General features: G+C 63.5%; 51 protein-coding genes and 1 pseudogene (1 of these 52 only partly in view). 20 read left to right on the forward strand and 32 right to left on the reverse strand.

Features of this window, described 5'->3' with window-relative positions; all coding sequences use genetic code 11:
- Nucleotides 1-2,617: the 3' portion of a bifunctional [glutamate--ammonia ligase]-adenylyl-L-tyrosine phosphorylase/[glutamate--ammonia-ligase] adenylyltransferase gene (gene glnE, locus N440_RS19855; protein ID WP_133936404.1), read on the forward strand. 179 nt of this gene lie to the left of the window's left edge; only the last 2,617 of its 2,796 coding nucleotides appear in the window; its start codon lies off the left edge, out of view; it ends in the stop codon at nt 2,615-2,617.
- A gap of 225 nt (nt 2,618-2,842) precedes the next feature.
- On the opposite strand, the gene N440_RS19860 is transcribed toward glnE, so the two are convergent.
- From N440_RS19860 to N440_RS19885, 6 genes are all read right to left on the reverse strand, one after another.
- Entirely contained in the window at nt 2,843-3,403 is a 561-nt protein-coding gene (locus tag N440_RS19860; protein WP_040009082.1) for a queuosine precursor transporter, read from the reverse strand.
- Between the two features lie 76 nt (nt 3,404-3,479).
- Entirely contained in the window at nt 3,480-3,995 is a 516-nt protein-coding gene (locus N440_RS19865) for a hypothetical protein (RefSeq protein ID WP_133936405.1), read from the reverse strand.
- 32 nt (nt 3,996-4,027) lie between these two features.
- Entirely contained in the window at nt 4,028-4,531 is a 504-nt protein-coding gene (locus tag N440_RS19870) for a hypothetical protein (protein ID WP_049457911.1), read from the reverse strand.
- Between the two features lie 19 nt (nt 4,532-4,550).
- On the reverse strand, nt 4,551-5,402 hold the full coding sequence (locus N440_RS19875; protein ID WP_133936407.1) for a DUF2145 domain-containing protein: 852 nt from the start codon (nt 5,400-5,402) through the stop codon (nt 4,551-4,553).
- A gap of 48 nt (nt 5,403-5,450) precedes the next feature.
- Complete coding sequence (locus N440_RS19880) at nt 5,451-5,678, reverse strand: hypothetical protein (RefSeq protein WP_049457909.1); 228 nt, start codon at nt 5,676-5,678, stop codon at nt 5,451-5,453.
- A gap of 126 nt (nt 5,679-5,804) precedes the next feature.
- Nucleotides 5,805-6,764 (reverse strand): mitochondrial fission ELM1 family protein, encoded by a 960-nt coding sequence (locus N440_RS19885; RefSeq protein WP_133936408.1) that lies wholly within the window; start codon nt 6,762-6,764, stop codon nt 5,805-5,807.
- Nucleotides 6,765-6,890: 126 nt separating this feature from the next.
- Here N440_RS19885 and N440_RS19890 point away from each other — a divergent pair, with 126 nt between their 5' ends.
- On the forward strand, nt 6,891-7,481 hold the full coding sequence (locus tag N440_RS19890; protein ID WP_049457907.1) for a malonic semialdehyde reductase: 591 nt from the start codon (nt 6,891-6,893) through the stop codon (nt 7,479-7,481).
- Between the two features lie 75 nt (nt 7,482-7,556).
- Nucleotides 7,557-8,273 (forward strand): YceI family protein, encoded by a 717-nt coding sequence (locus N440_RS19895; RefSeq protein WP_008267283.1) that lies wholly within the window; start codon nt 7,557-7,559, stop codon nt 8,271-8,273.
- 219 nt (nt 8,274-8,492) lie between these two features.
- On the opposite strand, the gene N440_RS19900 is transcribed toward N440_RS19895, so the two are convergent.
- On the reverse strand, nt 8,493-8,894 hold the full coding sequence (locus tag N440_RS19900; RefSeq protein ID WP_133936409.1) for a hypothetical protein: 402 nt from the start codon (nt 8,892-8,894) through the stop codon (nt 8,493-8,495).
- A gap of 183 nt (nt 8,895-9,077) precedes the next feature.
- On the opposite strand from N440_RS19900, the gene N440_RS19905 reads away from it, so the two are divergent.
- The gene (locus N440_RS19905) at nt 9,078-9,911 is read left to right on the forward strand and encodes a hypothetical protein (protein WP_133936410.1); all 834 of its coding nucleotides are present in this window, start codon (nt 9,078-9,080) and stop codon (nt 9,909-9,911) included.
- Between the two features lie 283 nt (nt 9,912-10,194).
- On the opposite strand, the gene N440_RS19910 is transcribed toward N440_RS19905, so the two are convergent.
- Entirely contained in the window at nt 10,195-10,992 is a 798-nt protein-coding gene (locus tag N440_RS19910; protein ID WP_133936411.1) for a siderophore-interacting protein, read from the reverse strand.
- A 59-nt stretch (nt 10,993-11,051) separates the two neighbouring features.
- A complete protein-coding gene (locus N440_RS19915) occupies nt 11,052-11,612 on the reverse strand; it encodes a PadR family transcriptional regulator (protein ID WP_133936412.1) in 561 nt (186 codons plus the stop codon).
- Between the two features lie 544 nt (nt 11,613-12,156).
- On the opposite strand from N440_RS19915, the gene aceE reads away from it, so the two are divergent.
- Entirely contained in the window at nt 12,157-14,844 is a 2,688-nt protein-coding gene (aceE, locus tag N440_RS19920; protein WP_046984452.1) for a pyruvate dehydrogenase (acetyl-transferring), homodimeric type, read from the forward strand.
- Between the two features lie 236 nt (nt 14,845-15,080).
- On the opposite strand, the gene N440_RS19925 is transcribed toward aceE, so the two are convergent.
- Genes N440_RS19925 through dcm form a run of 8 tightly spaced genes read right to left on the reverse strand, consistent with a single transcriptional unit; the run spans nt 15,081 to nt 28,320 of the window.
- Nucleotides 15,081-16,079, reverse strand: coding sequence for a hypothetical protein (locus N440_RS19925; RefSeq protein ID WP_133936413.1), 999 nt, complete (start codon nt 16,077-16,079; stop codon nt 15,081-15,083).
- 3 nt (nt 16,080-16,082) lie between these two features.
- Nucleotides 16,083-17,255, reverse strand: coding sequence for a hypothetical protein (locus tag N440_RS19930; protein ID WP_133936414.1), 1,173 nt, complete (start codon nt 17,253-17,255; stop codon nt 16,083-16,085).
- Between the two features lie 52 nt (nt 17,256-17,307).
- Nucleotides 17,308-19,101 (reverse strand): AIPR family protein, encoded by a 1,794-nt coding sequence (locus N440_RS19935; RefSeq protein ID WP_133936415.1) that lies wholly within the window; start codon nt 19,099-19,101, stop codon nt 17,308-17,310.
- Entirely contained in the window at nt 19,092-20,120 is a 1,029-nt protein-coding gene (locus tag N440_RS19940; protein WP_133936416.1) for a PD-(D/E)XK motif protein, read from the reverse strand. The genes N440_RS19935 and N440_RS19940 overlap by 10 nt, the downstream gene beginning before the upstream one ends.
- Entirely contained in the window at nt 20,101-23,070 is a 2,970-nt protein-coding gene (locus N440_RS19945) for a Z1 domain-containing protein (protein ID WP_133936417.1), read from the reverse strand. Before N440_RS19945 ends, N440_RS19940 begins: the two co-directional genes overlap by 20 nt.
- Before the next feature lie 10 nt (nt 23,071-23,080).
- Nucleotides 23,081-24,538, reverse strand: a complete 1,458-nt coding sequence (locus N440_RS19950) for an ATP-binding protein (RefSeq protein ID WP_243831388.1) — start codon at nt 24,536-24,538, stop codon at nt 23,081-23,083.
- A 43-nt stretch (nt 24,539-24,581) separates the two neighbouring features.
- Complete coding sequence (locus N440_RS19955; protein ID WP_133936419.1) at nt 24,582-26,717, reverse strand: sigma-70 family RNA polymerase sigma factor; 2,136 nt, start codon at nt 26,715-26,717, stop codon at nt 24,582-24,584.
- A 25-nt stretch (nt 26,718-26,742) separates the two neighbouring features.
- Complete coding sequence (gene dcm, locus N440_RS19960) at nt 26,743-28,320, reverse strand: DNA (cytosine-5-)-methyltransferase (protein WP_133936420.1); 1,578 nt, start codon at nt 28,318-28,320, stop codon at nt 26,743-26,745.
- A gap of 29 nt (nt 28,321-28,349) precedes the next feature.
- On the opposite strand from dcm, the gene N440_RS19965 reads away from it, so the two are divergent.
- Nucleotides 28,350-28,823 (forward strand): very short patch repair endonuclease, encoded by a 474-nt coding sequence (locus N440_RS19965; protein ID WP_279587431.1) that lies wholly within the window; start codon nt 28,350-28,352, stop codon nt 28,821-28,823.
- A gap of 919 nt (nt 28,824-29,742) precedes the next feature.
- Here the strand turns inward: N440_RS19965 and N440_RS19975 are convergent.
- The 5 genes from N440_RS19975 to N440_RS19995 form a co-directional block, all read right to left on the reverse strand.
- Nucleotides 29,743-30,111: a hypothetical protein gene (locus tag N440_RS19975; protein WP_133936423.1), complete on the reverse strand. Its 369-nt coding sequence runs from the start codon at nt 30,109-30,111 to the stop codon at nt 29,743-29,745.
- Between the two features lie 452 nt (nt 30,112-30,563).
- Nucleotides 30,564-30,989 (reverse strand): energy transducer TonB, encoded by a 426-nt coding sequence (locus N440_RS19980; protein WP_133936424.1) that lies wholly within the window; start codon nt 30,987-30,989, stop codon nt 30,564-30,566.
- Between the two features lie 91 nt (nt 30,990-31,080).
- The gene (locus tag N440_RS19985) at nt 31,081-31,290 is read right to left on the reverse strand and encodes a hypothetical protein (RefSeq protein WP_133936425.1); all 210 of its coding nucleotides are present in this window, start codon (nt 31,288-31,290) and stop codon (nt 31,081-31,083) included.
- A 129-nt stretch (nt 31,291-31,419) separates the two neighbouring features.
- Nucleotides 31,420-35,232, reverse strand: a complete 3,813-nt coding sequence (locus N440_RS19990) for an XVIPCD domain-containing protein (protein WP_133936426.1) — start codon at nt 35,230-35,232, stop codon at nt 31,420-31,422.
- 11 nt (nt 35,233-35,243) lie between these two features.
- Entirely contained in the window at nt 35,244-35,744 is a 501-nt protein-coding gene (locus N440_RS19995; RefSeq protein WP_133936427.1) for a hypothetical protein, read from the reverse strand.
- Between the two features lie 398 nt (nt 35,745-36,142).
- Between N440_RS19995 and N440_RS20000 the strand changes: the two genes are divergently transcribed.
- The 5 genes from N440_RS20000 (at nt 36,143) to N440_RS20020 (ending at nt 40,861) form a co-directional block, all read left to right on the forward strand.
- Nucleotides 36,143-37,069: an XVIPCD domain-containing protein gene (locus N440_RS20000; protein WP_133936428.1), complete on the forward strand. Its 927-nt coding sequence runs from the start codon at nt 36,143-36,145 to the stop codon at nt 37,067-37,069.
- Nucleotides 37,070-37,235: 166 nt separating this feature from the next.
- Nucleotides 37,236-38,381 carry a YncE family protein gene (locus N440_RS20005; protein ID WP_133936429.1) on the forward strand — a complete coding sequence of 382 codons (1,146 nt, stop codon included), beginning with the start codon at nt 37,236-37,238 and terminating at the stop codon, nt 38,379-38,381.
- Nucleotides 38,382-38,524: 143 nt separating this feature from the next.
- The gene (locus N440_RS20010; protein ID WP_133936430.1) at nt 38,525-39,100 is read left to right on the forward strand and encodes a hypothetical protein; all 576 of its coding nucleotides are present in this window, start codon (nt 38,525-38,527) and stop codon (nt 39,098-39,100) included.
- Between the two features lie 77 nt (nt 39,101-39,177).
- Nucleotides 39,178-39,753: a hypothetical protein gene (locus tag N440_RS20015; RefSeq protein WP_133936431.1), complete on the forward strand. Its 576-nt coding sequence runs from the start codon at nt 39,178-39,180 to the stop codon at nt 39,751-39,753.
- Nucleotides 39,754-39,793: 40 nt separating this feature from the next.
- Nucleotides 39,794-40,861: an XVIPCD domain-containing protein gene (locus tag N440_RS20020; RefSeq protein ID WP_133936432.1), complete on the forward strand. Its 1,068-nt coding sequence runs from the start codon at nt 39,794-39,796 to the stop codon at nt 40,859-40,861.
- A gap of 108 nt (nt 40,862-40,969) precedes the next feature.
- On the opposite strand, the gene N440_RS20025 is transcribed toward N440_RS20020, so the two are convergent.
- Nucleotides 40,970-41,386, reverse strand: coding sequence for an XVIPCD domain-containing protein (locus tag N440_RS20025; protein WP_133936433.1), 417 nt, complete (start codon nt 41,384-41,386; stop codon nt 40,970-40,972).
- Nucleotides 41,387-41,461: 75 nt separating this feature from the next.
- Nucleotides 41,462-41,941 carry a nuclear transport factor 2 family protein gene (locus N440_RS20030; protein ID WP_133936434.1) on the reverse strand — a complete coding sequence of 160 codons (480 nt, stop codon included), beginning with the start codon at nt 41,939-41,941 and terminating at the stop codon, nt 41,462-41,464.
- Nucleotides 41,942-42,162: 221 nt separating this feature from the next.
- On the opposite strand from N440_RS20030, the pseudogene N440_RS20035 reads away from it, so the two are divergent.
- From N440_RS20035 to N440_RS20040, 3 genes and pseudogenes are all read left to right on the forward strand, one after another.
- Nucleotides 42,163-42,988, forward strand: a pseudogene (locus tag N440_RS20035) (alpha/beta hydrolase).
- A 9-nt stretch (nt 42,989-42,997) separates the two neighbouring features.
- Entirely contained in the window at nt 42,998-43,171 is a 174-nt protein-coding gene (locus N440_RS20395) for a hypothetical protein (RefSeq protein ID WP_166671591.1), read from the forward strand.
- A 152-nt stretch (nt 43,172-43,323) separates the two neighbouring features.
- On the forward strand, nt 43,324-43,986 hold the full coding sequence (locus N440_RS20040) for a hypothetical protein (RefSeq protein ID WP_208322812.1): 663 nt from the start codon (nt 43,324-43,326) through the stop codon (nt 43,984-43,986).
- Here N440_RS20040 and N440_RS20045 read toward each other — a convergent pair.
- Complete coding sequence (locus N440_RS20045; RefSeq protein WP_133936436.1) at nt 43,983-45,125, reverse strand: hypothetical protein; 1,143 nt, start codon at nt 45,123-45,125, stop codon at nt 43,983-43,985. The two genes, N440_RS20040 and N440_RS20045, sit on opposite strands and share 4 nt — an antisense overlap.
- A gap of 100 nt (nt 45,126-45,225) precedes the next feature.
- Here N440_RS20045 and N440_RS20050 point away from each other — a divergent pair, with 100 nt between their 5' ends.
- A complete protein-coding gene (locus N440_RS20050; RefSeq protein ID WP_133936437.1) occupies nt 45,226-46,194 on the forward strand; it encodes a polysaccharide deacetylase family protein in 969 nt (322 codons plus the stop codon).
- A 3-nt stretch (nt 46,195-46,197) separates the two neighbouring features.
- On the opposite strand, the gene N440_RS20055 is transcribed toward N440_RS20050, so the two are convergent.
- The 3 genes from N440_RS20055 to N440_RS20065 all read right to left on the reverse strand — a co-directional run bounded on the left by N440_RS20055 (nt 46,198) and on the right by N440_RS20065 (nt 47,972).
- A complete protein-coding gene (locus N440_RS20055; RefSeq protein WP_133936438.1) occupies nt 46,198-47,040 on the reverse strand; it encodes an MnmC family methyltransferase in 843 nt (280 codons plus the stop codon).
- A gap of 124 nt (nt 47,041-47,164) precedes the next feature.
- Complete coding sequence (locus N440_RS20060) at nt 47,165-47,488, reverse strand: hypothetical protein (RefSeq protein WP_133936439.1); 324 nt, start codon at nt 47,486-47,488, stop codon at nt 47,165-47,167.
- Between the two features lie 67 nt (nt 47,489-47,555).
- Nucleotides 47,556-47,972, reverse strand: coding sequence for a hypothetical protein (locus tag N440_RS20065; RefSeq protein ID WP_133936440.1), 417 nt, complete (start codon nt 47,970-47,972; stop codon nt 47,556-47,558).
- Nucleotides 47,973-48,062: 90 nt separating this feature from the next.
- Between N440_RS20065 and N440_RS20070 the strand changes: the two genes are divergently transcribed.
- Nucleotides 48,063-48,347 (forward strand): hypothetical protein, encoded by a 285-nt coding sequence (locus N440_RS20070; RefSeq protein ID WP_006437851.1) that lies wholly within the window; start codon nt 48,063-48,065, stop codon nt 48,345-48,347.
- A gap of 88 nt (nt 48,348-48,435) precedes the next feature.
- Here the strand turns inward: N440_RS20070 and dmeF are convergent, their stop codons facing one another.
- Nucleotides 48,436-49,401, reverse strand: coding sequence for a CDF family Co(II)/Ni(II) efflux transporter DmeF (gene dmeF / locus N440_RS20075; RefSeq protein WP_133936441.1), 966 nt, complete (start codon nt 49,399-49,401; stop codon nt 48,436-48,438).
- A gap of 50 nt (nt 49,402-49,451) precedes the next feature.
- Here dmeF and N440_RS20080 point away from each other — a divergent pair, with 50 nt between their 5' ends.
- Nucleotides 49,452-49,736 (forward strand): metal-sensing transcriptional repressor, encoded by a 285-nt coding sequence (locus N440_RS20080; protein ID WP_049443556.1) that lies wholly within the window; start codon nt 49,452-49,454, stop codon nt 49,734-49,736.
- Between the two features lie 76 nt (nt 49,737-49,812).
- On the opposite strand, the gene N440_RS20085 is transcribed toward N440_RS20080, so the two are convergent.
- On the reverse strand, nt 49,813-50,184 hold the full coding sequence (locus tag N440_RS20085) for a MerC domain-containing protein (RefSeq protein ID WP_133936442.1): 372 nt from the start codon (nt 50,182-50,184) through the stop codon (nt 49,813-49,815).
- Nucleotides 50,185-50,252: 68 nt separating this feature from the next.
- Here N440_RS20085 and N440_RS20090 point away from each other — a divergent pair, with 68 nt between their 5' ends.
- On the forward strand, nt 50,253-51,578 hold the full coding sequence (locus N440_RS20090) for a GTP-binding protein (RefSeq protein WP_133936443.1): 1,326 nt from the start codon (nt 50,253-50,255) through the stop codon (nt 51,576-51,578).
- 72 nt (nt 51,579-51,650) lie between these two features.
- Here the strand turns inward: N440_RS20090 and N440_RS20095 are convergent, their stop codons facing one another.
- Nucleotides 51,651-53,258: an ATP-binding cassette domain-containing protein gene (locus tag N440_RS20095; RefSeq protein WP_133936444.1), complete on the reverse strand. Its 1,608-nt coding sequence runs from the start codon at nt 53,256-53,258 to the stop codon at nt 51,651-51,653.
- A gap of 232 nt (nt 53,259-53,490) precedes the next feature.
- Nucleotides 53,491-54,390 carry a LysR family transcriptional regulator gene (locus N440_RS20100; RefSeq protein WP_133936445.1) on the reverse strand — a complete coding sequence of 300 codons (900 nt, stop codon included), beginning with the start codon at nt 54,388-54,390 and terminating at the stop codon, nt 53,491-53,493.
- A 229-nt stretch (nt 54,391-54,619) separates the two neighbouring features.
- Between N440_RS20100 and N440_RS20105 the strand changes: the two genes are divergently transcribed.
- Nucleotides 54,620-55,798 carry a serine hydrolase domain-containing protein gene (locus tag N440_RS20105; RefSeq protein WP_133936446.1) on the forward strand — a complete coding sequence of 393 codons (1,179 nt, stop codon included), beginning with the start codon at nt 54,620-54,622 and terminating at the stop codon, nt 55,796-55,798.
- Nucleotides 55,795-56,979, forward strand: coding sequence for an MFS transporter (locus N440_RS20110; RefSeq protein ID WP_133936447.1), 1,185 nt, complete (start codon nt 55,795-55,797; stop codon nt 56,977-56,979). Before N440_RS20105 ends, N440_RS20110 begins: the two co-directional genes overlap by 4 nt.
- The last annotated feature ends 13 nt before the right edge of the window (nt 56,980-56,992 follow it).

Raw genomic sequence — 56,992 nt, forward strand, 5'->3', positions numbered from 1 at the left:
GGCGCAGCTGGCCGCGCCCGCTTGCCCGCCGATCCCGACGCCGGTGCTCGACCCGCTGCAGCCCAGCGACTGGCCTTCACAGCTACGACGCTGGCGCACGGCGATGTCGACGCGGTTGATCTGGCGCGATCTGGCCGGCCTGGATGACGTGGCACAGACCCTGGCCGGCGCCACCACCCTGGCCGAAGACTGCCTGCGGCTGGCGCTGGACGCGCTGCAACAGGAATTCGCGCAACGCCACGGGGTCATCCGCGATGACCACGGCCAACCCATGCAGTTGGTGGTGTTCGGACTCGGCAAGCTGGGCGGTGGCGAGCTCAACTTCAGTTCCGACATCGACCTGGTCTACGCCTACCCGCAGGGCGGCGAATCCGACGGCCCGCGCGCGCTGGCCGCCGAGGAGTACTTCGCCCGCCTCGGCCAGCGCCTGGCCAAACTGCTGGACGAAACCACCGTCGATGGTTTCAGCCATCGCGTCGACCTGCGACTGCGCCCGTTTGGTAGCGCTGGCCGCGTTGCGCTGTCGTTCGCGGCGATGGACCAGTACTTCCAGCGCGAGGGCCGCGACTGGGAACGCTATGCCTGGCTGAAGGCGCGCGCGGTGGCCGGCGACATCGAAGCCGGTGAAGCGTGGCTGCAGACCCTGCGCCCGTTCGTGTACCGCCGCTACCTGGATTTCACCGCGCTCGACGGCCTGCGCGAGATGAAGGCGGCGATCACTGCCGAAGTTGCGCGCCGTGAACTGCACGAGGACATCAAGCGCGGTGCCGGTGGCATCCGCGAAATCGAGTTCCTGTGCCAGGCACTGCAGCTGATCCGCGGCGGCCGTGAACCGGCACTGCGCGAGCGTCGCCTGCTGGTGGCGCTGGAGGCACTGGTGGCGGCCGGGCAGATCGCGCCGGAGGATGGCAGCGCGCTGCGCGAGGCCTATCTGTTCCTGCGCAGGCTGGAAAACCGCCTGCAGATGCTGCGCGATGCGCAGACCCATGTGCTGCCCAGCGACACGCTGGACCGCGAGCGCATCGCCGTCGGCCTCGGCTATCCGGACTGGGAGGTGCTGCGCGCGGCACTGGCCGCACAGCAGCAGCGGGTCAGTACTGAGTTCGCCGCGCTGCTGGCGCCGCGCAAGGGCCAGGCCGCGCCCGATGCGTTGGCCAACTACTGGCGCAGCCTGCCCGACGGCAGCAACGCGCCGTTGCTGGCCGAAGCCGGTTTCCTCGACGCCAACGGCGCCGACCAGTCGCTGCGTGATTTCGCCCAGGGCACGGGTGTGAAGTCATTGTCCGATGCCGCGCGTGCGCGGTTGGATCGCGTGCTGCCGGCGCTGCTGCATGCGGCCACGCGCTCGCCGCAGCCCGATGCCGCGCTCAAGCGCGTGCTCGGCCTGCTGCAGGCGGTGCTGCGCCGGACCAGCTACCTGGCGCTGCTGGACGAACAGCCCAGCGCATTGGCGCGTCTGGTCGATGTGCTGGCGCGCAGTGCACTGCTGGCCGAGCGTCTGGCGGCCTATCCGTTGCTGCTGGACGAACTGCTGGACGTGCGCGTGTCCGGGCCGATGCCCGATGCCGCCGGCATGCTGGCCGAGTGCCAGCAGGTGCTGGCGGTGGAAGATCCCGAATCCGCGCTGCGCTGGCTCAACGAGACGCGGCTGGCGCTCAGCTTCCGCATGGCGATGGCCACGCTGGATGGCCGCCAGGGTGCGGTGGACAGCACGCGGCAACTGGCCGAACTGGCACAGGCGGTGGTGGTCACCGTGCTGGCGATGGCCGAGGCCGACATGCGCGCCGCGCACGGCGAGATTCCCGGTGGGCGCTTCGCGATCATCGGCTATGGCAGCCTCGGCGGCCTGGAGCTGGGCTTCGGTTCCGATCTGGATCTGGTGTTCCTGCACGACAACCCGGCCGGGGTGGACGCCAGCGATGGCGCGCGCCCGCTGGAGCCGGGGCGTTGGTATGCGCGGCTGGCACAGAAGGTGATGGCGTTGCTCGGTGCGGTCACCGCCGCTGGCCGCCTGTACGACATCGACGTGCGCCTGCGCCCGGATGGCGGCAAGGGATCGCTGGTGTCTTCGCTGGCCAGTTACACCGACTACCAGCGCGAACGCGCATGGACCTGGGAGCACCAGGCGCTGGTGCGCGCGCGTGGCGTGGCCGGTGACGCCAGCCTGCTGGCCGACTTCGAGCAGGTGCGTGCGCAGACGCTGGGTCGCGAGCGTGATGCCGGCGTGCTGTATGCCGATGTGTTGAAGATGCGCGGCCGCATGCGAACAGAGCTGGACCGCAGCGATGCCGCACGGCTGGACCTGAAGCAGGGCGCCGGTGGCGTGGTGGATCTGGAATTCCTGCTGCAGACCGGCGTGCTGGCGCGCAGTGCGCAGGTGCCGGCGCTGCTTGAGCCGCGCGACACACCGTCGTTGATCGATGCGCTGGGCGCCGCCGCTTTCCTGCCCGATGCCACCACGCAGGCGCTGCACGCCGCGCACGCGACGTTGCTGGAGGTCGGCCTGGCCTGCACGCTGGATCGACGCCCGCGACTGGCACCGACCACCCCGGCGATTGAACAGGCATGTGCAGCGATCACGGCGGCGTGCATCGCCGCAGAACTGCCGTTCGCCTGACAGGCAGCGATGGCTGGGCAATGGCCTGCTTCTGGTGGGCGCCAACCTTGGTTGGCACAGGCCATCAGGGTTCATGACCCCGGCAATGGCCCGCCCTTGGTAGGTGCCGACCGTTGGTCGGCACAGGCCATCAGGGTCCATGCCCCCGGCAACAGCGTGCCAACCAAGGTTGGCAGCTACCAGAGCGGGCCGACCAACGGTCGGCACCTACCAGGGCGATGGCGGTCAGCTGGTGGCGCGCAGCGGCGCCATCTTCCACAGCAGTGCGCGGAACGGGGCCAGCAGGCACACGCCGATCGCCAGCTTCACCGCCAGGTCGCCGGCGGCCCAGCTCACCCACGGCAGGGTCGAACCGGCAAACGCGATTGACCAGAAAATGGTGGTATCCACCGTCGCACTGCAGGTGGTAGCCACCATCGGCGCGCGCCACCAGCTGCCACGGCGCAGGCGGTCGAACACGGTGATGTCCAGCAGCTGCGCCACGATGAACGCCGAGCACGAGGCAATGGCGATGCGCGGCGTCGCCACCCAGATCGACAGCAGCACCGCCACCAGGAAACCGATCCACGCCACGCGGCGCGCCGGGCCGGGGCCGAAGCGGCGGTTGATCAGGTTGCTGACCAGGAACGCGACCGGATAACTGAAGGCGCCCCAGGTCAGCCAGTCATTGATCGGGTACTGCACCAGTACGTTGGACAGCAGTACCACCGCGCCCATCGCCAGCACCGCCAGCACCAGGGCGCGCGGGGTCAACGGGGCAAAGACAGGGGCAGGACGCACGGACATGGCGAGCCAGGGGAAACCAGGGGGATCGCCCATTATCCGCCCGGCCCGCAGCAAAGCCAAAACCGCTCGTTCAGTTTTACAGCGCTTCGCTCATCACATCGCCAGCGGCATACGCGGTCGGCACGTACGCCAGGGTCTGGCCCTGAGCGCTCTTCACGTTCCAGCCGGCGCCGGCGTCGGTGGGGTCGAAATGCACCTGCTGGCCGACCACGAAGGCGGCCGTCGGGTTTTCGCCCTCTGGCTGCGCCGTCCAGCGCAGGGTGGCCGTGTGGTCGGCCTTGTCCGGCACCTGCAGCTGCACCTGGCGCTCGCCGTCTGGCGTGGTCTCCACTTTCTTCACTTCCATCGGCGGCAACGGTACCGCCTTGGTACGGGTGGCCTTGCCGTTGCGCTCGCTGGCCTTGAACGGCGCCTTGGACAGTTCGGACAGGCCCATCGAGGCCGCCAGCGGCAGCGACAGCACCACGAACGAGGTCACGATCACGCTGGCCTGGCTGCTGTTCAACTGCGGCGCAGCGCCGGCGTGGACGGTGGGCACCAGCAGCGCGGAAAGCAGCAGGGCAGAAGCGGGAACGCGCAGGCAACGGAACATGCAGACCTCCTGGTCGGAATGGAAACGGCGGCTCAGCGCCGGGTATCGAAGATGTCGCGCGGGCCGGTGGCCTCGGGCAGGTATTCCAGTGCGCGGCCCTGGTTGTCCTTCAACTGCCAACCCTGCTGGGCACCGGTCGGTTCGAAGTTGACGGTCTGGCCGACGGTGAACTGCACGGCCGGGTCGCCGACGCCGCGCGGGTACTGCATCGACGCGGTGTTCTGCGGATTGTTGGCGTCGCGCAGCAGTACCTCGCGGCGGCCATCCACAGTGGTGGCGATCGCACTCACCTGCATCTGCGGCAGCTTGATCTGCTGCGGGCGGGCCAGTGGCTGGCCGGCGGTGGCCGCATCCTGGGCTTCCTTGACCGCGGCCGCGCGCGCCGATGCCACCATCTGCGTGGACATCTCCAGGCTCGGCCCCTGCGGGCCGGGGTCGTGGATGATCACGATGCGGCGCTCGGCGTGGGCGGCGGTGGCGCAGGCCAGGCCGGCGGCAATCAACAGCGGCATCAGGGAGGCGTGCAGCAGGCGCATGTCGTTCTCCTTGCAGGATTCAGGGGGTCGCCGCGGTGGCACCGGCCACCGGCACATGGGGAATCACCAGTTCCTGCTGCAGCTGGCTGCGCTGGTGCAGGAAGTCGAACACCGATTCCACCGTCACCACCGAGTAGTTGCCGGAGATGCGTTCGGCGGCCGGATGATCGGTGGTGGTGGCGTTGGCCACGAACAGGCGCGCACCCACGCGCTTGCCCAGGCCGATATGCAGCACGCTGGGCTGGTACCGCTGCTGGCGCAGCCACTGCTGGGCCTGTTCGCGCTTGACGATGGCCGGCGCGCCCTCGCTCTGTGCCATCGCCGCCGCCAGCACTTCCAGTACCCACTGGTTGGAGTTCTGGTAGTCGGTGGCGAACGGATAGGCGACCACGTTGTACTTCGTTTCGTGCAGTGCCTTGGGCTGGATCGACGGCGATACCAGCATCGCCCGCAGTGACGCACGCAGCTCAGCGGACGGCACGCCGATGCGCAGGTCGGTATGGCCACCGCTCTCGCCGACGAAGTTGCCCAGGCCCTCGTGGTACAGCTGCGAACTGTCGGTCTTGCAGCGGTTGAGCAGGTGCATCGCGCGCCAGCGACCGTCGTCCTCGCGCAGCAGGAAAGCCAGGTGGCTATGGCGCAGGCCATAGCGGCTCAGGTCCTGGCCACCGCGCGCGGCCACCACCACATCCACATCGGGCAGTGCATCCAGGCGTTCGGCGGTGGTCCAGGCCACGTCCAGCATTGCCGCCTGCGACGCCATACTGGGGTAGTGCGCGCGGCACTCGGTGCTGTTGGCCCAGGCCGGTGCGGCCGCCAGCAGGCAGGCGATCAGCAGCGCGGCGCGCGGCAGGCGATAGAAACGATCCATGTCGGTACCTTCAACGGCGGGCAGGCCCGCGCGCCGATCATACGCCGGTCAGCGCAGCGGGCGGTCCACGCCCTTGCGCTTGAGTTCCCTGTCGCAGGCATCGCTGATCGGGGCCACCGGCAATGGCGGGCGCTGGCCCTTCGGATCGCGCAGCGCCGGTTGTTCGCGGTACGCATCCAGCTGCTGCTGGCATTGGTAGGAGATCGGGTCCAGCTCGGTGGGCGACGTGGAGCACGCGGCAAGCAGGGCCAGCGGCAGCAGGAGCAGGGTGCGCATGAAGGCGTTCAGCGTGATGGGGGAAGCTGGACTCTAACCGCGCCCGCACATCGAGACGTTCAAAAAGCGCTGGGCGGCCGGCATTACCTCAATGCCATGTACGGCGCTGCCGGCCAGCGGCCGGCACTACCTTGATGCCAGGCGCTGCTTCACCTCGGCCGCGATCCGCGCGGTTTCGCGCAGCGGTTCGATGCGATCGTAGTGCCAGTCCAGCCAGCGCTCCTGCAACCGGCCGCGTTCGCGCAGCTGCTGTTGGAAACGTGCCAGCCGTCCCTGTGCAGTATCGGCCAGTGCCACCCTCACCGGCATGCGCGTGGCGCACGCTTCAGAGAGCAGGTTCACGGAATCGGGCGAGACCACCACGCGGTTGGCCCAACCAAGCAGGCCGCCATACGGATTCACCCCGTCGCCGCCATCGCCCCAGATCACGTGCGGCAGGTCGGCGAAGGTCGCGCGCAGGATCTCGGCCAAGGCGGGTGGCGTGCGCCGCGAGGTGGTGGCCAGCAGGCTGCCTCCCTCGCTGCGGATCTGCTCGGCCAGTGCGCGGAATACGCCCACCATCGCCGCTTCATCCCACGGTGCCAACGGCGTGGGCCCGCCCACCAGCAATGCAGTGCGCGGTCCAGGCAGGGTGCTGAAGCCGGCGAACGCGGCGCGGCCCCAGGCCAGCCAGTCATCGTCCACCGGGTTGAGGCTGCCGAGCAGGGTCAGCACGTTGCTGCCGCGAAGGGCGTCGTGCTCGGGCACCACCACCACGTCCCAATGGCGGGCACTGATACGCGGATCGAGGATCTGCACCACCTGGCTGCCGCGGGCACGCAGCACGCGCAGGGCACCGGCGGCCTGGCGGCCACAGCCGATTGCCAGCGCCGGGGCCTCGGCGCCCAGCGCCGCGAAGGCCTCGCCATAGCCGTTCACATCGCCGGGCAACCGCCGCGGCGACAGCCAGCGCCACGGCGCGCGCGGCTGCAGCACCAGCGGCCGATGGGTGCCCTGGCGCAGCGCCGAGGCCAGCGCAACCGCCTGGCGGACATTGCCCGCGCGGCCGTCAGTGACCGTCCAGGGTGCGCTCGATCGTTTCACCATTGGCATTAATTCGTTTCAGCCCTGCTGGGTGTTGCAACAGTCGCGACACTCTACACTGCGGCTCGTCGATTCGCCCCGCGCCGCCCGCGGGCACTGACTTCCCTTCGCCGCCCTGGAGATCCACCGATGTCCCACGCGCTCGACGCTGCTGCCCTCGATCAGCTGTTCCGCACTGCCCGTACCCAGAACGCCTTCCTCGACAAGCCGGTCCCGGCCAGCCTGCTGCAGGAACTGTACGACCTGGTGAAGTGGGGCCCGACCGCGGCCAACACCACGCCGGCCCGCTTCGTCTTCGTCACCTCGAAGGAAGCCAAGGCCAAGCTGGCCCCGGCCCTGTCCGAAGGCAACCATGACAAGACCATGGCCGCCCCGGTCACCGTCATCATCGGCTTCGACCTGGACTTCCACGAAAAGCTGCCGTACCTGTTCCCGCACACCGATGCCAAGGCCTGGTTCGACGGCCCGCAGGAAGGCCGCCACGAAGCCGCCATCCGCAACGGCAGCCTGCAGGGCGCCTACCTGATCCTGGCCGCGCGCGCGCTGGGCCTGGATGCCGGCCCGATGTCCGGCTTCGATGCGGCCAAGGTGGATGAAGCGTTCTTCGCCGGTACTTCGATCAAGTCGAATTTCCTGGTCAACCTGGGTTACGGTGACCCGGCGGGCCTGTTCCCGCGTCTGCCGCGCCTGTCGTTCGACGAAGCGGCGCGCATCGCGTAAGTCGCTGTATCGGTTTCGGGCCGTCACCTTGGCGGCCCCTGTTGCACCCACCCTACGATCCGGAGAGTTCCTCAGATGAGCGCCACCCGTAAACTGCTGCTGCCGCTGGCCCTGACCCTGGCCATCGCCGCCTGCTCCAAGCCGGCCGACACCGCTGCCCCGGCCGCGGATGCTGCTGCCCCGGCCACCACCGAACAGGCTGCTGCCCCGGCTGCTCCGGCCGCCGATGCTGCCGCTGCCGCCCCGGCTGCCGAAGCGATCAAGATCGCCTCGGGCACCTACAAGCTGGACCCGAGCCACACCGACGTGCTGGCGCAGTGGAGCCACTTCGGCTTCTCCCACCCGAGCGCGCACTTCGGCAACGTTGAAGGCACCCTGGTGTACAACGCCGAAGACGTGACCAAGTCCACCGTGGAAGTGAAGCTGCCGCTGAGCGGCCTGAACAGCTTCACCGCCAAGTTCGACGAGCACCTGAAGAGCGCCGACTTCTTCGACGCCGCCAAGTTCGCCGATGCCACCTTCAAGAGCACCAAGGTGGAAGCGGCCGGCACCAACAAGCTGACCGTCACCGGCGACCTGACCATCAAGGGCATCACCAAGCCGGTCACCCTGGACGTCACCGTCAACGGCGGCGGCGAGCACCCGATGGCCAAGGTTCCGGCCGCCGGCTTCGATGCCACCACTACGCTGAAGCGCAGCGATTTCGGCGTCGGCGCCTATGCCCCGAACGTCAGCGATGAAGTGAAGATCCGCATCACCACCGAAGCTACCGGCGAAAAGCCGGCCGCTTGATGCACCCCGCTCACTCGTCGTGAGAAGGCAGAAGGCCCGCTGAAAAGCGGGCCTTCTTTTTGGGTTCCGGTAGAGCCGGCCGCTGGCCGGCTGCATGCGAGATGCCCGATGCCGACGGGGTTGCCGGCCAGCGGCCGGCACTACCGGTAGGTGCCAACCTGCATCGGGTGGGTGCGGACCTGCAGTTGGTGGGTGCGGACCGTTGGTCCGCACGATCCCTCAGCGCAGCGCACCCATCCACGCCGCACACGCCTCGCTCGGGCTCTGCTTGGCCTTCACCGCCAACCCGCTCACGCGCACGAAGGTCTGCGCGGCCTGCGCCACCACCTGGCGTGCGATCAACGCGGCCTGCTTGGTCGCGGCCTGCTGCTTGCGCAGCTGCACGATGTTGATCGACGGTCGACCCACCGGTGCGTACTTCTGGTCGCGGCGCAGCACATCGGCCACCTGCGCCACTTCGAATTCGGCCTGCAGGTAGCGGTGCTGTGCTTCCACCAGCTCGCGCAGCGGCGCACGCACGGCGGCGGTGTCGGCGAAGGCGGCCAGCGCGGCATCGCACGCAGCGTCATCAGCGAAGCGGGTACGCAGCGCATCCACGCTGGCCAGGGTCAGTTTGGCCATGTGGGCCTCGTTGCTGCAGGAAAGGAGCGCGATTGTCGCATTGTCAGCTCGGTAGTGCCGGCCGCTGGCCGGCAATTGCATGGGAGTGTGCGGACCATCGGTCCGCACCCACCGAGGGCGGAGCCGCCGAGCGTGGGCTGGGCTCTACAATAGGCTGTTGTTTTGCCCACGGAAGGAAGACCCATGCAGGATGCGCAGTACTGGTTGAACGAATTCTGGACGGGCCTGAGCGTGCTCGATCTGCTGGGCGGCAGTGTGCTCGGCACACTGCTGGGCCTGGCGCTGGGCATCCTCGGCTGGCGCTGGCTGCACCGCCGCGGTTGGCTGCAGCGGCGCACGCGCTGGCATCACTGGCTGCTGGCCAGCTACGTGGTGCTGCTGCCGCTGGCCACCGCCTTCTTCGGCCTGCAACTAGGCTTCACTGCCGGTGCGCACCGCGCGCTGTTCAAGCAGCTCGATCATTTCCAGCCACACCTGCAGACGCTGGTGGAAGGCTGGAGCGAAGGCTTCACCGATTCGCTGGATGACCCGCGCATGCGCGAGGCGCTGCGCAGCCAGGGCACGGTGGGCGACGTTGCCGATATCGTGGCCTCGGCCTACCTCAGCGAGCATCCGCTGCCCGGCCTCGACCGACTTGGCAACGGCCCATTGGCGCGCGGCACCGGTTGGGTGATCGGCAAGGTGCGCGAGGGCCTGCTGCGCGGCATGGTGGAAGACACGCTGGTGGACAAGGCCGGCACGATCGGCCTGGAGCCCAAGGTGGTGCGCGAGGCGCTGACCATGCACGTCGATGAGCTGCTGCACACGCAGGGCGTGCTGCGGCTGGTGAAGGCGCAGATCAACGGCATGATGCCCAGTGTGTACTTCGGGCTGCTGCTGCCACTGCTGGTCATCGCACTGCTGGTAGCGCTGGAGATCTGGGCCGCGCGGCGGTTCGGGTGGATGCGGCAGGTAGCGCACAACGCGGTAGTGCCGGCCGCTGGCCGGCAGCTGCAGGTTCCTGCTGAGGGTTCATGAGGTTGCCGGCCAGCGGCCGGCACTACCCCCAGGCAAAAAGTGCATGACCGGCCCACTGTAGAGTCGAGCCACGCTCGACTCATCGCGCGCAGCGCGATGCGTGCGGGTTTCGGGCTGCTGCCGCTGCTGATCATCGCGCGGTAGGTGGCATCCAACGTGGTAGTGCCGGCCGCTGGCCGGCAGCTGCAGGTTCCTGCCGAAGGTTCATGAGGTTGCCGGCCAGCGGCCGGCACTACCCGTTGGAAGGCGTGCGGACCAACGGTCCGCACCTACCTTCTTTGGATCAATCGCCGTCGGTTTCGTCCGGGTGGGCCTTCCAGTAGCCGGTGGAACGAATCCAGTCGCGCGGCACGCCCAGGTGGCCTTCAATGAACTTGCGCATCATCCGCGCACGGCGCGATTCGGTGGCGATCCAGTAGAAGACATCACCGTCCGGCGCTTCGAAGTCGGTCAGCATGTCTTCCAGCAGCGTGCTGCTGGCCGCCGGGAAGCCGTTGCGCTCCAGCCAGTGGATGCGCACGTTCTCGTACTGCGGCAGGTCCTGGCGCTCGGCTTCATCGCTCACTTCGATGAAGGCCTGCACCTCGGCACCGTCCGGCAGCACGTCCAGCCAGCGGGCGATGGCCGGCAGCGCGGTTTCATCGCCGATCAGCACATAAGCGTCGTAGCTGTCGGCCACCACGAACGAGCCGCGCGGGCCGCCGATCACCAGCACGTCGCCGGCCTGCGCCTGCTCGGCCCACGGCCCGGCAATGCCCTGGTCATGCAGCACGAAGTCGATGGCCAGCTCGCCGGTTTCGTGGTCCCACCAGCGCGGGGTGTAGTCGCGGGCCGGCGAGGGCTCCTTGCCTGCCGGGTAGCTGCGGCCTTCGGCGGTCAGCACCGGAAGCACCATCTCGCCTGCAGCGTTGGGGAAGAACAGCTTGATGTGGTCGTCGGCGCCGGGCGAATCGAAACCGGCCAGATCGTCGCCACCCAGCACCACGCGGCGCATGTGCGGGGTGACTTCCTCGGTGCGCAGCACGGTCAGTTCACGGAAGCGCACATCCAGGCGCAGGCGCGTGTTGTTGTGTTCGGTCATGGGGATACCTGTAAAAGGGTCGCGCGGGGGCGCGCGGCATGGGGAGGACCTGGCTGGAGTCAGTCTGGCTGGGTCGTTGAAAGCGGTGATGCCTCGCTACCGGCGGTACCGTTCAGCAGGGCCGAAGCCCGCGTCAGCAGCGCCGCCACCTCGTCCGCCTCGCCCTCGGCCCAGCGGCCGTGGTGGTGCACCAGCGCCCGCTTGAACTCGCGCAGGGCGCTGGCCAGCGGCGGCGGCAGCGAGGCCTTGGTGATCTCGCGGGCGCGGTCGAAGGCGCGTCGCTGCGCCAGCCGCACCTGGGTGCGCTGCACCTTCAGCTCGAACTCGCCGGCGGCAGTGATGCGGAAGATCCGCTTGCCGTCCACTTCCTCGGCCTCGATCCAGCCGGCCTGCTCGAAGCTGGCCAGCAGCGGGTACATGGTGCCGGCGCTGGGCGTATAGGCCTGCATGAACTGGTTGCTGATCAGCTGCATCAGCTCGTAGCCATGGCGCGGTTGCTCGCCGATCAGGGCCAGCACCAGCAGGCGCAGGTCGCCGCGGCTGAGCACCCGCGGCTGGCCGTTGCGGCGCGGCACCGCCGGATCGGTGGAACGGGCTCTGGGAGAGGGGGTACGGCTCATTTCGATATATCGGTAAACGAGTGTGCAAACGATATATCGATATATCGAAGCCGGCAATCATCGATTCGGCCACAAGCGGCCCCGTTTTGGGCCACGGCCAGCCGCGCGCACAGCAAAAGGGGCGCCCCTTGCAGGGCGCCCCGGCGGTACTGTGGAAGGGAGCAGGGCGCCAGGCCCATCACTCGCGGCCCACGCTGGGCCCATCGTAGGCGCCGATCCAGTGGCGGCTGCGACATGTTGTCGCCGGTTCAGAACCACGCCCCGGCCTCCACCTATCGTGGTGACGGCGTTGCCCTACAACCGTCATCGGCAGCGGTAACACTGCGTCCTGCACATGGCCGCAGCGGCCCGCAAGCGACAGCCCGCGCAGCCGCCAAGGCCCGCCGCAGGGCCATCACGGGCCCTTGCAAGCCCCTTGCGGACACTGGCCGGTTGCATCCATACGCCTGCGTAGCCAAGTGACGAAAGCCCTTGGTGCGCTACACTTTGCGGTCTAGAAATCTATACAACAGTCGCGCGCGTGCGTGCGGTTATGGGAGCGCTAATGAACTGGTTGAACGAGGTGCTGAACAACGACCCGAATCCTGTGGAAACCCAGGAGTGGATCGAGTCGTTGAAGGCCGTTATTGATGTCGAGGGCTCCGAGCGCGCGCATCAGCTGCTGGAAGGCATGGTGGAACTGACCCGTCGTTCGGGCGCCTACCTGCCGTTCTCTCCCACCACCGAGTACGTCAACACCATCGAGCCGCAGCTCGAGGCCAAGAGCCCGGGCAATGCCGAGCTGGAATGGCGCATCCGTTCGATCATCCGCTGGAACGCGATGGCCACCGTGGTGCGCGCCAACCGCAAGCCGGGTGACCTGGGCGGCCACATCGCCTCGTTCGCCTCCGGCGCCACCCTGTACGACGTGGGCTTCAACCACTTCTGGCGTGCCCCCAGCGAGAACCACCCGGGCGACCTGCTGTTCATCCAGGGCCACAGCGCCCCGGGCATCTACGCGCGTTCCTTCCTGGAAGGCCGCATCAGCGAAGAGCAGCTGGACAAGTTCCGCATGGAAGTGGACGGCGGTGGCCTGTCCTCGTACCCGCACCCGTGGCTGATGCCGGAGTACTGGCAGACCCCGACCGTGTCGATGGGCCTGGGCCCGCTGGCCGCCATCTACCAGGCGCAGTTCATGCGCTACCTGGAAAACCGCGGCCTGATCGAGAAGTCCGACCGCAAGGTGTGGTGCTTCATCGGCGACGGCGAGAGCGACGAGCCGGAAACCCTGGGTGCCATCGCGCTGGCCGGCCGTGAAGGCCTGGACAACCTGATCTTCGTGGTGAACTGCAACCTGCAGCGCCTTGATGGCCCGGTGCGCGGCAACGGCAAGATCATCCAGGAACTGGAAGGCGTGTTCCGTGGCGGCGGCTGGAACGTGATCAAGCTGCTGTGGGGCGGTTACTGGGATGCCCTGCTGGCCAAGGACAGCGACGGCGTCCTGAAGAAGCTGATGATGGAAACCGTCGACGGCGAATACCAGAACTGCAAGGCCTTCGGCGGCGCGTATACCCGCGAGCATTTCTTCGGCAAGTACCCGGAAACCGCTGCGATGGTCGCCGGCCTCAGCGACGACGACATCTGGCGCCTGAACCGTGGTGGCCACGACCCGCACAAGGTGTACGCCGCCTACCACCAGGCCGTGAACACCAAGGGCATGCCGACCGTCATCCTGGCCAAGACCGTGAAGGGTTACGGCATGGGCAGCGCCGGTGAAGCGCTGAACCCGACCCACCAGACCAAGAAGCTGGACGACGAAGCGGTGCGCCACTTCCGCGACCGCTTCAACATTCCGGTGACCGACGCGCAGCTGGCCGACGGCCAGGTGCCGTTCTACCACCCGGGCCCGGATTCGCCGGAAGTGCAGTACCTGCAGGAGCGCCGTGCCGCGCTGGGCGGTTACCTGCCGCAGCGCCGCCGCAAGGCCGACAAGACCTTCGTGGCGCCGAAGCTGGAAGCCTACGACCGCCTGCTGAAGAGCAGCGGCGAGCGCAGCTACTCCACCACCATGGCGTTCGTGCAGAGCCTGAACATCACCCTGCGTGACAAGGAACTGGGCCCGCACATCGTGCCGATCGTGGCCGACGAAGCCCGTACCTTCGGCATGGAAGGCCTGTTCCGCCAGATCGGCATCTACGCGCCGTTCGGCCAGAAGTACAAGCCGGTCGACGCCGACCAGCTGATGTTCTACCGCGAAGACCAGAGCGGCCAGGTGCTGCAGCAGGGCATCAGCGAGCCGGGTGCGATCAGCTCGTGGATGGCGGCCGGTACCAGCTACTCGGTCAGCAACGTGCCGATGCTGCCGTTCTACATCTACTACTCGATGTTCGGCTTCCAGCGCGTGGGCGACATCGCCTGGCAGGCAGCGGACATGCGTACCCGCGGCTTCCTGCTGGGTGGCACCGCCGGCCGCACCACGCTGAACGGTGAAGGCCTGCAGCACGAAGATGGCTTCAGCCATCTGGTGGCCGGTGGCATCCCGAACGTGCGCAGCTACGACCCGACCTTCGGCTTCGAAGTGACCGTGGTGCTGCAGCACGGCACCAAGCGCATGATGGAAGATCAGGTGGACGAGTATTACTACGTCACCCTGATGAACGAGAACTACACCCACCCGGAAATGCCGGAAGGCGCGGCCGAAGGCATCGTCAAGGGCATGTACCTGCTGACCGACGCCGGCAAGCCGAAGAAGGGCGAGCTGCGCGTGCAGCTGCTGGGCTCGGGCACCATCCTGCGTGAGGCCATTGCTGCGGCCGAGCTGCTGGACAAGGACTTCGGCGTGACCGCCGACATCTGGAGCTGCCCGAGCTTCAACGAACTGCGTCGCGATGGTTTCGACGTGGAACGTGCCAACCGCCTGCATCCGGAAGGTGAGCAGCGCAAGGCCTACGTGACCGAGCTGCTGGAAGGCCGCCAGGGCCCGGCGATTGCCGCCACCGACTACGTGCGTGCGTATGCGGACCAGATCCGCGCGTTCGTGCCGATGTCGTACACCGTGCTGGGTACGGATGGTTTCGGCCGTTCGGATACGCGTGCGAACCTGCGCCGGTTCTTCGAGGTGGATCGCTACTACATCGCCCATGCCGCGATTGCGGCGCTGGCGAAGGAAGGGAAGATGACCGCGAAGGATGTGGCCCGGGCGATCAAGCAGTACAAGATTGATCCGGAGAAGGCTAATCCTGTTGGGGTTTGATTCCAGATCTCACTTGCATGCATATTAAGGAGGGGGCCATCGGCCCCCTCCTTTTTTACTGAGAAATTACCGATTCTGACCTCCGTCCCAAGTTGGCCAATAGCACGCCTATGTACTCGCCTCACTTGGCATGAATACTCTGCCGAGTTGGATACTGGAGGGGGCGAAAGCAGATCGAGTCTGAGCTATGGGGGGACTTAGGTTCGGTCACTAATAAATCGCCTGAATATTTCGAACTAAGAATAGAACTTGTTCTTCGCTAGGTAGGTGATGAGACTGTCACCCACCGACATCACGCCTTCATCAAAATCATGTGCTCTGAGATGTTCGTGAAAAAGAATGTTCCTTACCCGGTATATCTTCTCCGGAAAAGTCTTTTCCTTCCGGTCTTCTTCCATGTCATCCAATAGGCGATTCAGCGAAGATTCGGTGATTCCGCATACCGGCGAAAGAATTTCTCTGATTCTTGGCAGCTCCTGATAGGACTTCTTAAAATCGTCAACAATATCTCTTAGGGCTGTGATGCTTACCGGAGCGGCTGCGTTCAATCTTTCGCGTATCGCTTCAGAACGAACTTTGAAATCAATCCCGATTAGCATTTCAATGATCTGATAAGCGTAAAAGAACTTCAGTGGCGCAAATGAGGCATATGGATAAAGGTTAAAAAACACTGAATTTGCGTACTGGGAATAAATTGGGGGGTCTTTCAGGGTAATTGTCTCGCTTGGGATGATATCCATCCCACAATAATTGCGATTCCCCCGGTGGCTGTATATTCCATTCAAGAAAAGAGATGGCTGGAATCTTGAGTGATCATCGCTTCCAATAACATCTCTCCACAGAACAAGATAGGCGTCACCCTCTAGGAAAGGTATATCTCCTGGTCTTTCAGCTTCAGCGGCACTTGAGGAAAGTGAAAAGTCCCCAGCGAATGACCTTGCGCACACGTCCAGCGCAGCAACGAGACTATAAGCGGCATAGTGAGGATCAGTGTTGCGCGGATGCTGAGGAGATAGGAGTGCCTGCCCAGGAATAAGAAATCCTGCAGTTCTTTCCTTGTACTTGACCTTGGAGATGGACTGTTCTGGAAGCTCCATCGATGACGACACGGCCAGTACAAGATAATCATTGACGCACGCCTTCGCGACCAATGCTTGGTTTAGATCATCAGGAACGTCGCGAGAGACAACGGATCCATCTCTTCGCCTGAACCGCAACTCCTTTATCTTGAACATATATTATATGCCGAGTCTCAATGTGCTAGTCATTGCCTCTGACTCGGACTTAAGTAAGTTCATGAAAGAGTCAGAGCCGGGACTGATCAATGCCCTAAAGAACTGGCGAAAATAGAGGCGCTGAGCATTGCCAATGCGCTTTGCTCTTGAGTTCAGAGTTGAGATGGAGTTGTTAAGAGACAGCATGAAGTCATCTCCATCACCGCCAATATCTAAAGTCGAAAATTCAAGCGAGGAAAAAGACAGGTCGACACCGGCATCCCGGAGCGTTGACACAGATGCTCCAAACCCCGACAAGGCCTGTGGTCGTTTAAAGGCGCGCAGTCCGGTCGATCCCCAATTACGGGGTGACGAGTTCTCACCTCCATCTTCGTCCTCGCGCTGATCATATTCAGCATCATTATCTGGCAATCTCAGGGACAGTGCGTCGATTGCGAGAATGAACCTGTCCCATGCGCGAACAAATTCGCAAAATAGATCGTTATCTCTATTCTCTTTTGATATGTTCTCAAGGCTATTGATGTTGTCCAGAATTTCGCCACGATCAAGCGGGGACTCGCTCCTTGCAATATACGCATTGAATCCGTCAATCGCATCTTTGAAGCTGTAGCTACTGACGGACCTGCTAGGCCTATCCGGCTCGCGCAGTAGCTGGATGTGCTCAATTCTGGTGTCAAGAAAATCTATGTACATTATCTCGACTTGGTGGCGCAGGGACATTGTGGTCTGCCCGGTATTCAGCGTAAGCATTCGATATAGAATGCCCAGTCGATCTATTCCTTGATAGATCTCACATCGAATTTTCTTCTTCATGAAAGTTGCTAGGACTTCCGCGTCTCCGATTTCGGCCCGAAGGTCCAAAAGGGTGTATGTGCGCTGAAGTCCATCCAGAAGCGAAAAATGAGACTTGTCTTCGAGGAATGCTTGCATTGGATTGCGGGCGAAGTCTCCACCATTCTTGGTGTACGCCAATACGATCGGTGGGATGACGCATCCTTCGAGAAAGTCTCGTTTTAGAAGTGAGTAAACAGTCTTTGATCCTCTAACTCTTTTTCGTTGAAACGGATTAGAGTTTACTAGGTGCTCCGCCAGAACTAGGTACTGCTGTACTTCCATCTCAACTAGTATGCTCTGCGCTTTGACTTTTTGATCGTCAAGTATTGACTTAACTTCCATGGCTAGTATTTCCAGTTGATTGAGATGAGGGAGCGCAGGCGTAGCTGAGGCTTCACTTTAGTTCGGGAATCGCCGTCCCAGCGTCACTAAGCTTAATGGTCTTCAAGCCTATCCAGCACTCCTCCTTCTTTGCCCACTCGCTGATCATCTTGCCCCTGGCGGAGGCATGCAAAGCTGCATTGACCTCCTTCGCCCAAATCCTAACCTGATCCTTGAAAGCCGCAGACAGTCCTTGTTGTTCCCATACTCGCATTAGATCCAACCTCTGCCCATGTTGTTGGGAAAGAAGCGCGACAAGGTAGATGGTTACATTGCCTTGGAATGCAGGCAGTAGCGGACGGACGAGGGACTGAACCTGCTTGAAGATGATGACTTTGGCAATCATCTGCTTGAACCCAGTTGCATCCGGGACCACAGATTCTCCACGCTCTTCCCGTTCTTTCACGTCATCCATGAATCGGGCGAAGTTCTTCTGACCGCCGAGGCTGGCCTGGTCTGGACGTCCATCCCAAGAGTTCAGGAACTTGGCGAGGTCTGTCTTGACCAAGCGGCGGGCCGGGGGAATGACTGCTGTCTTGAGGGCCCGGTACTTGGCAGCCGTACTGCCTTCTCGTGCCAGCTTGGTGTTGTAACTGCCTGAGGCGCGTTCATAGAACCACCGGCCGACGCCATCTGGCAAATAGACGGTATCAGAGAGTTTCTCTAGCTCAACGTGGAATGGTGAGTTTGCAGATAGATCAGATTGCTTGACCGTGTTCTGGCTGTTCGCGAACCGCGAGATGTCGCTGATAAGCGCTTCTTCTGCAGCAGAGTTCTCAGTCTTCAGGATTACGACCTTTGCCGGAACCTGAACCTTGGACAGGTCGGTGTCTGCAAACTTTTTCTTGGTGAAGTAGATGGATGCGGTCGTCTGACCACCGTTGACGATCTGCATTCCCTTGAGCCATGCAATGCCCGGTCCACCATCGCTGGTCCTCCCAAGGCTGACCTCGTCGGCGACCACCACAATGCCATTGTTGTAGGCGACAAATTTCTCTGGCTCTGAGCGCAGCGTGGCTTGGATGCCTTTGTTGACCTTTCCGGTCGCACTCAAGAATGACCGCACATTTGCCTCGAGAAGTCGGGCGCCGTATTTGTCATACAGATGGCGAAGCACGTCGGCCGGGAATACGGTCATCGCGTAGTCATAGCTGTCCTCCTCGCCCCGAATATAGACGCACGGGAGCGGGGTGCCCGCCACTTCCGCAAAATTGACTACCAGCTCGTCCCTCGGCTTTCCCTCTGACAGGTGGCGGTTGAGCCTCTCGATGTCCATCACCTCAAGTCGTACGGTCCGGCCCCCAACCTCCTGAGACTTGAAGTTCTTGGTCTTTACCTGGCCATCCGTCAGCACGTAGATCCGGATCTCCTCGAAGTCCCGATAGCCACGTTCAATATGCACCGCGAGTTCGTACGCATCGTTCGATGGATCGAGCGTCTTCGTCATCTTTCCCTGGGCAGATTGGGAAAGAAATCGGAAGCAGTACTCCGCTGCTTGCTTTGCTTCAGAGTCCGGAACGGCCTGGACCTTGTCCGAATCCTTGTAGGACGTCACGAACAGGTCAAGGCGTTCCCCGTCCTCAGAGATGGAGTATCCGCTTAGCCTGATGTTTCCGACGTGGACGCGCGTATCAACGTGGCAGACCTGTGGCTCGTACGTCATGCCCACTTCTTCCATGTGGCGCATCGTAATCTCGGCGAAAACCAGCTCCGGATAGGGATACGCGGCCCCAGAAACGGACATTCGATCCTCTATTTCATCCTGTACTTCCGCACGAATCTGCGAAAGGAAATCGGTCAATTCCATTGATTCTTCACTCCAAGACTAGTCGAAATATCTGCATAAGTGGACGCCGCAATCGGGAATGTATCCAGATCGAGCGAGTATCGTGCCTCAAGGATTGCTGCGGGCACGCTGGCACGAGTGAGGCGAGGCGAGTCAGCGCATACGATTCGATATGTGAGCTCACTGGAGCGGAAGCGCCTTGTGTACTCGGCTCGAGTCATGTCCATGTAGCCAGCCGAAACGAGCCGACTGTTCAGCAGGGCCGATGCGCCTGGATCGCGGATCTGTGCAGCCACCTGGTCAATCAAGTCGGGAAGGGTTGCTCCTTCACTCAGTTGGGCAAGACGAACTGCAGCAACAAAGAGAGGCTGGTGCAGGCTGTCATCCAACTGATCAAGGTTGGAAATTCTCGCGATAAATCCCGCCGGCGCCAAGGTTGTCTTCACTTCGATAGCGCCATCACCGAGCAGAAAGTCGTGTAGGCCGTCGTCAGGCCCAGTCCAGCTGTCGAGAGCGTCGAACTCTGAAACCCCATCGTCCAGAAGGTTCTGAAGAACCAGGAGTTCTCCAAAGAGCCCAATCTCCTCCTCCGTGGAAAGAACGCCATCGCTGTCGCGCTTCATGAAGGCTTGCCAGGCACGGATCCTGGAAATCATTGCACTATGAATCCGCAGGCCGTCCTGAGCCGACGTGCTCTCCATCAGGTTCACCAGATCTACGGCCACCTTGGTAAAGAGCTCAAGCGATCCCGACTCCTGTCGCACCAAGGCAAACCACGAATGGCCTGCAGGGTGGCCCTGAAGCTCTGTGCTTATGAGGCTGAACCCCTGGCCGCGTGGAAGCTGAAATGGTTGGGATGGCACGTTTCCCTTGATGCCGACCAATAGGCTCTCTTCATTCCGCGCGCCACGGCGGCCTGCCATCACGCAGCAGTTGCCGATGCTGAAAAGCTCGATAACCTTCCAGCCATCACCTGTGGCAAGGCCGCTCAGGGCGCGCCACGCGGCGACCAGCTCTGTGTCACCGCTGGAGCGGAGCATTCATATCCTCCCAGCCGATGTTGTTGATGACGTACTCGGGGATGTCGGAATACTCGCTCTCCCAACCGACGTTGTTCACCTTGTAGGGAACCTTGATATCGGAGCTGCTTCCAGGGAAGCTCACGGCAAATGCCAGCACGGGTGGGGCGCCTGCAAGGTTCTTCGGGCGCTCCCAATCTGCCCCTATCTTGGCGCCTGCACGAGCTGGATCGAGAACATACAGAATCAGGAGACCCTTCTCTGGCTCCGCCGTTACGGTCGACGTTCCCTTGCCTCGAATTCGGCGCAGCGCCACGCCACTGGGGGTGTCCGGAGGCGAAGCAGACTTCTTCTCTTCCTTCTTCTCCCAAGTGGATACGGTGAGCGCGAGTGCGGCGTCCCATTGATCCCGGTTTACGTCAATTGACTCGTCGGTTGGATCAAGGAGGACGCCAATCGAATACCGGCTCCCCTCCATCGAATCGGCCTTTCTGCGGGCCATGCCAACACCAATCCCTGGAGCCAGCTCATAGGGCTCACCCGATTGAGTCCCCAAAACAGCCACTGTCCATTCCGTGAGCTCGTTTGTTTCCGCCATCTTACGGATGAACTTAGCAAGCACGTTGCTGTTCACCCGGTGGGCGGCTGACAGCGTGCTGTAGTTGTCAAGGAAGTCGGCTATGGCTGTGAAGTCGACGCCTCGCCAGAGATGCCCCTGCCATTCCTTGGAGCCCCCTTGGAATGCAGCCTTTATGGGGTTGCTCTCGTCAGGCTTCCCCATTTGCACAGTAAGTCGATTACCTGCATCCAGGTTTCGATTCAGAGTCGGTTGATCAGTCGGGAAGCTGACTGTCTGGACAAGCTCACCACTGTATGAAAGGTGCAGCGTCTTCGCGCTCCGCATCTTGATCTGCGACGTGACCATCATCTCGGGATGCGACTGGACCTTCAGGCCAAACTCCCTAGGCGTGGCCCCAGAGCTGGCCATGAGATCGAACTCTTCTCTCAGCTCTGCTGATGCATCAGAAATGTGCTTGAACCAGCGGATGAGGTCCGGGGATGTATAGAGACGGCAGAGATCAAGGTAGCCCGGACGGTATCCGAACCACCGACCCATCTGCATCAGCGTGTCGTACATCTTTGATGCGCGCAAGAAGTAGCTGGTGCAGAGACCTTCCAACGTAAGACCGCGCGCAAGCTTGTCGCCACCGATGGCGATGACTTTGAGGCCTCGATCCTTGTTCTGCTCATAATCCAAGGCATCCTTGGCAGTTCCGTTGATCATTCGCACTTCGATGTCATCGAGTACTCCCGGCAGCGCAGACGCGACGTCTCGCCAAGTCGCATCCGCACTGGGAAGGTCACCCAACCCAAGCTCACGAACCGCTGCAGAAGCAGGAAGGAAGTTACGGTTCCACAGGTCCTGCAGCCCGGATAGGGCGTCGGCGTGGTCGATCCCGCGCCCAATCGCCTGTCGGGCATGCTTGACGTAATCGTCAATGTCAGCCTTTACCGCCTTCTGGACGTTGTTGAATCGTGTGACGTGAACGAGCATCGAGCTATGCTTCTTTCCTTGACCACGGAGCTTCCTGACAGCGCATGCCAGGATAAAGGAGTCGACTGCCTCTCTTAGACTTGGTGGCAGTGCGTGTTCACTGCTCCACACCGGAACATGGTCGATTTTGTGGCCCGTAGGCATCCATCCCGTTGCCTTGTCGTCTGACTGGTAGTCGCCCACAGGTTGGGTCAGTGGAAGCTGTCCCTTGCGACCCTCCGGGGACGCGCGCCCAAACATAGTCGTAGGGCCGACGTAATTGTCCGGTGCCGCCAGGTTCTGGATGAAGGCAGAGGGGAAGAGATCAGGGCCTTCGTTGCGTGTCTCACCGCGTTCATGAATGAAGATGTTTGCGAAAGGCGTGGCGGTGTAGCCTACGTACGCTGACCGCGAGAATGAATTCAGTATGCGCCGGATAAGTTTGTTGATCGCTGTTGGATCATGTTCCTCATCGGGCTTCCCTTCTTCGTCGACTACCTCTTCACCTGTGTCAACCGAGGCGTTGTCAGCCTCGTCATCAATGATGAGCAATGGGAACTTGGTAGCCCTTCTGGCCACGATGGGGAGCTCTTTCGTGTTTGCGGAGGCGGGCTCCGCGCCTGGAACAGGAGCGTCCGCGACGTGCGTCTGAATCCACCTGAGAAGCCTGGAAAGTACCGATTTGTTCTTCTTGACGACAAACAGCCAAGGCCGCTGCTCGGGGCTGATCGAGAACTGTTTTCCAGCTGACTCACCAAAATCACCGTTGTCAGCTCGTGTTGTAGCGCAATTGGGCTTGATGGACAGGTCACTGTCGATCAAGCCGACGCCCACGCGCTTGAGTACATCATGCGTAGAGTTGGTCTCATACCCCAGAAAGCCTTCCTCAAGCCGTATCTGGGTCTGGGATCGCAGGTTGTTGTGCAGCCCGGCGAGGACGATGATGATCTTGTACTGCGCATCCGCTGCCTTGCATACGAGACCGGTATAGCTCGCCGTCTTGCCTGACTGCACGTGCCCGACAACAAGTCCCCGGCGACTCCACTGGCCAGAGCGCAGAGGGTCCTCAAGCATCCCCAAAATCTTGTCGGTTGATTTGTCCAGCTTGTCAGCGATGTCCCAAGACAAGTCCTTTTCGATCATCTCCCGGTACCGCTGCCAGTAGCGCCAGTCCTCTTTCCTGGAGGAGTCGAGCCAGGGTTCATGACCACGATCGTCGGAGAGACTGATGTCATCACCGATCCATACACTGAATCGCCGGATAAGCTCGTCCGTAACAGCGTCACGATCAAGATCGGCTGCCCACTTTCGATTCATCATCAGCACCAGGCTGATCTTCTCGTCAATCAACGTAGGAGTGATCGGTCCTGAATCCTTCTCGCCAGCCAGAAGCTCCTGGACAATCTTGATAACGCTGCTTTCGCTTGAGTCACTCATGGTTCTCTCTTCAGTCCTTGGAGATGTTGTCCGGCAAATTTTTGACCAGCTCTGAGTGGAGATCGAAGGGTTCGGTTCTTAGAAGCTGCCGCTTTGCCATGCTTGGCGACATGCCCTTCTTCTCCACCAGGCTCCGGTAGATCACATTGAGAACCTCTCGAACTGAGTCGTCGGGCTCCCCTGTGAATCCCCCCTTTGCATGCTCTCCGCTTTCCGCAGCTTCAAGCCAGATTCTCTGCACGGGGATAGTTTCTTCGAGGACACGTAACATCGCTTCAACCTTGGTGCCGTACGCTGCGTCATCCAGCAGTTCTTTCACCGCTGCGTGCGTCCGGTCGACACGGTAGCGTCGCCCTGTCGCCGTCTCTCTCGACTGCCACACGGGTACAACCTCGTCGCGGCGGCCCAGCGATGAATTCGAATGCGCCCGATGCAGGAATACCTTGCGCGCCCTGTCGCGCGCGTCTTCGGCCAAGCGGTAGAGCTGATCCCGCAGTGCAGCGGGAGGATGAGCGGATGACTTGCGGATGTCGATCTTCCATTGCGCATCGAGATCGTTGGGCAGGTCCAGCCGGATGCGTGCGAGCCTGTGAGCCTCGTCCTTGGACCAGGAGCGTCCACGTCCCAGACCGAGCCAGCTGCCTGCAACCAAAAGTCTCCGTCCACGATAGATGTAGAAGCCTTGTTGACTCGACCATCCCTCGGTTCCGCCCGCTTCAGCGTAGGCCTTGTCGTTGAGGCGGTCTTTGTGGGGCAGCACGAAGGCCTGGCTGGTGATTCTCAGACCACCTTCGCCAACGCTCGACTCGGGTGACCTCCAGGTTGCCGGATTTGACGACAGGAATGGGTCCCACGGTCTAACTGCTTTCCCGTTGAGCCGCAGCTCAATGCCGGGGCCGCTGCCGTCAAGATAGCGGTGGAAGATCATTGCGAGGTGGCGCTCCACGTCGTCAATGAGGTCAAGGAAATGCCTGCTTGTGAAGCCTTCAGTGACAATCCGATCGAGTTGTTCCCACAGGACTACTGTCCCTGATGACTGGGTAGTGTGCTGTACCAGGCGTGGCTCTGAGGATGACTCGGGTCCATCAAGAAGGTGCCACCCGCCATCAGGATCTGAAGCAAGGACATCCAGATCCCAGCGCAGGCAGCTCGATTGACCATCCTTGATGCTCAGAACGGTCAACCTTCTGGCTTGTGAGAACGATGCTGTCTTGAGTCCCAAGCCAAAGCGACCCAAGTCCGAGGCCCCCCGTACGTCCAAGGGGTTGCGGTCGCCGAGGAGCATTGCGCTGAATAGCTCAGCATCGTTCATGCCTCTGCCGTCATCTGCAATGGATATCCAGCTGTCTACGCCATTCCAATTGAACCCGACCTCTACATGGCCGGCGCCAGCGGAAATGCTGTTGTCCACCAGGTCTGCCAGCGCCGTGGCCGTCGTGTAACCCAGGCCGCGCAGTGCCTCAATCATGGCGTCAGCCCTGGGGGGAGCATTTCGGCCTTGCGGCCTACCCTTACTGTTCTGCTGCATCGTCAGCCTCCGGCTTTCCATCGACCAACTCCCTGAGACGTCGCGAAGGGTGGCGCATCAGTCTTAGCGCCTTGGACTCAATCTGACGTATCCGCTCTCGAGTTACGCCAAAGATCTGGCCGACTTCCTCCAATGTCTTGTCGTTGCCGTCGATCAATCCAAACCGATGTCGGATGACTTCAGCTTCTCTTGAACCAAGCGCACTTAGGCAGTCATCGATCGCTCGCCTACGCAAATATCCATCAGTGACTTCCTCAGGCGGCTGAAAGGTATCTGGAGTGGCGAGGACCGAATCTGCTATCTCATCCTGCTGGTCCCAAGAGATCGCGTCGTGCGCCACATTCAGCAACTTTGCTACATCCCCAACTGATAGATCGCAGACCTTGGCGATGTCCTCGGCGCGCACGTCATCGAATGAGTCTTCACGGAGGACTCTGACTGCCTTTGAAACCTTGTTGACCTTTTCCATGACGTGTATGGGCAACCTTATGACACGCGCTGTGTCTCCGATGGCCCGCCCAACGGACTGTTTCAACCACCACATTGCATACGTAGAGAATTTGTTGCCCCTTGCGTAATCGAATCTGTCGATAGCCTTGAGCAGGCCTATCAGGCACTCCTGAATGCGATCCATGCGTGGCAGCGTGCTCCACGCGTGGCTGTCTGCCACGTGCACTGCGAGTCGAACGTTTGCATGGAACATCTCGAGCTCAAGGCGCGACAGACGCTGCACCGCTCTACGCAGTAGGACGTTTGTGCACCCAGCTGCCCTGAACTCCTTGTCAAATCGTTTAACGGTCGATGAGGTGAGCTCCAGCGCAGATACTGCGGCCAATGCATCCCTAGCAAGACCTTGGTTGTCTGGATCTTCCTGGAAGGTGAAACATCCGCAGCGTGCGCTTTCCAGCATTTCGCTCAGGTTGAGTCCACTGACGGGCTGGGCCGGGGCTGGATCATCATCGGCGTCATCCGAGGCGTCGAGAAGATCGCTGGCGCGCTCATCGTCTTCGTTGCTGATGTGGCTGATTTGGCCGACTGAGACGCGACCCCGCTCAAAGTCTGTGGCTAGGCCTGCTATCGACGCGACAGCATGGGGGCTCTCTGCGATGGCGCGATACGCATCCTTGAGGGAGAAGTCCAGCAGAAGCCCAATTCGTTCTTCGCCCGTACGGTCAAGCAGAACAGACGACTGGGCAATCTTTGCGAAGTGGAAGTAGGGATCGTTCGTCATGGACGCGAGATCCTGCATGAACTGCTCCAATTCACCGGTATCGCTGTCCGATGCTGGTTTGCTCTCCTGTTCTAGATGCAGAGGAGGTAGCCACTCATCATCGTCTTCCGGTACGGCGTCAATCTGGCCCATAAGGACAGTGAGCTGGCGAAGTACATCGCCCCTCTCATCGCCTTCAATCTCACGGGAGATGACCTCAAGGTCAAGAGGATTGAAGTTGCCCTCCATCTGGGCGCGATGAACTAGCGCTTCGAAGAGTCCATGTGTCGAGCTGTGATTGAGCTCCCGGACCAGTGAAATTTCGGCGTGGCTTGGGAGTAGCTTCGCCAGGTCACTCCAGTCCTCATCGTTATCGACAATTACGTGCTTGGAAATCACCTCCTGCACGATCTGTATTGTCGATCGAAGTGAGGGATCCTCCAGCGGCGCTTCGGTCGCGACTTCTTCCTCCCAAGTGGCAAAGAACTCGGACTCGAACTCAGCACCGTTCGGAGAGGAGTTCTGTGTAGAATCAGTGGCTCGCGTTTGAGCAGATTCCTCGGCCTCACCATCACGTTCATTGCTCCAGAGGCCGTCCAGCGTGGCTGGTGAATCGTCAGCCTTCTGGACTGCACGCCGCTGAACATCGAGAGCATGCTCCGAAATCAGGCGGCAGAGATCCAGATGCCCTTTGGAAGCGGCAAGCATATGTAGTGTCCGCCCCTGCTGGTCGCGTGCCTCTACGTCACCCCCGAGTTGAAGGTAGCGCAGAACATGCTCCGCATCGCCGCGAAGCGCGGCGAGTCGAAGGAGCGGCTTCAGCGATGATTGCCGCTTGTCCCCGGCGCTGGCTTCACTGCCAGCCCGGGTACCTTTAGAGCCTAGGGACTCCATTTCCCCTTGATTCATTGGTTCCCCCTGTTGAACCTTCCGCCTAGCTCAGTATCGACCACACGACTCGGGCGATCTGTCTGGCAATCAAAGGCGGAACTGCATTTCCGACCTGTACAAATTGCTGAGTCCTATTGCCGAGGAAAACATAGTCGTCCGGGAACGACTGCAACCGAGCGGCCTCTCTGACAGTGAGACTTCGGCACTGGCGAGGATCCCAATGGATGAACGCGTGACCATCTCGCGAAAGGTGGCTGGTCACCGTATTTGAAGGCTTGCCCTTGAGCTGAACGCGGAAGCGATCCGAGAACGAACCACTTTCCCAGTTCAAGTGATCAGGCGCGAGCTTCTTTGGAAAGTCACGGCTGGTCGGTGATCTGTCGTGCTCGCGCGCGAATGCCGCGCAGAAGAGGTAGCGCCCGAGGTCGGATTTCATGTGTCCCCGAGTCTCATGGTTGAGCACGGCGTGCTGCGAGTCGCTCTTGAGCTGCTTGACGTAAGGGTTGCTGTCCTGGGTGTACTTAATCGAGCCGCGCGGAAGCCCGCCGGATGGAACAATCGAGCTGAGCTTCTCGATCAGCTCTGGATGGGATTTGCCCAGAATCCGGACCAGGCGATCCCTCTCCGATTCCATGGCCTTCCGCCATTCTTCGGGATCGTCCTGTTTGCGGCTCAGTCCGCTTCTCAGCCTGGGAAGCCCCTCGAGGGCTTTCTTCACACTGACCGGCTCTGCGGCATTGAGGCCGGGCAAGTCCTCGATTCCATCGGGAAGAAGATCTTCCCGGACACCCATGATGATAACCCGGTGTCTCGCCTGTGGAATTCCGTGGTTCTCACACTTGATGATGAATGCAGACGGATCCTCCGCGACAAGTTCGCTGGTCCGCTTCTGATTCGCCTCAACGTGGATAGGAAGAAGCACATAGCGATACCCGTTCTTTCCCCCCTTCTTTTCCCTTTTCAGGGCTGCAGCAGGGTCGGAGAGATCGCGCATGATTGCAGCGAACATCTCCTTGTTGCCAACCTTGGAAGTCAGGATTCCCTTGACGTTCTCCATGATGAAGACAGCGGGTGAGAACTCGTCAAGAAGACCTAGGTATTGCTTGTAGAGGAAATGCTTCTTGTCGCCCTTTGAGGAGAACCCCTCCACATGCCGCTGGCGAGCCCGGCCTACGACGGAGTAAGCCTGGCACGGGGGGCCTCCGATGAGGATCATCTTCTCGTACTGATCCTTGACCTCGTTGATCCGTGAATAGAGGGCATGATTGTCCCGCTCTTCTCCCAGAGTGAGGTTGAGCGCTTCTCGCTCGGCTTCAGCCCACAGGTCGCTCCATCGACCGTTTCCGAAGTGTGTTGCCGGAGGAAGGGCGTCGCCCTTCGCAATTTCATCCAGATAGTCGTAGTACTCTTGCGGAACTTGGCCTTCCTGCCGGATGAGAAGGCGATAGAAGGCCCTGAGACGGAGAGTCGAATGTGCAGACTTCTCCATTTCAGCGGATACCGCGAGTTCGAAGGGGTACTTGGCACCTTCTTCGGATTTGAAGCTGCTGAACCCTTCGCCGAGGCCACCGGGGCCGGCAAAGATATCAATTACACCGATGGGCTTACGTACTGCGGTCAAGACGGAGTCTCTGCTAGATGGTTGATGTGATGAGCCCGGCTGTTCGATCAGCACTGATGTCGAGAATCAGGGCCAGGAACACTAAGCCGGAGGTCACTGTCCGAAGGCACCTCTGGGCGCGCGGCTTCCGCTTTCGACTTCATACGAAGGGCCTCGCAGGAAAGCCTGACCTTGTGCTTCCGAAATGGAAGGCTGCGGTGTTCGTACACGGGTGCTTCTGGCATCGCCATGAGGGTTGCCCTCTTTTCAGACTGCCGAAGACACGCGCAGCCTTCTGGGATGCGAAACTCTCCGCCAATCGACAGCGCGACCTGGCGGTAGTCAGGTCGCTTCTGGACATGAGCTGGCGCGTGGCAGTTGTATGGGAATGCGCTATCCGACTCGACTCGAGTGTCGCGAGTGATCGCCTTTCGGAGTGGATATCCAGTGATCGCAAGGGAATAGAGATCCTGGCCAGCGACGGCGCAGTAATCTGTGGAGACTTGGATAGCGGTCAACCGTGAAAAATCCATCTGCCTACGACCATTCCCTTGTTCAGTTTCGCGTTCAGAAAGGGTGGTCGCTTTTGATCCAGGATGCCGGCCCCAATCTGTCTGCGGCAGGGTTCAGTGCTCCACTCTGAATGTCTGAGCCGCGCCCCCCGACGCCTGACGGAATCATACCAGGGTGGAAGCCCCTATCGCTGATTCTTTAGTGGCGCCGTGTGGCCATGGGGAGGATTGCCGAACTCCTGAGCTGCAGGAGCACCATGCTCGATTGCTTCGGGCAGCCGGCGGCAAGCTGGGCAGGTGGCCGCCAGGGCGTTGTCGGAGCTTAGTCGACTAGGACTCCGTCGATCAACGAGGGCGAGGATGGGGGTGGCATGAGGGCGTCTCACTTGCCGTGCCGGCCAAATCCTTGGCGTCGTCGGTGTTCATGGGGTGAGGCTGGACGGAAGCTCGTCCAGCATGCTCACTCAAGATGAGCGGCCACTACTCCGGCACAATCCGCCCACTCCAATGCGACAGCACTGGCACAACGCAGGGGACATCAATATCCCTACCCGCATACAGCACAATTACAAGCTGCTCCAACGAGTTGTCCACCAGCATCACGGGCTTGCCGTCGCAGCCGACCTCTAAGTACCTCTCTCCCGGGTACCGCGTGTCCAGCACCTGGCCCTCGCGCACAAGCCGAACGGCCTCCTCGCGCATGACAGCAAACTCAGAGTCGGAGACTTTCGGAAAGGTCCGCAGTTGCAAGCCAGCCTTGGGTACATGACAGCTGGTGATCGCCGCACATAGTGCCGCCAACAGGACAGAGCCATAGATCACAGACCTCATTGAACGCTCTGCAGTTAGGGGATGGACTAGAAAGAGAAAGGTCGGCCGATAACCCGTGGAGAGTCAGCAATCACGCGACAGATGGCTGAGTCCAACTGCGCTACTTCTGCCCCTGCACCCGCTCCGTAGCCATCACAGTCAACGCCACACACGCCATCTTCAACCCCTCCATCACCCGGTCCCCCACGTACTCTTCGTCGGTGCCGTTCTGCCGCGTGCGCTCCGCCGCCAGCATCAGCTCCGCCACCACGCGAAGGCCGCCCAGCGCGCAATCCGCATCAGCCATCTGCATGCTGCGCCCGAGGCTCATGTTGCGCTCGGGCCAGGGCTGCCCATCGGCAGCGGCGCCTGCGCAAATGCGATGCAGCGTGGCGACAAACCCAAGGGGATAGGGGGAGGGATCTTTCTCGTGATCGGTGTTGGCCGGATCGCGGCGGGTGTTCACACCGGGTAGCTTCGTTGCGCTCATGGCAATGCTCCGTACAGGACAGACAGCAGGGCCACCGATAAAGGTGGCGGACGGTGCGGGCTCGAAAACCGGTAAATGCCAGACCGGCGGGTCCGAAGACCCCCACGCACCGCCCGCCATGGAACGCGAACGGATTGCCAGCCGGCGCCACACAAAAGGTGACGCCGGCTGGCGAGCGGCTACAGCTGGCAGTTACACGGGTTTTCGAGTCCCGCGCCACCCTTTTCCGGTGGCACGCCAAGAGATACCCGCGCAGCTGCCAAATGCCAAGAAACTGCAGAACCGGCGATTGCCAATCCTGACGCTTTCGGCATTGTCGCACACGGTGTTAAGGCAGCAAACGATTGCGCTGCAATGGTCTTGAAGGCCTTGGCGTTATTGACCCCAAGCACAGAAATGCCCGCAGCCAAGGCCGCGATGCAGGGCCAGTTGCGACAGGCTGGATCAGCGGTTCAGGCGGCCGGCGCCTCAGTCTTCGGCGTGAAGGTCAAACGCACCCGAACCCGCGCATGCTTCGCGACGCCCTCAACCACGACCGGATCGAAGCGCCACTCATCCACCGCATCAAGCGCCGCACGATCAAACTCCCGCCGCCCACTGGACCGCGCCACCATCACGTTGGTTACGTGGCCCAGCTCATCCAGCTGAGTCACCAACAGCACCTGCAAGGGAAACTGCGGCGACGTATCAGCGGCCGTGACCGGTGGCGTTGAATACACCACCGCAGGCGCCTGCTGCAGCTTGAAGGTGGGGTTGTCATCTGCCTCTACAAACACCTCTGTGGAAATGCGTGGATCTGGAGCCATGGCAATGGCAGGCAAAGCGCCCAGCAGCATCAGAACGAGGGTCAGTGCCAGGGCGGCGTTCAAACGGGGCATACGTGGCTTCCATTCCGGTGCGCTGCCAGCATAGCGGCCATCCTCTGGCATCGCTTGCCTTGAATACAGACTTGCAGGACTTCTGCGCGGATCACATAGGCGCGCCCGGCCGTGGCCACAGCGCATCGTCGCGCTCCAGGTCGTAGTCGCTGCCGAACGCCAGTGCCGCCTCGCGTGGTGGAAGGTCCGCGTAGCAGCCCAGCAGGTACTCATCCATGCCGGCATCGCTATGGTCGATGGCGAACAGGTGGAGAAGCTCCTTGTCGAAGGCTTCCAGCCAGGCGGGGTCGATATCGGTCATGACCGCTCTCCATAGGGAGCAGCAGCGTCGCTTACAGGTGTCTCACTGGTTCGGACTCTCGAACAGGTAGCGCAATGGTGGCTTTATCGATCCGAGCCATTCATCGTGGCCTGCATCTGAACCCGGTACTCACCCCATGCTTGCCGCGCGCACCTGGATGTCCTGCTGTGCTCGCTCGTCCTGCAGTTGCTGTTCCTGCTGATTGGCCAGTGCGCGCTGCTGCGCCTCCCTGCTGACCGAATCAAACTGCAGCAGTGATTCCTCTACCGGCATCTGCGCGGCCTCCGCAGTGGGCATGGAAGCTCGCAGATGGGCGGGGTCACTCGCCTCGCCCTGCACCACGAAGAGGGTATGGCCAGCAGGATGCGTTGCAGTGGCGTTGCTTACGAGCACATGATCAACGTGGGACAGATCATTGTCCTTGGCCAGGACCAGCAGGCTCGCAGTCATTCTTTCGCTTGTGACGTCGAAGCTGCGGCCATGCTTGGCGTCCAGCTCCTCCACGCCCTCTCGGATCTGCTGATAGAGCGCGTGATCGGGGTGGCCGGGCTGCATTGGATTGCTTTGCGCCACAGTGGCGGGCCGCGGCTCTACATGTTCAGCGAGGACGCGTTCCTCACCCGAGGGCGAGGAGGGAAGTGCTGCCTGATGGGGAGCGTCTCCGCCAACGTCAGCGGCTCGGGGGCTTGCAGGTTCCAGCCCTGAATTGTCCCGGGCGGGTGGTGGCAGGACTGGGAGATCCAACGGAACTTCCTGCGCGGTCCTTGGGGCCTGCTCGCTCTCAGTAGGTTGTTCGTCTGCTTTGTCTTGAGCTGTAGCGGCGGCGGGCTGCACCGGCAGTGCGTCCGTAAGCTTCTGCGGCTCAGCACCGCCCTGATGCGCGGGATCCTCAGCCCTGTGCTCCTGCAGGTGAACTGGCTGGGTTGAGCCTGCGCTGGCCGCAGCACCTACGACCGAGGCATTCCGCTCCTCACGGGCCTGCTCTACAGTCGGTTCATGCTGCGAGGCACGTTGAGGGCCCACTGCTGGTGCAGCCGGTGCCGGCTCCTCCTTCCGAACGTCCTGCCGGGTGGCATCCTCTGCACGCTGCATCGAATCGGCTTGTCGTTCAGAGCGATTCTCTACTGGCTGCTCACTCTCACGCGAGCGGCGCGTGCGCTCTGGCTCAACAATCGACGCCGAGGGCGCCGCGATGACCGGAGCTGGCGCCGAAGTGGGCTCGCGAACGGGTTCAACGGCGGCGCTGGTTGCCGCACCTCGTTGCAGGTCACTGTCGACCTTCAGTGCCTCAGCCGGATCAATCTGCACTCCTCGCACCTCCAGCACGGCCGCAGACGCCGCTTGTTGCGCATCCACCGCCGCGCTGCCTTGGCGATTGGCCTCCTGCAGCGCTTGCTGATGTGCGTCCTGCTCCTTGGCAGTCAACGCAGTTATGCGTAGCTCGGGCACGTCGGGCGTCGTCGCCTGATCTGCAGGCGCAGCGCCTTGGGCAGCCAGCGAGGCCTCAGGCCGAAGCTGTGATTGAGCGCGTGCAATATCTTCAATGGTGGTGGTGCCGGTGAGCGTCATTCGGTTTCCGCCCGCGTCACCGAACGTGGCGATGGCACTTTCTGCACTGGGCGCGTGGGTACGAGGGTCTGGCATCAGTTCCAGAACCACGTCGCCTGTTCTGCCTTGCAGGTTCAGCGTCTGCTCCACGGCGACGGCCGTAGCCGCAAGCTGCTGCTCGGTGCGTTCGATGCCATGCCGCGCGTACAGCGCATCCACTTGGCCGCGAATGCCCTCGGGTGCAATCTGCGCGGTGTCTTTCAGTTGTGCGGCGATGTCATGCAGCCCGGCGATGCCGTCATTCTGGCTTTGCCAGGTGATCTCAAGCTCGTCGCTCAGGTTCCGGTTGGCGATGCTGTCAAAGATCATGCCCTTGCTGATCCATTGGCCGTCCGTCTGCCGTGTGTAGGCGTTGCCGTCACTCGCGTTCAGCGTGTTGGCGCTGGCTTCCGCGTCCTGAACGGCGCGGGGAACAGATGGATTGTTCGCGTCGCCGAAGTCGTTCCAGCGTCCTTGTTCGTGAGCAACCATGTAGCGCGCAGCGATCGCGGCTTTGGTGTTTGATGCGTTCTGGGCGATGACCGTGCGCGACTGTTCATCCAGCGCCTGCGCCTGCTCCGCCGAGACTGGCAGGTGGCGGCTGTTGGGCACCCGACCATCCACCATTTCCTTGATTTCAAGTTCCCATTGTCCTGAGCTGGTATCGCGCACAAAGGCGCGATCGGTTTCGAACGCACCTCGCGCGGGCTCGGCCAAGCCATTGGCGTTCAGCCGGTAGGGATTCTGTGGTGGTGGCGGGTTCGACAGGCCCAGCTCATATGAGGCTCGAGCCGCCTGCCAGTTCAACTGGCGCTCCAATGTGCCGGTGGCAACGTAGTTGGTGCGGAAGGTGACCTCGTCACCCTGTGCCGTCTGTACCGGGCGGACTTCCACCCCAGTACCGAGGTCGCTGCTCTGGACCTGCTGCTGTTCGCCGGCTCTTAGCCAACGCCCGTTGGGATCGTCCGGATTGCGCGACCAGGTGCGCCCCATCGGGTCAACCTGGGAATAGACGCGTTCGATGTCTTTCTGCTCGGCCCAGCGTTCGCCGAGGTAGGCTCCCAGGACGCCGCCACCGATACCTGTTGCAATGGCACCGGGGCCCGTCCATGAGCCTGAAGCAAGGCCGACACCGGCGCCGCCAACAAAGCCGCCTATTGCACCACCGACGTTGCGGCCGACGAAGTGTGCAGCGGTGGAATCTGCACCTGCTGCATTGCCCTGCGAGTTCAGCTCGATCCACTTGTGCCCGGAGGTGGCGAAGTCGTGCGCAAGCAGGGCGACACCGGCAACGCCTGCAGCTTTGATGGCCGGATTGATTCCGGCGTGCATGCCATGCGGTGCAACGTCGGCCACTGCTTCGGCAACGGCTGCCGCTTGGGGAGGGCCGCGTGGAGCACCTGGCTGCAGGGGTGCGTGCGATGGTGGTTCGGGCAGATCAGCGAACAGGCGTGGCCCGGTGCCCAGGTTGGCATGCGCCGCGACCCAGTTCGCGCGCGTGGTCGACATCTCGCTCAGGTTCAATGCGCTGTAGTCGTGCAGCGGTCGTTCGAAGAGCGTCTTGCTGACAGCGTCATAGCCATCGATGGGTTTGAGATGCAGGCGCACCTGCGCGACGTCGACAGGTTGCGCGCTGTTGGTAGTGGCATGCTGCGCGAGGCTGCGCTCAAGCGCCTGGTACTCGGCGGCGGACTGGCTTGCGAAGGCCAGCGGCTCTGGGCCGAAGGCGGTTATGGGGTAGCCGTTGATGCGGAGTTGCGGGTGTTCGAGCGCGGTGGGCAGTTCGAAGTTGCTGAACCCACGATTGGCGGGCGCCCCATCTACGAAGGCGACAAGCGGCTTGCCTGTGGAGATGGCGTTTTCGAGGAACTGGGAACTGCCGGCGTTCCACATCATGTCCTGGAGCGCGCCTTTGTAATCGCCCAAGGGAACGAAGCCCTGGGTCTTCATGAAGCTCTCAAACTTATCCGTAATCGCTAGGAAGTCTGGGTGCTGGGAGGGGCGATCTCCGGCATCGGTGATGTATTTTCCCCATGGCGTGTTGCCAATGATCCCAGCTTTGTAGTCCGCGTCTTCCACATACGCGACGGCACTCAGGAAGTTGGAGGCGCCAGCTCGGTCCTTCCCTGAGAAAGCGACGTAATCAATGCTTGGCGGAAGCTTCGGCGGATGACTAGCAATCTTCTGCTTGAGAAAATCCTCGTAGCTTGTAAGCGTGTCGGGTCCCGAGCCCGGGGATTTCAGGTAGTCAAGAACGACTGCCTTCTGTTGGTCAGATAGCAGGCTGCCGTCTCCCGCATTCGTTGCGGGATTCAACGTAGTAAGCGCAAAGTCATCAAACGAGAACGTAGGCACCACGTCTCACCTCAAGGAACACCGGCAGGAACGTGAAGCTCTGCAAGAACGACCCAGTCATTCGACAAGTCCGTATAGCTCTCAGGTGGTGACGCTCCCAACCGGACCAGCTCATCAACCTTGGCCAAGGCCACATAGCGGCGACTCTCCGGGTTGTTGACCTGGCCGGAAAATACATTCACGAGCCCCTCCGCAACACTGCAGATGAAGGAGTACTTTTCCTCGGAGTTTCCCAATGCCTTCTGCAGCCTGAGGATGGACTCGAGAACCTGGTGCGGACTCAATTCCAGCGTGTAGCGAACTTCGCGACGTCCATGCTGTTCGACGACCTGCCTGGTGCCAAAGAATCCTGTCGCGCCAACTTGATTTTCATTGCGACGGAACATGTATTGGTACTCAATCTCGTCGCTCCCATCTCGCCCGGTTGCTGGCAGCATTCTCGGGAAGGAAATGGTCACACCGCTTTCCGGGTCAAACGCGGTGTTCTCGACTGGCATGAATCGGATAGGCATGGTTCTTCCCTGGAAGACCTTGTTGGTCGAAAGTTGAGTTTCGCGGTTTCGTTCAGTCCAGCTCTTAATGGCTGCCTATCTGCCAGGTGGCTGAATGGGCAGGATGAATTCGACTCCCGGCGACATGAGTATTGTCACGGAGAGCGCAGGAGCTCATCGATCTGAAGTCAGGAACGTGCGTCCAAGAGTATTTCAGCAGCAAGTCCATTGCAGCGGCTCAGCCACTATACGGCGGCGACCCAAACCACTCCACCCGCGAGCTTTCGGGGCGCCGGAATGCACGCTGGTTCACACATTCAGCAAGCCGTTCCCGTCACTCAGGCCACCTCCACCTGCCTCCCATCCCACCTATGCCATCATCCGCCCAGGATCGCAGCACCCATCAAGGCTGAACAGGCATGGAGCAGGCAACACGCTACACGGCAACGCTTTATCTGGCCGCACCCGGCACCCCGCTTAAAAGTGGAGGTGTCTCGCCGCGCGGCCATATGTACCTGCAGGTAGCTGCCGGCGACGAGGCCCACAGCTATGGCTTCGCACCGCCGCGCCAGGCGCCGGGTGAAGCCCGCATCGGCGTGCAGTACGCGCAGGTGCGCCACGACGATGTCGATGAGCATCTGGACCCGTACTACAGCCGCACCCTGGAAATCACCGAAGAGCATTACGGCTGCCTGCGTGACTTCGCCGAGGAACCGGCCGAGTTCGAATTCGATATGGATCGCCCGGCCACCATCAACCGTTGCAGCGATTTCGTCTGGGCGGCGCTGCATTACGCCGGCCTGCATCCGCTGCCGGCGCCGCTGGACGGCGGCAGCAACCTGGGCGAGTTCGCGGTGCTGTTCAACCTGCCGGAAATCCAGTGCATTGCCGCGCCGCTCCCGGGCAGCGATCTGAATGCCGAAACCCATCACGCGATGCCCGAGCGTGAGGCCGAGCATCATCGCCAGGGTGACCGTGCCAGCGATGAGCCGCCGCCGACGCCGATTGAAGTGGCCGGCACGCTGCTGGACCCTTCGCATCCAGACCATCGCTTGTTCGCGCAGCTGATCCAGAAAGTGGCCGAACTGGACGCCGCGCATGGCCGCCCGTTCGATGCGGACAGCCAGCGCATTAGCGCCAGCCTGCTGGTGCTGGCCAAGCAGAACAATCTCTCTCGCGTGGACCACGTGCTGCTCAGCCGGCCGACGAAAAGCAGCCATGCGGCCGAGAGCATCTTCATCGTGCAGGGTGACCGCAACGACCCGGGGCACCGCCGCGCCAGCATCGCCACCGAGGTGGCGGCCAAGACCGATGTGGCCGATTCGCTGCGCTTGAAGGAGCAGTAATCCGCGCGCCTGCCATACGCGCGCAGACGCACGCCACGCCCCCCACCTGTTAACATTCCCCCCGCAACCCAGCCAGCCCACCCCGCGCAGACAGCGCCGGAGCGGGCCGTCGCAGTACGGCCCAGCGAGCCAGGACACCCTCCCGTGCCCTTTCAAGGATGCTCGCATGTTCCGTCATTCCGCTCTCCGCTCGGCCGCCCTGGCCCTTGCCGTCTCGCTCAGCCTTGGCGTGCCGTCCGCGTTCGCCGACAACGCCCCCGCCGCCAGTGCCAGCACCGCCGTGCAGCGCCAGGCCGTGGCCAAGGGCCTGTACGAACTGGCCTACAGCCCGAAACAGAACGCCGTGTTCGTGGCCTCGTCCGGTGGCTTCGGCGATGACGCCGGCCCGGCCCAGGTGCTGCGTTTGAATCCCGCCACGCTGGCCGTGGAAACCCGCATTCCGCTGGAGCGCAAGGCGTTCGGCGTGGTGCTGGATGACGCCCACAACCGCTTGTACGTGGGCAACACCGTGGACCTGTCGGTGACCGTGGTCGATACCGCGCAGAACAAGGCCATCGGCACCATCCAGCTGATGGAGAAGAAGACCGGCAAGGACGGCAAGGCCGCCTACACCCACGACCTGCGCGAGCTGGTGGTGGACAGCGCCGGCAACCGCCTGTACGTGACCGGCCACAGCAGCCAGCCGGACGTGAGCAGCGTGCTGTTCGTGATTGATACCACCACGCTTAAGGTGATCAACACCATCGATGGCCTGGGCAATGCCAAGGCGCCGGGCCTGGCGCTGGATGCGGCCAACAAGCGCGTCTACACCAGCAACCTGCTGGCCGACCTGGTGGTGGTCGGCACCGATTCGAACAAGGTGGTGGCACAGCACAAGATCGCCGCCGAGCAGCCGATGAACATCGCGCTGGACCCGGCCGGCAAGCGCCTGTTCGTGACAGACCAGGGCTCGGAATTCCTGCGTGGTTACCAGGCCAAGAGCAGCGGCCTGGTCAGCAAGCACCCGGGCCAGCGCGTGCTGGTGCTGGACCGCAGCACCGGCAAGGAACTGGCCAGCATCCCGACCGATGCCGGCCCGCTGGGCATCCTGCTGGATGCACCGCGCAAGCGCCTGTACGTGACCAATCGCGAAGCCGGTACGGTGACCGCGTACAACAGTGACAGCTACCAGAAGGTGGCTACCTACAAGGTGCCGACCCACCCGAACAGCCTGGCGCTGGATGCGAAGAACAACGTGTTGTTCGTGAGCATCAAGAACGGTGAGAAGGATGACAAGGGCGCTGACGAGAGCGTGGCGCGGATTCAGCTGTAAGGCGATGACGCTGGGCCACGCCCGGCGACGTGCTGCGTGAAAAAGGCAGGATGCACACCCTGCCTTTTTCTTTGCCCGGTTGCAGTGCAGAAGGCTGCCCGCTAGGGTTGAAGCCCATGGCAGGGGGCCAAAGGGTCTGAATCATGCTGGGTATCCATCGCTGGCTGCGTGCCGGCCTGATCTTCACGCTGGCGGCCGCACTCTGCGCCTGCAGCAGCCGCATACCGGACGCGCCGGAGCCGCTGGATCTGGTCAAGCCGATCGACGTGGCCGAGTCCGGCCAGGCAGTGCGGTTCGAGTTCGAGACGAATGCCCGCAACTTCCATCCGGGTCGTACCTATGCGCTTGAGCTGGAAGTTGAGCGTCAGGGTCCGGAGGACAGCCGCGAGCCAAGCGTGGCTACGGCGCAGATCCCGTTTGAGGTGTCCCTGCAGCGATTGACCGCAGATACTTGGCAGGACGTCGCTACCTACGACAGCTACCAGGCAATGGCTCGCAATGCGGGAGCAGCGCTTCCAGAATGGCATGCATCCAGCGAATGGCGGTATACGTCACCGCACATGGGGAGTGACGGCCAATACACGCTGGACCTGGTTGCTCTGCCAATGGAAATTAACTCCCGCTACCGCGTGGACGTGCGTACGGTGCAGAGGACCGAGGCACTGCAGGATTACTCGGCCCGTTTGCGGATCCATGCCGCCCGTCCTGCCGGAAAGTAATCAATCGCTTGGTTGTGGCGCCCTTGTTCGCTCGTTAGGGTAGAAATTTCATGGCAGGGAGCCAAAGGGTCTGAATCATGCTGGGTATCCATCGCTGGCTGCTTGCCGGCCTGTTCCTCACGCTGGCGAGCGCACTCGGCGCCTGCAGCATCCGCATACCGGATGCGCCGGAGCCGCTGGATCTGGTCAAGCCGATCGACGTGGCCGAGTCCGGCCAGGCAGTGCGGTTCGAGTTCGAGACGAATGCCCGCAACTTCTATCCGGGTCGACCCTATGTGCTGGATCTTGAGGTGCGGCGACATGGACCGAAGCCTGACAGCGAGCGAGACATGGACGGTGTCCATATTCCTTTTGAACTGTCTCTGCAGCGCTGGGTCGCAGGTGCCTGGCAGGACGTTGCAACCTCTGATGTCTATCAGGCAAGGGCGCGCAACCTGGGTGAGCCGCTCCCCGAATGGCATGCATCGGCAGACTGGCGCTACGCGCAGCAGGTATCGATGGACGCCAGCCGATACAGGTTGAGCATCGTCACGCTGCCGATGGAAACAGGTGCCCGCTACCGCCTGGATGTGCGCACGGTGCAGCCCACCGCTGCGCTCCAGCATTACCCGACACAGCTGCGGGTTCATGCCGACCCACTCTCTGGAAAATAGTCACTGTCTCACCGCTGATGGGAGCTAAGGAATTCTTCTTATGGACAAGCCACGTTACGCCGTCGAGATCATCATTGCCGCGCCCGGTACGCCGTTGATAGACAAGAAGACCGGTAGCCAGGAAGTTGTTGATGGGGTGCCGCAGACTTCCGGGCCAGGCCACATGTTCTACGTGCTTCGTGCGCCTGGTCAGCCGCCTCAGAGCTACGGGTTTGCACCCATGGAACACGGAAGCGTGAACGGCCAAGGCAAGGTCATGAATGATGATGCGACGATCTACAAGGACCCCCATTACAGCCGCACGCTCGAAATCAGCGAGGAGCAGTACAAGAAGCTTGAAGCGTTCGGCACTTACCCAAGTAAGTACGGCTTTGATCTTCAATACAAGGACGTTCGCCACAACTGCGTGGACTTCACCTGGGAAGCCTTGAACCACGCGGGCATCGAGCGGAAAAAGAGCATCGACGTGAACGCGTTGGGAGGTGGCATCGGCCAATTGCTTCCCGATGTCCGCATTCCCTTGGAGAGCAAGGGTGCAGGCAAGGATGGGTTCCGACCGCTGCGCAACATCCATGGCGTGGACAGCATTGATCCGCCGTTTCCAGACAGCGAGCTCAATCAGAAGAAAACCAACCCTCTGCCGGAGCGCAGTCTTCAGCAACGCATCCTGAGCGACGCAGAGGGTAGGGGGGAGCGCAGCGGTGATCTTCTGGCCCGGCACAGCAACGACCCGCTGCTGTCGCAGATCCACCAGGGCGTGGCCCTGCTTGATGCAGAGCGGGGCCGCAGCTTCGATGCCACCAGCGAGAACATCAGCGCCAGCCTGTACGCCCTGGCCAAGGCAAACGGCCTGACCCAGGTCGACCACGTGCTGTTGAGCGACCGCACTGCGCAGGCCGATGCGGCGCAGAACATCTTCATCGTGCAGGGCGAACGCAACGACCCGGCACAGCTGCGCGCCAGCATGCCAGCCGCGGTGGCCGCGCAGACACCGGTAGAGACCTCGTTCGAGCGTGCCGAGCAGCTGTCCCAGTCTGCACAGATGCGCACGCATGACGAGTTGCAGCAGCGCCAGGTGCAGGAGCAGTCCGGGCCTCGCATGGTGTAGGGAAGCGGCCTTTTGACCGCAGCGAGGTGCGGTCGGCGTGGTCTACATCGACGGCAATCGCCACGGCGTGCCGGTGCTTGCCGTGCCGCCAACAACGCCGGAGGCGGCTCAGCCCAGGCGGTGTGCCGGATTCTGCTGCTGTTCCTGCTCATGGGTCTGCTGCTCGGGCAGCAACCCAACGGCGGGCTGCTCCGGGGCAAGCCCCAGCTTCTGCAGCGACTGCTCCACCGGCGTCTGTGCCGCCACCGCGGTCGGCATCATCGCGCGCAGGTGCGCGGGATTGGCCGGGTCACCCTGCACCACGAAGATGTTGTGTCCCGCCGGCTGGTTGGCCGTGGCGTTGCTGACCAGCACATGGTCGACCTGCTGCAGGCCCTGCTCGCGGGCGAGCACGGTCAGGCTGGCGGTCAGGCGCTCGCTGGTCTGGTCAAACGCACGGCCATGCTGTGCATCCAGTGCGGCCACGCCCTGGCGGATCTGCTGGTTGAGGCCATAGTCGGGGTGGTTGGGGGTGATCTCTGCCATGGCGATCAGACCGTTGCGCTGGGTCGTGGTGGACCCTGCCAGTATAGATCCGGCCTGTGAAGCACGTCCGATGGATCAATCCGCCGCGTGGTGGTCGTAGCTGATCACCCGCTCGGCCAGCCAGCGCCCGTCCACGCGGTGCCAGACCTGGATGAAGCGGGCCTGGCCGACCCAGCGCTCCACACCGTCCTTGCCGCGCTCGTGGAAGCGGTGGTCGCCGATCTCCAGCGCTCGCTCATCATGCAGCGGGAACACCTGCAGCGACGGCTCGACCAGCTCGCGACGCAGATGCCAGCCGCCCTTGCGCGCGTTGTCGCACATGTTGGCCACGCTGCGGCGGAAGTCTTCACGGTTGCTGGCTGATTTGCCGTCCTTGTCATGGAAGAACTCCATGTCTTCAGTGGTCATCGCGGCGGCCTTGCCGGCGTCGCAGGCCTCGAAGGCAGCGGCGAACAGTTGGGTGTCGGCCAGGCGGATCTGTTCGCGCAGGTCATCGGGGGGCAGCGGTGCGGCAGTGAGGCCGGCGGCCAGCAGGGGCAGGGTGAGCAGCAACATGGCGAGGCTCCAAGGGTGGTTCACGCAGGCTCGCATGGCATTCGGGCCGTTGCAGTCGGCTTCCGATGAAACGGGCTCTCCACGGAGCGAATGCCCGCATTGGCGGGCCGGCCCACGTGGCGTCGCCTGTGCAGGCGATGTCATGGCGACCGGCGATTCCATCACGGTCGCGATAGGGGCCGGCCACTAGCCTGCAATCCTCCCCTTCCACAGGAGTTCCCATGCCCGCTTCCCGCATCCGCCTGCACGTTGAAGACACTGGCGGCGACGGCCGCCCGGTGATGCCGCCCGGTGATCCTGATCCATGGCTGGCCGTTGTCCGCCGATGCCTGGAAGCCGCAGGTGTCGATCCTGCGCGATGCCCAGCATCGGGTGATCAGCTATGACCGGCGCGGTTTCGGTCGCTCTGACAAGCCGGCCGAGGGCTATGACTACGACACGCTGGCGGCGGATCTGGCTGGCGTGATCGAGGAGCGCGACCTGCGTGATGTCACCCTGGTCGGTTTCTCGATGGGCGGTGGCGAGGTGGCGCGCTACATCGCCAACCACGGGCAGGATCGCCTGCACAGTGTGGTGTTCGCCGCGGCGGTGCCGCCGTATCTGCTGCGCAGCGACGACAATCCCGACGGCCCGCTGACGCAGGAAAAGGCCGATGAGATGCGCAGTGGGCTGGAGAAGGATCGCGAAGCCTTCTTCGACGTCTTTACCCGCGACTTCTTCAGCGCCGACGGCAAGTTGATGGTGACCGAGGACGAGCGCCAGGCCGCGATCGCGCTGTGTCATCAATCCGACCAGACGGCAGCGCTGGGCTGCATGCAGGCATTTGCCACCACCGATTTCCGCAATGATCTTAAGAAGATCACCGTGCCGACCTTGATCCTGCACGGCGACAGTGACGCCATCGTGCCGTTCGAAGGCTCCGGCCAGCGCACCCATGAGGCGATCGCGGGCAGCGAGGTGGTGATCCTGGAAGGCGCGCCGCATGGCTGCAATACCAGCCACGCCGATCACTTCAATCTGGCGCTGCTGAACTTCCTGAAGCGGTAAGCGTCCGCGATGCGCCCGCCGAAGACCCCGCCGTGGAAGAAGCCCAATCCCAAGGGCCAGACGTCGCAGCCGCTGTCGGATGCACAGAAGGCAGCGGCGCGGCAGCGCGCCGAAGAAAACGGGCGGCGTTACCCGAACCTGGTGGACAACATGTGGGCGGCGAAGCTGCCGCGTGGGTCGTGAGCTGACGCAACCGAGCATGGGTGCGGCGCCAGGCAGACACCCTCCTCTGCCAGGCAAACAGCGTTTGAACCGGAACGGCGTTTGTCGCATCCGCCAGCCGACAGCCACGGTGCGCTTGGTTACGATGATCCTTTGTTGTCATGGATGATCTGATGGTCTCTGCTGCTTCGCGCTACTGCCGCATGTCTGGTCCTGGTCCGATCCTGCTGATGGTGCAGGTGGTAGCGCTGCTGGCGGTGGGACTGGCCGCCGGCTTCTTCCACTATCGCGTGGCCTTGCTGCTGGAGCCGGTGGATGACGCCTGCGGTGGCCCGGATCCCGTGGCGCGCATGCAGGTGGCCGAACAGCTGATGGCCCGCTCTCTCGCACTGGCTCCGTGGCAACCGTTGCAGTGGATTCCCATGGCCGGCCTGGTGCTGGCGCTGCTGGGGGCGATCTCGATCAGCGTGTACCGGCTGGGCCGCCTGTCGGACCGGCTGCGGTGGGCCAACTGGGCGATGATGGCCCTGCACGGCGTGATACTGATGCTGGCGGTGAGGGTCCTGCATCTATACGACATGGCGTGGATCAGCGTGGCCAAGCTGGCACCGACCACCTGCCTGGTGGAACTGGGCGAGCAGGGGCGGCTCCCGCTGGCGCAGGCGCAGGAGGTGGTGTTCGGCATTCTCACCCGCCAGCACGCCTTGCTGCTGCGCAATCCGGATGATCTGGCTCTGGTCCTGGCCGCGCTGCTGCTGATGGCGATGGTGGCCGGGTTCATGCTGTGGCGGGCGATCGTGCGGGCCAGATCATCGGAGGCGCTGGAAGACGGCTAAGGTCTGGAGTGCCCAGCATCCAATTTGATCCTGTCGTCTGCCTCCCTGCACGATAGGGTCTGGCGCAGATCCTTTCGCTCGAGCATATAGACGGCGGAAGGCTCTTCAGCCAGCTTCAGTTGCAACGATTCACCGAACGGAATGACACGCCCCAAGGGCTTCGTCCAGACGACGGGTGCATCGCGCTGTAGCGTTCGGTCAATCAGCGATGCCATCGGCCTCGCTTGAGGGTCAATTGCGAGGCGAACACAGCCGGCCATCCCTGTGCTCCCCATGCTGAGGATCGCGCGCGTGATCGGAGCGGATGTAGTGGGGAAAACGCAGGCCAGGGAGACTGCAAGCAATCCTCCCCAGAAGGCCTGTCGGACTATGCCATGGTGGCTGCTGCGGACGATGGCCAGTACAGCAACGAACTGGCCCAGCGCAAGAGTCAACGTACTGGAGGCGACCGCCAGCAGGACCGCGGTTGATCCATATCCAGCGGAGTTCGCGAGGTGGGCGACCCCGAGTCCTACCGGCAACATGGTCAGCGACTGCAGGATTGCCGAGGGAAGGCATGAGAGGAGCGGGGGGCGCTTGAAGCGGTGCCGGTGCGGGCGGCGTATCCAACGTCCGCAGACGGCCAGTACCGCAACGCTGAGGAGCGCCGAGAAGATCAGGATGATTGCCTGGGCCGTGGCGCCCGTATCGGCGAGTTCCATCCATAGGCACGCAGCCGTGAGAAGCAGGCCCGGTGACCACAGCAGAAGCAGCCATCGCGACAGATTCCCCATTGCAAACGCTTGCAGCGGATTGCGGAAGAAGGGCCCTCGATTGGGAATGATTGCGACGGCCAGGAGCCTGCCTTTCCTGCTCCTCGCCGCGCCTTCCATGACCAGCGCGCAGTTGTACACAAGCAACCCGCCAATCAGCGCAATCAACAGGACGATGATCGCGAAGAACAGCGGTATGAAGGCCACGAAGTCCGACGACAGAACGTTGATCGCCATTCGCTCCTGCATGCAGAAGTTCGCGACGGATGCCCCGCAGAGGAATACGATGCCGCCGAGAAAGAGCGACGTATTCTCACGGAGGGTGGCCGCGATGCGCTTCAGATCGCTCAGCCATGAAAGCTCGATCGTTCCGCCCACTTTTCCCATGATGTTCCTGACGTGCTCTGATTGACGCGGAGTTCATGGTCGTCGATACGCACTGGCACTAGAATCGGGGAAATCCTTACAACGTGTTCAAGGAGATCAGATGGTCGGGTTGCTGCGTGCGTTGCCGTTGCTGCTGTTGTCGTTGGCGGTACACGCCAACGAGGTGGACCGACGTATCGCGGTGACCATCGATGATCTGCCCTGGGCACGCGTGGATGAAATCGCGCCGCCGGATCTGCAGGCGCGTCATGAAGCCTTGATGGCCCAACTGCGGCAGGCGGGCGTGCCGGTGGTGGGTTTCGTCAACGAGAACAAGCTTGAGGTGGACGGCCAGGTGCAGCCAGCGCGGGTGCAGATGCTGCGCGACTGGCTGGAGGCGGGTTACGTGCTGGGTAACCACACGTACTCGCACATGGATCTGAACGCCAAGGGCGTGGCGGCGTTCCAGCAGGATTTCCTGCGCGGCGAGACGGTGCTGCGGCCGCTGCTGGCCGAGCGCGGGCAGACGCCGCAGTGGATGCGCCATCCCTACCTGCGCGCTGGGCGCAACGCGGACGAGCGCGTGCAGATGGATGCGTTCTTCAAGCAGCACGGCTACCGTGTGGCGCCGGTGACCGTCGACAACGGTGAGTGGGTATGGGCGTTCGCCTATGCCAACGTGATGAATGAGCAGCCCGACTCACCGGCGCGCGAGGCGACGCTGGCGCAGCTGCGCAAAGGCTACGTGCCGTACATGCTGAACAAGCTGGACTATTACGAGAAGCAGTCGCAGGCGCTGCTGGGCTACGCATTGCCGCAGGTGTGGCTGATGCACGCCAACGAGCTCAACGCGGCCACCTTCGCCGAACTGGTGGCGGCCACGAAGCGTCGTGGCTATCGCTTCGTGTCGCTGGACGAGGCGATGCGTGACCCGGCCTACGCACGCGGGGCTGAAGGCTACAACGGCCGCTACGGTCCCAGCTGGTTGCACCGTTGGGCGATGGCGGAGAAAAAGCCGAAGGACTTCTACGCTGGGGAGCCGGTGGTGCCGAAGTGGGTGATGACGCTGGCGAAGGTGGATTCGGAGTAGGGCTCAGCGCTTCACGGCCAGTACGCCGTCCAGTGCCAGTTCTGCCTTGAATCCGGCCTTTTCCAGCCGCTTGGCCACTTCGCGCGGGACATCGCGGCCGCTGGTCAGCTTGTTCGGCGCACCGGTGTAATGGAACAGGCGCCCACCCTTGCGGATCACGCGGGCGAGGTGGTCATAGAACACCTGTGAGTACAGCTCGCCGGCAATGCCGAAACGCGGCGGGTCGTGCAGGATCGCGTCGACGCTGTTGCTGGCCACCTGCTCGATCTGTTGCGAGACGTCGCCGTGGCTGAACTGCAGGCGGCCCCCGGCGGTGGCTGAGTCTGGATCCGGCGACCACGGATTGAGCGTGCGCAGCCACATCACGTCGGGATTCTTCTCGAACGAGCGGATCTGGCCGACGCCGGCCTCCAGCGCGCAGGCGGCGAAGTAGCCGAGGCCGCCGCAGGTATCGAGGATGATCTTGCCGGCGGGCGCGACCAGCTCGACCTTGCGACGTGCGTCCTCAAAGGGAGACAGCTTGGACGTCGGCAGCATCTTGATGCCGTCGATCTCGAAGGTGGGCGCGCCCCATTCGGTGGGCACCAGCTTGATCAGCGAGCCGCTGTAGCGCGAGATCGGCGCGAAGTCCTCGCCATCCCAGTAGTACAGCGTGCGGTCCTTCAGCTTGCCCGGCCACGGGTAGGCCTGGCCGCGGAAGTGGAAGCCATCGGTGTGCAGCGCCACGCTGTCCTGGCTGCGGCCGAGATCGAGCGAGCCCTGCCAATCGGCGGCGCCCTTGTCGTGGGCACGGCGCAGGGTGTCGGCGCTGTCGCGGGTCAGCAGAGGGCCGGTGTAATGGGGCACGGCGGGTACCGGGGCGGTTCGGGGGAGGGCATGGTACCGCAGCTGCCGTAGCGCCCAGGCCGTGCGGCAGTAGATCCACGCCATGCGTGGATGGAGGTAGGCTGGAGTCGAGCAGCGCTCGATGCTACAACTGGCTGCTACAGGTGAAGCCGTGGGTGGTTCCTTCCCCTGCAATCATGCCAACGCCACGCGACGGCTGCATGCCCTGTAGCGCGCAGGAGCGTCGATGGACCTCCTGGGTTTCGGGCGGCTGCCGATCAAAGTCGTAGCGCATGGTCCCATCCTCCCGCAGCAGCCAGTGCACGGTGACCCGTTCTTGGCTGCCGTCGCCGAGATCCCAATCCAGAGTGCGCATCAGCAGAATCTGGCCATCAGGTAGTTCCTGGACTTCGTCATAGGCGCCTTGGGTCTTGGCGACACCCAGCACTAGCAGCAGAAAGAGCATCATGGAAAGTTCCTCAAAGACCAGAGGATGTGCCCACTCCGCGTCATAAGGCCATCAGAATCATTGCGTGTTACGGGCACTTCACCGCATACACCGGCCCGGCGCCGATCAGCATCAGCGCCATGTAATCGCTGTCGCTGGCCTTGCCTTTCAGCGTGGCGCCCTTGTTGAAGTGGAAGATGCCGAAGCCGCCAGCCATGCGGATCAGCGCGCTGTCGATCTGCGTAGCGTCATCGCGGAAGTAGCGGCTGATCTCGCTGTTGCTGGCCATGTGCAGGGCGTTCGGTTCGCGCTGCCACTGGCCATCGCGATTGAAGGAGACGAAGTACTGGCCACCTTCCCTCTCGATGCGGAAGTCGGCGGGCTTGCGCGCGCTGGTGGCGAAACAGCCCTGCAGGGGATCGGCCGAGAAGGGAAGCCCGGCATCACCGCCACAGGCGGCGAGCAGCAGCAGGGCACCGGGTAGCAGCAGGCGGAGCGTGCGCATGGGATGTCCCTACAGGGCAGGTGCGGCTAGTGTAGGCAGCAGGCGGGCACGGCCCGTACAGGAATTCGGCAAGCGAAGAGGGGTTTTCGGATGGCGCAGGGCAAGGCACCGTGGTGCGGCGTGGCCAGTTGGCTGGGCATGGTGGTGGGCTGGGGCGCGGGCACGGTGGCCGCGCAGGCAGCGGTGGCGGCCGGTGGCAATGGCCTGGCCGCGGGGATGGGCGTGGCGGTCCTGGGTGCGGCGCTGGTGGGTGCCGGCTTTGCCGTGGCATCGCGCGTGCGCGGCGAGCGCTGGCCGTGGATCGGCATTGCCGGTGCGGTCGTTAGCGCGCTGCCGCTGCTGATGTACCTGCTGCGGATGATGTTGAAGCTCTAGTTGTAGTGCCGGCCGCTGGCCGGCAACGGCAGGTGGATCGCAGGCTTCATGAGGTTGCCGGCCAGCGGCCGGCACTACCCGACGCGGGTCATGCGCTGCGGTGGATCTCCACCGTCACGTGCACCAGTTCTTCATGGATGGCCAGCGCATTGCGCACGGTATCGGCATCCAGACTGGCGTCGTTGGTGACCACGCTGACGCTGACCGCGTACTTGCCGCGGCCGACCTGCCAGACGTGCAGGTCGGCCAGGCGTGCCGGCCATGGGCCCTGCTCGATCACCTCGCGCACTTCGGCCACCACCGGCGCGTCCATCTGCGCGTCGAGCAGGATGCGGCCGCTGTCGCGCAGCAGGCCGATCGCCCACACCGTGACCAGCACGGCACCGACCAGGCCCATCACCGGGTCCAGCCAGGTCAGGCCCAGCAGCTTGCCGCCGAGCAGGGCAACGATGGCCAGCACCGAGGTGGCGGCGTCGGCCAGCACGTGCACGTAGGCCGAGCGCAGGTTGAGGTCGTGACCGTGCGCATGGTCGTGATCGTGCCCGTGGTGTTCGCCATGATCGTGGCCGTGCCCGTGGTGATGATGCGCGTGGCCTGGGCTGTCGTGCAGCCACCAGGCACACAGCAGGTTCACGCCCAGCCCGACCGCAGCAATGGCGATGGCTTCGTTGTAGTGGATCGGTGCCGGTACCCACAGTCGCTCCAGCGATTGCACGGCCATCAGCGCGGCGACGCCGAGCAGGGCGATGGCGCTGGTATAGCCGGCCAGGATCTCGATCTTCCAGGTGCCGAAGGCGAAGCGCGGGTCGTGCGCGTAGCGGCGTGCACAGCGGTAAGCGAACACCGACAGGCCCAGCGCCAGCGCATGCGAGCTCATGTGCCAGCCGTCGGCGAGCACGGCCATGGAGTTGAACCACCAGCCGCCGACGATCTCCACCAGCATCATGCCGACGGTGAGCCACAGGGCGCGGCGGGTATTGCGTTCGGCCAGCGGGTTGCCGTCGTCGAAGCGGTGTTCGTGGCGGCGGGCGGCGGCGAGGGCGTCGAGGTGCATGGGGACCCGAGGGGTAGAGGAGATACCCCCATAGGGTATATGATCCGGCCATGGCACATGTACACAAGAACCGAAAGCAGCTGCTGACCCGGGTGCGTCGTATCGGCGGCCAGGTGGCGGCGTTGGAGCAGGCGCTGGACAGGCCCGAGGGAGAGGCGGGCGACTGCGCGGACGTGCTGGTACAGGTCGCCGCGGTGCGCGGTGCCGCCCACAGCCTGCTGATGGAGCTGCTGCACGAGCACCTGCAGGAGCACGTGGTGGGTGCGGAAGACCCGCAGCAACGGGCGGACGAGGCCGCAGTGCTGGTGGAGCTGCTGCGCCGCTACGGCAAATAGCTGGCGTGGTGCCGGCCACTGGCCGGCAACGTCAGGTGGCGGCGGGGTTCATGCGGTTGCCGGCCAGCGGCCGGCACTACCCGTGCCGGTGCCGCGCGTTCCAGATGTGCGTGGCGGCCAGCAGCAGGCTGCCGGTAACGGTCAAGGGTGTTTCCCAGTCGTGCGAGGGCAGCGCCAGCGCACCGGCCAGCAGCAGGCCCAGCCCCATGCCGGCAGTGGCCCAGGCCAGCGCCGGCAGCGGATGACGGCGCTCGGCCCGCCACAGCGCATAGCCGGTCAGCGGCAGGGCGATGGCCACGAACAACAGGTGCACCCACTCGGCTTCGGCCCAGACGCCGAACAGGGGCAGCGCGGCGGCAAGCAGAGGCAGCGCCAGGCAGTGCAGCAGGCACAGGCTGGACAGGGCGACCGCGCCGGCATCAAGCAGGGCGGCAGAGGGTGACTTCATCGGGCAGGTTCCTTGCTTTACAAGTGTTATACAGTAACATTTCCGTTCCGCAGCCAACCCGCTCCGACATGAACACTGTTTCCCGCGCCGACCGTCGCCTTCCGGTCACCGTGCTGTCCGGCTTCCTTGGGGCCGGCAAGACCACCCTGCTCAACCAGATCCTGCGCAACCGCGAGGGCCTGCGCGTGGCGGTCATCGTCAACGACATGAGCGAGGTCAACATCGATGCGCAGCTGGTGCGCGAGGGTGGGGCGGAACTGCGCCGCACCGAAGAGACCCTGGTGGAGTTCAGCAACGGCTGCATCTGCTGCACGCTGCGCGATGACCTGCTGCAGGAAGTTCGGCGCCTGGCCGATGCCGGCCGCTACGACTACCTGCTGATCGAATCAACGGGCATCGGCGAGCCGATGCCGGTGGCCGCCACTTTCGCGGTGCGCGACGAGCACGGCTTCAGCCTGAGCGACATCGCGCGGTTGGACACGATGGTGACGGTGGTCGATGGCAGCGCGTTCCTGGCCGATTTCGGCTCAACCCTGCGCCTGGCCGAGCGTGGCCAGCAGGCCGGGCCCGATGATGATCGCGGCGTGGTCGACCTGTTGTGCGAGCAGGTGGAATTCGCCGATGTGATCGTGGTCAGCAAGGTCGACCAGGTGGACGACGAAGTGCTGCAGGACACCCTGGCCGTACTGCGGGGATTGAACCGCGATGCCAAGCTGCTGTTGTCCAGCTTCGGTGACGTGCCGCTGAGCGAACTGCTGGACACCGGCCGCTTCGACATGGAGCGTGCGCAACGTGCACCGGGCTGGGTGAAGGAGCTGCGCGGCGAGCACACGCCGGAAACCGAGGAATACGGCATCGCCAGTTTCGTCTACCGTTCGCGGCGTCCGTTCCACCCCGCACGCTTCGCACGGGCGTTGCAGTCGGGCATGCCGGGCGTGATCCGCAGCAAGGGCTGGTTCTGGCTGGCCAACCGCATGGACTGGGTGGGCGAGTTGAACAGCGTGGGTGCGGCAACGCGCACGCAGGCGGCGGGTTTCTGGTACGCGGCGCGTGAGCGCGTGCGCGCGGGGCAGGAGGACACCGCGCCGCTGCTGCCACCGACACCGCTGCCCTACAGTGACCTCGGCTGGGCGCGGCAGCAGGCCGAGTGCTGGAGTGCGCCCTTGCCGGGCCCCGACGAGTTCCCGGACATGGCCGCGCATTCGGCGATGCAGCGCCTGTGGCACCCGCTGTGGGGCGACCGCCGCCAGGAGCTGGTGGTGATCGGCGTGCACATGGATGAGCGCGCCGTGCGTGCGGAACTGGACGCGTGCCTGCTGAACGATCAGGAGCTGCGCGCCGGTCCGCTGCTGTGGCAGCAGCTGCCGCAGGCGTTCCCGCTGTGGAAGCGGTGAGCGCGCATTGACGGTTGGTGATGTGCCGGCCAGCGGCCGGCACTACCCCGGATCGATACGCCATGCGTGGATCTACAGATGGTCGCGCCAGTGCCAGCCGTCGGTGGTCACCTGCAGCACCTGCGTGGGCCGCAAGGCCTGCAGCAGGTGCCGGTCATGGCTGACCATCATCAGGGCACCGGGCCAGGCCACCAGCAGTTCTTCCAGCGCCTGCAACGCGCCCAGGTCCAGCGCGTTGCCGGGCTCGTCCAGCAGCAACAGCTGGGGGGCCGGATCGGCGTACAGCACGCTGGCCAGCGCACCCTTTACCCGTTCGCCATCACTGAGGCTGCCGGAGGGGCGAAGGATGCGCCGTGCATCCAGCCCGAGCAGGGCCAGGAGCGTGCGTAGTTCGCCCGGATCTGCCGCGGGGTTGGCCGCCTGCACGGTTTCAAGGATGCTGCGCTCGCCGGACAAGCCCAGCAGCTGCTGGTCCAGCAGGGCCAGCGGCGCATGCCGCTGCACGGTGCCCGCGCGTGCCGGCAGTTGGCCGGCCAGCACGCGCAGCAGGGTGGATTTGCCGCTGCCATTGTCACCGACCACGGCGATGCGTTGCCCGCGACGGATCTCCAGCTGCAACGGGGCACTGCAGCCATGCGGCAACACCAGCGATTGCGCCTGCAGCAGGCGTGCGCTGCCGCGTTCGCCTTCACCGGCAAACAGCGCCAGTTCCGGCGTGGCATGAACCTCAGAGGCCGCCGCGCGCAGTTGATCGGCACTGGCCTGCAGGCGTTCGGCCTGCATCTGCTGCGCGCGGCCGTGGCTGGCCTCGGCGCGCTGCTTCTGCCGGCCGAGCAGGATCGGTGCCTGGTTGGCCTGCTTCGCATCGCGGTTGCCACGCGCCTGCCGCTGTTGCTGGCGTTCGTGCTGTTCACGCGCGCTGCGTTGCTGCTGCCGGTGCTGCGCGCGCGCATGGTCGAGCTGAGCAGCGGCGGCCTCGCGTTCGGCCGCACGCGCGTCGGCGTAGTGCTGCCACGGCCCGCCATAGCGGTGCAGTCCACGCGCATCGAGTTCGACGATCTGCTGCATCTGTTCCAGCAGCTCGCGGTCGTGGCTGATCGCCAGCAGGCCGCCACGCCACTGCTGCAATTGTTCGTACAGCTGCTGGCGATGGCGTGCATCGAGGTGGTTGCTGGGTTCGTCGAGGATCAACCAGTCGGCACCGCTGGCCCACGCCCCGGACAGCGCGACCTGCATCGCCTGGCCACCACTGAGGCGCGCGGCGGGCTGGGCGGGGTCGAGGTCGTCGGGCAGGCCCACTGCCTGCCATTGCTGCTGCAGGCGTTCGCGCAGGTCCCAGCGGTCACCGACGTGGGTGAAGTCGGCCTCGTCCACGCTGCCGGCTTCGATGCGCGCGAGTGCGTCCAGCGCTTCGCCGACACCGGCCAGTGCGCCAACGGTGCCGGAGGGTGGATAGCCGGGTGTCGGCAACAGGAACACGCGGCCGCTGCGGCGCACCTGGCCGCTGTCGGGTGACAGGTGGCCGGCCAGCAGGCGGGCGAGCACGCTCTTGCCGGTGCCATTGGCACCGACCAGGCCGGTGGCGACCGGCTCAAAGGAAAACGACAGATCGGAAAACAGCGGACGGCCGTCGGCCAATCGATACGACACGCGATCGAGCGTGAGGGAATGCGGGGTCATGCGACCTCCATGGATGCCGGGTTCTCCCCTGCGCGCAGGGGCGGGAAGAGTCAGGCCGTCTGATGGGAAGACGGCGGCATCAATGGCGCATTGGTCGCGAGCCTCTGGGAGGAATGAGGCGTCAGTATAGCGGGGCTGGCTGAATGGCCGGGTGTGGTGCGCCAGGCATCCGGTAAGTCGAGCATGGCTCGACTCTACACAGGCATCCATGCGTGGTGTGGATTGATCGCACCTACGGCACGGTTTCCAGGCGTGCGCTGACGAAATCGATGAACACCCGCAGCTTCGGCAGCACGTGGCGGCCGGAGGGCCACAGCAGGTGGAAGATGCCGCAGGAATGCACATGCTCGTCCAGCACGGTGACCAGCCGGCCGTCGGCCAGCGCATCGCGTACCGAGTGCACCGGCACGAACGCCAGGCCCACGTGGCGCAGCGCAAGCGCCACGCGTGCTTCGATGGTGTTGGCCACCATGTGGACCGGCAGTTCCTGCGGGGTTTCATCTTCAGGCCAATGGATCGGCCATAGCTCCAGCTTGCCGGTGCTGGGGAAGCGGTAGTGCAGCAGCGTGTGCTGCATCAGTTCGGCCGGCGTGCGCGGAATGCCGCGCTGCTGCAGGTAGCCGGGCGAGGCGACGATGCGGCGCGGAAACACGCCCAGGCGCCGCGCGTTCATGCGCGAGTCGCTGGGCTCGCCGACCCGCAGCACGGCATCGAAACCTTCCTCGATGACATCGACCAGCCGATCACTGAAGTCGAGATCGAGGCGGATGTCCGGATAGGCGGCCATGAACTCGGCCATCAGCGGCAGGGTCAGATCACCCACCAGCGGCAGGCCGATGCGCAGCGTGCCGCGCGGCGTGGCGTGTGGTTGCGCCAGTTCGGTGCGCGCAGCATCGCGCTCGTCGAGGATGCGCCGGCAGCGCGCCAGGAACAGCTGGCCTTCGGCGGTGAGGGTGATGCTGCGCGTACTGCGATGGAACAGGCGGACGCCGAGCGCCTGTTCCAGCCGGGCAACGCATTTGCCGGCGGCCGAGGCGGAGATGCCCTGCAGGCGCCCGGTCTCGACGAAGCTGCGGGTGTCGGCGGCGTGCACGAAGGTCTGCAGGTTGGCGAGGTTGTCCAGGACGGTCATGGGCGTTGCGGGCGATGGAAGCGGCAGGGTAGAGGGGCGCGCTGGTGGCGGTTGGCGCCGCCCTCGCAACACTGTGGTGCGGGGCGGGTTGTGGGCGTTTGTGGCCTTGCAGTTCCGGCCATGATGCCGATTGCGGACTGCACGGTCCATGATGCCCGGAGCGGCAACCGGCTTTTTGCGCGGCGGCGGGCTGCCTAACGTGGCGGCCTCTCCCCCACGGATCACCGCGATGAATGCCGCTCTTTCCCTTGAACCCGTACCGACGCTGCCGTCGGTGCAGCGGCTGCTGCTGCAGGTGCACCCCCTGCGCCTGGTCGGCGCGGTGGTGCTGGTGCGCCAGCACGGGGTGCTGCGCCACGCCAGCGCCAGCGGCCTGGCGGACCGCGAATCAGGCACGCCGATGCAGCGCGACCAGCTGTTCCGGCTGGCCTCGGTCAGCAAGCCGCTGCTGACCACGGTGATCCTGCGCCTGGTGGCCGATGGCGTGCTGGACCTCGATGCCCCGGTGCAGCGTTGGCTGCCGGACTTCCGCCCGGCGCTGGCCGATGGCAGCACGCCACCGATCAGCCTGCGCCAGCTGCTCAGCCACAGCAGCGGGCTGGGCTACCGTTTCCTGGAGGCCGATGCGGACGGCCCGTATGCGCGGGCGGGTGTCAGCGATGGCATGGATGCCAGCCCGGTGTCCCTGGCCGAGAACGTGCGCCGCATCGCGCAGGCGCCGCTGCTGTTCGCACCCGGCAGCCAGTGGTTGTACTCGCTGGGCGTGGATGTGGCCGGTGCGGTGGCCGAAGCCGCAACCGGTGACACCCTGCAGGCGCTGTTCGCGCGCCTGCTGGCCGCACCGCTGGGCCTGCGCGATACTGCCTTCGCCACCGCCGATGCTGCGCGGCTGGCCACCCCCTATGTGAGCGACATGCCACAGCCACATCGCCTGCGCGAAGGCGAAGTGGTGGCGCCGTTCGAAGGCACGATCGGCATCGAATACAGCCTTGCGCGTGCCACCGATGCCAGCCGATTCGCCTCAGCCGGCGCCGGTCTGGTGGGCACCGCCGATGAGGTGATGGCGGTGCTGGAGGCGTTGCGCGACGTACGGGCGTCGGGCCTGTTGCCGCCCGCACTGGCGGCGCAGATGGCCACCCCGCAGGTGGGCGAGCAGGGCCCGCCGGAACCGGCCGGCTGGGGCTTCGGCCTGGGCTTTGCGCTGCTGCGCGATGCCACTGCCAGCGGCACGCCGCAGCGCGAAGGTACCTGGCGCTGGGGCGGCGCGTATGGCCACAGCTGGTTCGTCGACCCGGCGCGTGGGCTGAGCGTGGTGGCGCTGACCAACACCCTGTACGAGGGCATGGATGGCGCCTTCGTCGATGAGCTGCGTAATGCGGTCTACGCCGATCTGGAGGGCGCCCGATGAGCGGCCATGCCATTGATGCGAGCAGCCCGGCCGGTGAAGCCACACGCCTGCCGTGGGCCGGTCTGCTGGCACTGGCCGGTGGTGGCTTCATCACCCTGCTGACCGAGACCCTGCCGGCCGGCGTACTGCGACCGATGGGCAACAGCCTGGGCGTGAGTGATGCGGCGGTGGGCCAGCTGGTGAGCGTGTATGCGCTGGGGTCGGTGATGGCCGCACTGCCGATGACCGCGCTGACCCAGCGCCTGCCGCGGCGTCCGCTGCTGCTGGCGGCGATTGCCGGGTTCGTGGTGGTCAATACGCTGACCGCGTTGAGCAGCAGCTACGCGCTGATCCTTGCGGCACGCTTCCTGGCCGGGGTGAGTGGCGGCCTGCTGTGGTCGCTGGTGGCCGGTTACGCCGCGCGCATGGTGGTGCCCTCGCTGCAGGGCCGGGCGATTGCCGTGGCGATGGTGGGTTCGCCGCTGGCGTTGTCGCTGGGGGTACCGGCCGGCACGTTGCTGGGCCAGCAGATCGGCTGGCGCTGGGCGTTCGCGTTGATGAGCCTGCTGGGCGTGGGACTGCTGGCATACGCGCGCTGGGCGTTGCCTGCATTGCCAGCGGCGCCGGCCGGCCAGCGCATGTCGCTGGGCATGGTCTGGCGCATGCCCGGTGTTCGCAGCGCGCTGCTGGTGATGGTGCTGTACGTGCTGGCGCACAACGTGCTCTACACCTACATCGAACCGTTGGCGGTGGAGGCCGGTGCCGGTGCCTGGCTGGATCGCCTGTTGCTGGCGTTCGGCATCGCAGCGATTGCCGGCATCGGTATCGCCGGCTGGGGCGTGGACCGTCATCTACGCACGCTGGTCTGGGCGGCGGTGGTCGGCTTCCTCCTGCCGGTGCTGGCCTTGCTGTTGTGGCCAGGCCAGCCGACCCCGCTGCTGCTGGCGACGATCCTGTGGGGTGTGGCCTTCGGTTCGGTGGCGACCCTGTTCCAGACCGCGCTGGCGCGCCGCGCGGGTGCCGCTGCGGATCTGGCGCAGTCGATGCTGGTGACCGGCTGGAACCTGGCCATTGCCGCCGGAGGCATGGCAGGCGGTGTGCTGCTGCAGGCGCGCGGCGCCAGCCAGCTGGGATGGTTGCCGTTGCTGCTGCTGGTGGTGACGGCAGCGTGGCTGCTGGCGCGGCCGAAGGCGTGGGAATAGGCGCAGACCAAAC

The organism is Stenotrophomonas sp. CC22-02 (assembly GCF_004365115.1).
In the GTDB taxonomy this organism is placed as follows: Bacteria; Pseudomonadota; Gammaproteobacteria; order Xanthomonadales; family Xanthomonadaceae; genus Stenotrophomonas; species Stenotrophomonas forensis.

Coding starts and splice junctions, on each gene's coding strand:
- N440_RS20110 (WP_133936447.1), top strand. CDS start 55,795: ATGAGCGGCCATGCCATTGATGCGAGCAGCCCGGCCGGTGAAGCCACA.
- dmeF (WP_133936441.1), bottom strand. CDS start 49,401: ATGCACCTCGACGCCCTCGCCGCCGCCCGCCGCCACGAACACCGCTTC.
- aceE (WP_046984452.1), top strand. CDS start 12,157: ATGAACTGGTTGAACGAGGTGCTGAACAACGACCCGAATCCTGTGGAA.
- N440_RS19930 (WP_133936414.1), bottom strand. CDS start 17,255: ATGGAAGTTAAGTCAATACTTGACGATCAAAAAGTCAAAGCGCAGAGC.
- N440_RS20040 (WP_208322812.1), top strand. CDS start 43,324: ATGGTCTCTGCTGCTTCGCGCTACTGCCGCATGTCTGGTCCTGGTCCG.
- N440_RS20030 (WP_133936434.1), bottom strand. CDS start 41,941: ATGTTGCTGCTCACCCTGCCCCTGCTGGCCGCCGGCCTCACTGCCGCA.
- N440_RS20105 (WP_133936446.1), top strand. CDS start 54,620: ATGAATGCCGCTCTTTCCCTTGAACCCGTACCGACGCTGCCGTCGGTG.
- N440_RS20060 (WP_133936439.1), bottom strand. CDS start 47,488: ATGATGCTCTTTCTGCTGCTAGTGCTGGGTGTCGCCAAGACCCAAGGC.
- N440_RS20020 (WP_133936432.1), top strand. CDS start 39,794: ATGGACAAGCCACGTTACGCCGTCGAGATCATCATTGCCGCGCCCGGT.
- N440_RS19870 (WP_049457911.1), bottom strand. CDS start 4,531: ATGCGCCTGCTGCACGCCTCCCTGATGCCGCTGTTGATTGCCGCCGGC.
- N440_RS19955 (WP_133936419.1), bottom strand. CDS start 26,717: ATGAATCAAGGGGAAATGGAGTCCCTAGGCTCTAAAGGTACCCGGGCT.
- N440_RS20025 (WP_133936433.1), bottom strand. CDS start 41,386: ATGGCAGAGATCACCCCCAACCACCCCGACTATGGCCTCAACCAGCAG.
- N440_RS20095 (WP_133936444.1), bottom strand. CDS start 53,258: ATGACCCCGCATTCCCTCACGCTCGATCGCGTGTCGTATCGATTGGCC.
- N440_RS19950 (WP_243831388.1), bottom strand. CDS start 24,538: ATGATTGAGGCACTGCGCGGCCTGGGTTACACGACGGCCACGGCGCTG.
- N440_RS19940 (WP_133936416.1), bottom strand. CDS start 20,120: ATGCTCCGCTCCAGCGGTGACACAGAGCTGGTCGCCGCGTGGCGCGCC.
- N440_RS19860 (WP_040009082.1), bottom strand. CDS start 3,403: ATGTCCGTGCGTCCTGCCCCTGTCTTTGCCCCGTTGACCCCGCGCGCC.
- N440_RS20065 (WP_133936440.1), bottom strand. CDS start 47,972: ATGCGCACGCTCCGCCTGCTGCTACCCGGTGCCCTGCTGCTGCTCGCC.
- N440_RS19875 (WP_133936407.1), bottom strand. CDS start 5,402: ATGGATCGTTTCTATCGCCTGCCGCGCGCCGCGCTGCTGATCGCCTGC.
- N440_RS19890 (WP_049457907.1), top strand. CDS start 6,891: ATGTCCCACGCGCTCGACGCTGCTGCCCTCGATCAGCTGTTCCGCACT.
- N440_RS19935 (WP_133936415.1), bottom strand. CDS start 19,101: ATGGAATTGACCGATTTCCTTTCGCAGATTCGTGCGGAAGTACAGGAT.
- N440_RS20070 (WP_006437851.1), top strand. CDS start 48,063: ATGGCGCAGGGCAAGGCACCGTGGTGCGGCGTGGCCAGTTGGCTGGGC.
- N440_RS19885 (WP_133936408.1), bottom strand. CDS start 6,764: ATGGTGAAACGATCGAGCGCACCCTGGACGGTCACTGACGGCCGCGCG.
- N440_RS20015 (WP_133936431.1), top strand. CDS start 39,178: ATGCTGGGTATCCATCGCTGGCTGCTTGCCGGCCTGTTCCTCACGCTG.
- N440_RS19985 (WP_133936425.1), bottom strand. CDS start 31,290: ATGACCGATATCGACCCCGCCTGGCTGGAAGCCTTCGACAAGGAGCTT.
- N440_RS19975 (WP_133936423.1), bottom strand. CDS start 30,111: ATGAGCGCAACGAAGCTACCCGGTGTGAACACCCGCCGCGATCCGGCC.
- N440_RS19995 (WP_133936427.1), bottom strand. CDS start 35,744: ATGCCTATCCGATTCATGCCAGTCGAGAACACCGCGTTTGACCCGGAA.
- N440_RS20090 (WP_133936443.1), top strand. CDS start 50,253: ATGAACACTGTTTCCCGCGCCGACCGTCGCCTTCCGGTCACCGTGCTG.
- N440_RS19965 (WP_279587431.1), top strand. CDS start 28,350: ATGAGCCCGGCTGTTCGATCAGCACTGATGTCGAGAATCAGGGCCAGG.
- N440_RS19905 (WP_133936410.1), top strand. CDS start 9,078: ATGCAGGATGCGCAGTACTGGTTGAACGAATTCTGGACGGGCCTGAGC.
- N440_RS19915 (WP_133936412.1), bottom strand. CDS start 11,612: ATGAGCCGTACCCCCTCTCCCAGAGCCCGTTCCACCGATCCGGCGGTG.
- N440_RS19980 (WP_133936424.1), bottom strand. CDS start 30,989: ATGCCCCGTTTGAACGCCGCCCTGGCACTGACCCTCGTTCTGATGCTG.
- N440_RS19910 (WP_133936411.1), bottom strand. CDS start 10,992: ATGACCGAACACAACAACACGCGCCTGCGCCTGGATGTGCGCTTCCGT.
- N440_RS20085 (WP_133936442.1), bottom strand. CDS start 50,184: ATGAAGTCACCCTCTGCCGCCCTGCTTGATGCCGGCGCGGTCGCCCTG.
- N440_RS19880 (WP_049457909.1), bottom strand. CDS start 5,678: ATGCGCACCCTGCTCCTGCTGCCGCTGGCCCTGCTTGCCGCGTGCTCC.
- N440_RS19865 (WP_133936405.1), bottom strand. CDS start 3,995: ATGTTCCGTTGCCTGCGCGTTCCCGCTTCTGCCCTGCTGCTTTCCGCG.
- N440_RS19900 (WP_133936409.1), bottom strand. CDS start 8,894: ATGGCCAAACTGACCCTGGCCAGCGTGGATGCGCTGCGTACCCGCTTC.
- N440_RS20080 (WP_049443556.1), top strand. CDS start 49,452: ATGGCACATGTACACAAGAACCGAAAGCAGCTGCTGACCCGGGTGCGT.
- N440_RS20000 (WP_133936428.1), top strand. CDS start 36,143: ATGGAGCAGGCAACACGCTACACGGCAACGCTTTATCTGGCCGCACCC.
- N440_RS20395 (WP_166671591.1), top strand. CDS start 42,998: ATGCGCCCGCCGAAGACCCCGCCGTGGAAGAAGCCCAATCCCAAGGGC.
- N440_RS20050 (WP_133936437.1), top strand. CDS start 45,226: ATGGTCGGGTTGCTGCGTGCGTTGCCGTTGCTGCTGTTGTCGTTGGCG.
- N440_RS19945 (WP_133936417.1), bottom strand. CDS start 23,070: ATGAGTGACTCAAGCGAAAGCAGCGTTATCAAGATTGTCCAGGAGCTT.
- N440_RS19895 (WP_008267283.1), top strand. CDS start 7,557: ATGAGCGCCACCCGTAAACTGCTGCTGCCGCTGGCCCTGACCCTGGCC.
- N440_RS20010 (WP_133936430.1), top strand. CDS start 38,525: ATGCTGGGTATCCATCGCTGGCTGCGTGCCGGCCTGATCTTCACGCTG.
- N440_RS19925 (WP_133936413.1), bottom strand. CDS start 16,079: ATGTTCAAGATAAAGGAGTTGCGGTTCAGGCGAAGAGATGGATCCGTT.
- N440_RS20005 (WP_133936429.1), top strand. CDS start 37,236: ATGTTCCGTCATTCCGCTCTCCGCTCGGCCGCCCTGGCCCTTGCCGTC.
- N440_RS20100 (WP_133936445.1), bottom strand. CDS start 54,390: ATGACCGTCCTGGACAACCTCGCCAACCTGCAGACCTTCGTGCACGCC.
- N440_RS20045 (WP_133936436.1), bottom strand. CDS start 45,125: ATGGGAAAAGTGGGCGGAACGATCGAGCTTTCATGGCTGAGCGATCTG.